Source organism: Mycobacterium sp. 852002-40037_SCH5390672 (assembly GCF_001665875.1).
Classification (GTDB): domain Bacteria; phylum Actinomycetota; class Actinomycetes; order Mycobacteriales; family Mycobacteriaceae; genus Mycobacterium.
Window position 1 is genome coordinate 1 of sequence record NZ_LZTA01000095.1, and the last position, 57,671, is coordinate 57,671.

39 protein-coding genes (1 of these 39 running past the window's edge) are annotated in these 57,671 nt (G+C 66.6%); 25 read left to right on the top strand and 14 right to left on the bottom strand.

Annotated features, from left to right (window positions below; genetic code table 11):
- A partial coding sequence (locus tag A5782_RS16665; protein WP_156623997.1) for an MMPL family transporter occupies positions 1–1,017 on the top strand: 1,017 nt, incomplete at its 5' end.
- A gap of 135 nt (positions 1,018–1,152) precedes the next feature.
- On the opposite strand, the gene A5782_RS16670 is transcribed toward A5782_RS16665, so the two are convergent.
- Positions 1,153–1,338, bottom strand: coding sequence for a hypothetical protein (locus A5782_RS16670; RefSeq protein ID WP_067102462.1), 186 nt, complete (start codon positions 1,336–1,338; stop codon positions 1,153–1,155).
- Positions 1,339–1,617: 279 nt separating this feature from the next.
- Positions 1,618–1,878: a hypothetical protein gene (locus tag A5782_RS16675; RefSeq protein ID WP_156623998.1), complete on the bottom strand. Its 261-nt coding sequence runs from the start codon at positions 1,876–1,878 to the stop codon at positions 1,618–1,620.
- Between the two features lie 463 nt (positions 1,879–2,341).
- Here A5782_RS16675 and A5782_RS16680 point away from each other — a divergent pair, with 463 nt between their 5' ends.
- From A5782_RS16680 to A5782_RS16695, 4 genes are read left to right on the top strand one after another with little or no spacing between them, the layout of a single operon-like run.
- Positions 2,342–4,471: a molybdopterin oxidoreductase family protein gene (locus A5782_RS16680; protein WP_067102473.1), complete on the top strand. Its 2,130-nt coding sequence runs from the start codon at positions 2,342–2,344 to the stop codon at positions 4,469–4,471.
- A complete protein-coding gene (locus tag A5782_RS26530; RefSeq protein WP_067102476.1) occupies positions 4,464–4,817 on the top strand; it encodes a molybdopterin oxidoreductase in 354 nt (117 codons plus the stop codon). Before A5782_RS16680 ends, A5782_RS26530 begins: the two co-directional genes overlap by 8 nt.
- 16 nt (positions 4,818–4,833) lie before the next feature.
- A complete protein-coding gene (nirB, locus tag A5782_RS16690; protein WP_067102478.1) occupies positions 4,834–7,353 on the top strand; it encodes a nitrite reductase large subunit NirB in 2,520 nt (839 codons plus the stop codon).
- Positions 7,350–7,706, top strand: a complete 357-nt coding sequence (locus A5782_RS16695; protein WP_067102480.1) for a Rieske 2Fe-2S domain-containing protein — start codon at positions 7,350–7,352, stop codon at positions 7,704–7,706. Before nirB ends, A5782_RS16695 begins: the two co-directional genes overlap by 4 nt.
- Before the next feature lie 85 nt (positions 7,707–7,791).
- On the opposite strand, the gene A5782_RS16700 is transcribed toward A5782_RS16695, so the two are convergent.
- The 7 genes from A5782_RS16700 to A5782_RS16730 all read right to left on the bottom strand — a co-directional run bounded on the left by A5782_RS16700 (position 7,792) and on the right by A5782_RS16730 (position 18,096).
- The gene (locus tag A5782_RS16700; protein WP_067102582.1) at positions 7,792–8,823 is read right to left on the bottom strand and encodes a fused (3R)-hydroxyacyl-ACP dehydratase subunits HadA/HadB; all 1,032 of its coding nucleotides are present in this window, start codon (positions 8,821–8,823) and stop codon (positions 7,792–7,794) included.
- Between the two features lie 470 nt (positions 8,824–9,293).
- The gene (locus A5782_RS16705; protein ID WP_231986709.1) at positions 9,294–9,938 is read right to left on the bottom strand and encodes a GAF and ANTAR domain-containing protein; all 645 of its coding nucleotides are present in this window, start codon (positions 9,936–9,938) and stop codon (positions 9,294–9,296) included.
- A gap of 266 nt (positions 9,939–10,204) precedes the next feature.
- The gene (locus A5782_RS16710) at positions 10,205–11,578 is read right to left on the bottom strand and encodes a PPE family protein (RefSeq protein ID WP_067102486.1); all 1,374 of its coding nucleotides are present in this window, start codon (positions 11,576–11,578) and stop codon (positions 10,205–10,207) included.
- Between the two features lie 841 nt (positions 11,579–12,419).
- The gene (locus A5782_RS16715) at positions 12,420–13,673 is read right to left on the bottom strand and encodes a hypothetical protein (protein WP_067102490.1); all 1,254 of its coding nucleotides are present in this window, start codon (positions 13,671–13,673) and stop codon (positions 12,420–12,422) included.
- Positions 13,673–15,019 carry a hypothetical protein gene (locus tag A5782_RS16720; protein ID WP_067102495.1) on the bottom strand — a complete coding sequence of 449 codons (1,347 nt, stop codon included), beginning with the start codon at positions 15,017–15,019 and terminating at the stop codon, positions 13,673–13,675. Before A5782_RS16720 ends, A5782_RS16715 begins: the two co-directional genes overlap by 1 nt.
- Positions 15,019–16,665, bottom strand: coding sequence for an ABC transporter permease (locus A5782_RS16725; protein ID WP_067102498.1), 1,647 nt, complete (start codon positions 16,663–16,665; stop codon positions 15,019–15,021). Before A5782_RS16725 ends, A5782_RS16720 begins: the two co-directional genes overlap by 1 nt.
- A 36-nt stretch (positions 16,666–16,701) precedes the next feature.
- Positions 16,702–18,096 (bottom strand): condensation domain-containing protein, encoded by a 1,395-nt coding sequence (locus tag A5782_RS16730; protein WP_067102501.1) that lies wholly within the window; start codon positions 18,094–18,096, stop codon positions 16,702–16,704.
- A 1,004-nt stretch (positions 18,097–19,100) separates the two neighbouring features.
- Between A5782_RS16730 and A5782_RS16735 the strand changes: the two genes are divergently transcribed.
- The 4 genes from A5782_RS16735 (at position 19,101) to A5782_RS16750 (ending at position 24,033) form a co-directional block, all read left to right on the top strand.
- Positions 19,101–20,765 carry an NAD-dependent malic enzyme gene (locus tag A5782_RS16735; RefSeq protein ID WP_067102587.1) on the top strand — a complete coding sequence of 555 codons (1,665 nt, stop codon included), beginning with the start codon at positions 19,101–19,103 and terminating at the stop codon, positions 20,763–20,765.
- Between the two features lie 297 nt (positions 20,766–21,062).
- Complete coding sequence (locus tag A5782_RS16740; protein ID WP_067102504.1) at positions 21,063–22,397, top strand: PPE domain-containing protein; 1,335 nt, start codon at positions 21,063–21,065, stop codon at positions 22,395–22,397.
- A gap of 173 nt (positions 22,398–22,570) precedes the next feature.
- Entirely contained in the window at positions 22,571–23,317 is a 747-nt protein-coding gene (locus A5782_RS16745; protein WP_082942980.1) for a maleylpyruvate isomerase family mycothiol-dependent enzyme, read from the top strand.
- Positions 23,318–23,415: 98 nt separating this feature from the next.
- A complete protein-coding gene (locus A5782_RS16750) occupies positions 23,416–24,033 on the top strand; it encodes a TetR/AcrR family transcriptional regulator (protein WP_067102507.1) in 618 nt (205 codons plus the stop codon).
- 31 nt (positions 24,034–24,064) lie between these two features.
- Here the strand turns inward: A5782_RS16750 and A5782_RS16755 are convergent, their stop codons facing one another.
- A complete protein-coding gene (locus tag A5782_RS16755; RefSeq protein WP_067102593.1) occupies positions 24,065–24,775 on the bottom strand; it encodes an SDR family oxidoreductase in 711 nt (236 codons plus the stop codon).
- A gap of 107 nt (positions 24,776–24,882) precedes the next feature.
- Between A5782_RS16755 and A5782_RS16760 the strand changes: the two genes are divergently transcribed.
- Complete coding sequence (locus tag A5782_RS16760) at positions 24,883–25,743, top strand: LysR family transcriptional regulator (protein ID WP_067102510.1); 861 nt, start codon at positions 24,883–24,885, stop codon at positions 25,741–25,743.
- Positions 25,744–26,046: 303 nt separating this feature from the next.
- Complete coding sequence (locus A5782_RS16765; protein ID WP_067102513.1) at positions 26,047–27,108, top strand: 3-deoxy-7-phosphoheptulonate synthase; 1,062 nt, start codon at positions 26,047–26,049, stop codon at positions 27,106–27,108.
- Between the two features lie 27 nt (positions 27,109–27,135).
- On the opposite strand, the gene A5782_RS16770 is transcribed toward A5782_RS16765, so the two are convergent.
- Complete coding sequence (locus A5782_RS16770; protein WP_067102515.1) at positions 27,136–28,800, bottom strand: (2,3-dihydroxybenzoyl)adenylate synthase; 1,665 nt, start codon at positions 28,798–28,800, stop codon at positions 27,136–27,138.
- Between the two features lie 96 nt (positions 28,801–28,896).
- On the opposite strand from A5782_RS16770, the gene A5782_RS16775 reads away from it, so the two are divergent.
- The 10 genes from A5782_RS16775 (at position 28,897) to A5782_RS16820 (ending at position 51,671) form a co-directional block, all read left to right on the top strand.
- The gene (locus A5782_RS16775; RefSeq protein ID WP_067102518.1) at positions 28,897–32,391 is read left to right on the top strand and encodes a non-ribosomal peptide synthetase; all 3,495 of its coding nucleotides are present in this window, start codon (positions 28,897–28,899) and stop codon (positions 32,389–32,391) included.
- Positions 32,392–32,399: 8 nt separating this feature from the next.
- A complete protein-coding gene (locus A5782_RS16780; protein WP_067102522.1) occupies positions 32,400–33,161 on the top strand; it encodes a thioesterase II family protein in 762 nt (253 codons plus the stop codon).
- A gap of 5 nt (positions 33,162–33,166) precedes the next feature.
- Positions 33,167–34,498 (top strand): polyketide synthase, encoded by a 1,332-nt coding sequence (locus A5782_RS16785; protein ID WP_369815644.1) that lies wholly within the window; start codon positions 33,167–33,169, stop codon positions 34,496–34,498.
- Positions 34,498–37,545, top strand: coding sequence for a mycobactin polyketide synthase MbtD (gene mbtD, locus A5782_RS16790; RefSeq protein WP_067102596.1), 3,048 nt, complete (start codon positions 34,498–34,500; stop codon positions 37,543–37,545). The genes A5782_RS16785 and mbtD overlap by 1 nt, the downstream gene beginning before the upstream one ends.
- 1 nt (position 37,546) lies before the next feature.
- A complete protein-coding gene (locus A5782_RS16795; RefSeq protein ID WP_067102528.1) occupies positions 37,547–44,140 on the top strand; it encodes a non-ribosomal peptide synthetase in 6,594 nt (2,197 codons plus the stop codon).
- Positions 44,137–48,576 carry a non-ribosomal peptide synthetase gene (locus A5782_RS16800; RefSeq protein ID WP_067102532.1) on the top strand — a complete coding sequence of 1,480 codons (4,440 nt, stop codon included), beginning with the start codon at positions 44,137–44,139 and terminating at the stop codon, positions 48,574–48,576. The genes A5782_RS16795 and A5782_RS16800 overlap by 4 nt, the downstream gene beginning before the upstream one ends.
- A complete protein-coding gene (gene mbtG, locus A5782_RS16805) occupies positions 48,573–49,859 on the top strand; it encodes an NADPH-dependent L-lysine N(6)-monooxygenase MbtG (protein ID WP_067102536.1) in 1,287 nt (428 codons plus the stop codon). The genes A5782_RS16800 and mbtG overlap by 4 nt, the downstream gene beginning before the upstream one ends.
- Positions 49,840–50,055, top strand: a complete 216-nt coding sequence (locus tag A5782_RS16810) for an MbtH family protein (RefSeq protein WP_067102540.1) — start codon at positions 49,840–49,842, stop codon at positions 50,053–50,055. The genes mbtG and A5782_RS16810 overlap by 20 nt, the downstream gene beginning before the upstream one ends.
- A gap of 238 nt (positions 50,056–50,293) precedes the next feature.
- On the top strand, positions 50,294–50,830 hold the full coding sequence (locus A5782_RS16815) for a hypothetical protein (RefSeq protein WP_067102543.1): 537 nt from the start codon (positions 50,294–50,296) through the stop codon (positions 50,828–50,830).
- Positions 50,831–51,146: 316 nt separating this feature from the next.
- Entirely contained in the window at positions 51,147–51,671 is a 525-nt protein-coding gene (locus A5782_RS16820; RefSeq protein ID WP_067102547.1) for a hypothetical protein, read from the top strand.
- Here the strand turns inward: A5782_RS16820 and A5782_RS16825 are convergent.
- The 3 genes from A5782_RS16825 to A5782_RS16835 all read right to left on the bottom strand — a co-directional run bounded on the left by A5782_RS16825 (position 51,665) and on the right by A5782_RS16835 (position 53,565).
- The gene (locus A5782_RS16825; protein ID WP_067102551.1) at positions 51,665–52,561 is read right to left on the bottom strand and encodes a sigma-70 family RNA polymerase sigma factor; all 897 of its coding nucleotides are present in this window, start codon (positions 52,559–52,561) and stop codon (positions 51,665–51,667) included. The genes A5782_RS16820 and A5782_RS16825 overlap by 7 nt on opposite strands.
- Positions 52,558–53,166 carry a carboxymuconolactone decarboxylase family protein gene (locus A5782_RS16830; protein ID WP_067102554.1) on the bottom strand — a complete coding sequence of 203 codons (609 nt, stop codon included), beginning with the start codon at positions 53,164–53,166 and terminating at the stop codon, positions 52,558–52,560. Before A5782_RS16830 ends, A5782_RS16825 begins: the two co-directional genes overlap by 4 nt.
- A gap of 84 nt (positions 53,167–53,250) precedes the next feature.
- Positions 53,251–53,565 (bottom strand): type II toxin-antitoxin system VapB family antitoxin, encoded by a 315-nt coding sequence (locus tag A5782_RS16835; RefSeq protein WP_067102559.1) that lies wholly within the window; start codon positions 53,563–53,565, stop codon positions 53,251–53,253.
- Positions 53,566–53,813: 248 nt separating this feature from the next.
- Between A5782_RS16835 and hrcA the strand changes: the two genes are divergently transcribed.
- The 4 genes in view from hrcA to A5782_RS16855 are tightly spaced (at most 56 nt apart) and all read left to right on the top strand, a layout consistent with a single transcriptional unit that may run on beyond the window.
- The gene (hrcA, locus tag A5782_RS16840; protein WP_067102563.1) at positions 53,814–54,845 is read left to right on the top strand and encodes a heat-inducible transcriptional repressor HrcA; all 1,032 of its coding nucleotides are present in this window, start codon (positions 53,814–53,816) and stop codon (positions 54,843–54,845) included.
- A 56-nt stretch (positions 54,846–54,901) separates the two neighbouring features.
- Entirely contained in the window at positions 54,902–56,050 is a 1,149-nt protein-coding gene (gene dnaJ, locus A5782_RS16845; protein WP_067102567.1) for a molecular chaperone DnaJ, read from the top strand.
- A 23-nt stretch (positions 56,051–56,073) separates the two neighbouring features.
- Positions 56,074–56,922: a 16S rRNA (uracil(1498)-N(3))-methyltransferase gene (locus A5782_RS16850; protein ID WP_067102572.1), complete on the top strand. Its 849-nt coding sequence runs from the start codon at positions 56,074–56,076 to the stop codon at positions 56,920–56,922.
- A gap of 56 nt (positions 56,923–56,978) precedes the next feature.
- On the top strand, positions 56,979–57,671 hold the 5' portion of the coding sequence (locus tag A5782_RS16855; protein ID WP_067102575.1) for a PhoH family protein. The gene runs 366 nt beyond the window's last position; only the first 693 of its 1,059 coding nucleotides appear in the window; the start codon lies at positions 56,979–56,981; its stop codon lies beyond the right edge, outside the window.

Sequence of the window (57,671 nt, forward strand, 5' to 3'; positions counted from 1 at the left end):
GATCACCTCGATACCCTGATGCCCCAGATGGTGGCGCTGATGCCGTCGATGATCGAAAACATGAAGGCCATGAAAACGACGATGCTGACCATGTATTCGACCCAGAAGGGTCTGCAGGATCAGCAGAACGAGGCGCAGAAGAACTCCAGCGCCATGGGCAAGGCGTTCGACGCCTCCAAGAACGACGACTCGTTCTACCTGCCCCCCGAGACATTCAACAACGCCGAATTCAAGCGGGGCATGAAGAACTTCATCTCCCCTGACGGGCATGCCGTGCGCTTCATCATCAGCCATGACGGTGATCCGATGTCGCAAGAAGGCATTTCGCACATCGACGCGATCAAGAAGGCCGCCTACGAATCACTCAAGGGCACGCCGCTGGAGGGCTCGAAGATCTACCTCGCGGGCACCGCCGCCACGTTCAAAGACATGCAAGACGGCGCCAACTACGACCTGTTGATCGCCGGAATCTCCTCACTGTGCCTGATTTTCATCATCATGCTGATCATCACCAGAGGCGTGGTGGCGTCGGCGGTCATCGTGGGAACCGTCTTGCTCTCACTCGGTGCATCGTTCGGCCTGTCGGTGCTGATCTGGCAGCACCTGATCGGCATCGAGCTGCACTGGATGGTGCTGGCCATGTCCGTAATCATCCTGCTGGCCGTCGGCGCCGACTACAACCTGCTGCTGGTATCGCGCTTCAAAGAGGAGATCCACGCCGGCCTGAACACCGGCATCATCCGAGCGATGGGCGGCACCGGCTCGGTCGTCACCTCAGCGGGGCTGGTGTTCGCCTTCACCATGATGACGATGGCGGTCAGCGAGCTCACGGTCATCGGCCAAGTCGGCACCACCATCGGACTGGGTCTGCTGTTCGACACCCTGATTATCCGGTCGCTCATGACGCCATCGATCGCCGCGCTGCTGGGCAAGTGGTTCTGGTGGCCACAACGAGTGCGGCAGCGCCCGGTCCCCTCGGCCTGGCCGACGCCAGCCAAATCCGCCACCAACGCCTGACCGCGACGAACCTGTCCATTGCAGGGGCCGTCCGTCCTGATTGCCCTGGTTGAGAGTTGAGAGCCGGTGCGATTCAATGGCGTTCGCAAGGCTCGCGCCCGCCGCCCCGCGGCTTTGTCCAGCGCGAACGCTGTTTCAGGACGCCCGACGCAATCGTCGAACGTCGTGTTCGGCGCATCCCACGCGATCGGCGGCCTCAGTGACCGACAACGCCGGGTTAAGAAGGATCTGCAATTCCTCATCGGTGAATGTCGGTTCGACGTCCCAGGGCGCCGCATCCCATCCGCTATCACTGAAGCCGGAAAAAAGTTCATCGCGCATAACTATCCCTCACGAAAATTGGAGTAGGAGCGAAGATTTCGATGGCCGCTTCGAGGCCTCAGTCCCGGTTCGTCAGGCTGCGTCGCCCTGCCGAATGACCGCTTGGGTAGATAGTACCGACCTCGCGCCCGCATCGCATGGCAAGTGCAGACCCCAGCGACCAGCACCCAACTTGCGCACACCCTCGGAGCAGGTCAGAGAGTGTCTCGGCGTCCCCGGCGTCGAAGGCGGCCAGAAACGCTTGAGCGAGCGCGATATTGGTTTTCGGCGCAGTGCTGGTCATGGTGCCGGCACCGGGAAGCTGCGGGGCGCGCTGACTAGGTTGTGGGACCAGGCGATCAGCCGGTACCACAGGTGTGCTCGGTTGGGGGCGACGTTGTGGTTGTGGCCGCCGGCGGGAAGCTGGAACAAAGTGAGGTCGGGACAGTTGCGGAGTTCTTCGGGGCGCCGCCATCGTCGCCGGCCGACGAGGTCGAAATAGTGGCGTGACATGCCGCCGCCGGTGAGACAGAACATCACGACACCGATCGGGGACACCATCAACTTGGCCGCGCGCCTGTAAAGCCTGGCTCAGCCCGGCCAGGTGGTACTCGGTCCCACCACCTCGATGGCACTCGGTGCAGCCGCCAAGGCGAGCCGGTATGGCTGGGTGAAGCTCAAGGGCCAAGCGCGATCCGGTCCGGCTCTGTGTACTACACGAACTACGGGATTAGCGGAACTTCGTGCAGTAAACGAGTGGGTGGCGCTGAGGCATTTGCGCTCGGCAACGGCGCGGGTCTGGGTGAACGTCCTTGCGCGCCGATGTCACTTTCGCCGAGGCGCCACGCCGGCACTGATGGGCCGTGAGGGCGTGGTAGTGGCCCGGACAACGGATGGCAATGGCGCCGAAACACGTAGACCGTAGTTTTGGCCAATGAGAGCCGATCGGGAGGCGTCAGTGGGAGGTTCATTCAGGCGAGCCGGCCGAAGGGCCGGCGGCTTATCAGCCGATCGGTAATCGCCAATGGCGGCGGTGCCGACGAATACACATTGCCCGTATTGTTCGCTGCAATGCGGGATCACCCTTGAGGTGTCCGGAGGTTCGGTTGCGCTTGCACCGCAAAATGACTTTCCGACCAACCGCGGCGGCTTGTGTGCTAAGGGTTGGACTGCCGCCGACCTGCTCAGCCACCCCGACCGGCTGACGCGGCCGTTGATCCGTGACAGGCGTGACGAACCGCTGCGTCCGGCGACCTGGAACGAGGCGCTCGAACGGATTGTCGCGGAGTTCCAACGGGCGCAACGCGAACATGGCAGAGACTCGGTGGGGTGCTTCGGCGGCGGCGGGCTGACGAATGAAAAGGCCTACCAGTTCGGCAAATTCGCACGAGTGGCACTGCGGACATCAGCGATCGATTACAACGGGCGCTTCTGCATGTCCTCGGCCGCCGCCGCGTCGATCCGATCGTTCGGGCTAGACCGCGGAATGCCTTTTCCACTGGCCGATCTCGCGCGGGCGGACGTCATCCTCATCGTGGGCGCCAACCCGGCCGATACCCAGCCCCCCGCGATGCAGTATTTCGACGAGGGCCTTGCCCGCGGCGCCAAGCATATTGTCGTGGACCCGCGGCGCACCGGGACGGCGGGCCGCGCCGAGATTCACCTGCAGCCAGTGCCCGGCACGGATCTTGCATTGGCCAATGGTCTGCTCAACGTGGTTGTCCGCGAGGGGCTTACGGACGAGGAATATGTCACCGAGCGAACAACGGGCTTCGAGGCGGTGCGGCGCGCGGTGCGGCTGTACTGGCCGGACCGTGTTGAACGCATCTGCGGTGTACCCGAACCCGACGTGGTGGCCGCGGCCCGCTTGCTGGCCGGCGCCAAGCGCGCGATGATCCTGACTGCCCGCGGTGCGGAGCAGCACGCCTGGGGAACCGACACGGTGCAGGCCTACATCAATCTTGCTCTGGCGTTGGGGTTGCCGGGTCGCCCGTACTGTGGTTACGCGACGATTACAGGTCAGGGCAACGGCCAAGGTGGTCGCGAGCACGGTCTGAAATGTGATCAGCTGCCGGGCTATCGCAAACTTGACGATCCGGCGGCCCGCGCGCACGTCGCCGGGGTCTGGGGGATCGACCCCGACGACCTACCGATGTCTGGGCGCTCAGCGTACGAAATGCTCTCCGGCATAGGGAGTCCCAACGGGGTGCACGCTCTGTGGGTGATGGCATCCAACATCGCGGTGTCGGCGCCGGACTCGCTGCATGTCGCCGAGCGGCTCAGCGACCTCGACTTCCTGGTGGTCTCCGACATCTTCCTCTCCGAGACGGCCGCACTGGCCGATGTGGTGTTACCCACGGCCCAGTGGGCCGAAGAGTCAGGGACGATGACCAACCTGGAAGGTCGGGTGGTTCTGCGGCAGATGGCGATCGCAGCTCCCGATGAAGTCCGCAGCGATCTCGACGTCATGGCCGATCTGGCAAAGCGCCTAGGGGTACACGGGTTTTCCGCCGATCCCGAGGAGGTGTTCGGCGAGCTGACCCGCGCCAGCGCCGGTGGCAAAGCCGACTACCGGGGGATCACCTATCAGCGGATCGCGGCCGAAAAAGGGGTGTTCTGGCCCTGCCCGTCCCCGCTGTACCCCGACACCCCGCGATTGTTCGCCGAGGACTTCCCCACACCCGATCGGCGGGCACACTTCCACCCCGTCGAGCAACCTCGCGCCAGAGAAGTCCCGGATGATGAATTCCCGTACTACCTCACGACTGGTCGTGTGCTGCAGCAATACCAGTCCGGCACGCAAACTCGAAGGGTCGCCCAGCTGGCCGAAGCGCAGCCGGAACCGGTGGCCGAGCTGCACCCATTGCTGGCCCAGCGCGTCGGCGTGCAAGCCGGGGACAAGATCCGGCTCCGGACCCGCCGCGGGCAGGTCGTGATGACGGCACGCACGGTTACCGGTATCCGTCAGGACACGGTCTTCGCGCCGTTTCATTGGGGTGGTGCAGCCAGCATCAACCGACTGACAAATCCCGAGTTGGACCCGCATTCAAGGATGCCGTCGTTCAAGGTCTGCGCGGTCGCCGTGTCGCGGGCCGATGCACCACAGACAGCCGATAGCGCTGACCGTCCGGAAGGAGATCTGAGGCATGGGTGATGACAGCAGGCCCCGATTCCTGCAGGGTGCGTTCGTGTTCGACGGAAAGGGTTACGATTCACCCTTTTTGCTCGACTCGTCGCTGCGTTACGTGGTGCCCGCCGGGGCGATAACCCAGCCGGTGTACCTGCGCGGCGGTAACAGCACCGACGAGCTGATCACCGTGGTGGTGATGCGCGACGGTGCGCCCATGCGGTACTTCCCGATCGGGGCCAAAGACGCCGTGCATGTGCCCCTTCGGGTGGTGGAGGACCTGATCGCCGACACGGTTCTCGAGGTGTTCATCGCCGCGCCCGACGGATTGAACGGCACGGTGTTCATCGACATCGGCCTGGTTGAAATCTGACCGCGCGGGAGAAACGATGACTTTACTGGCAAAACCCGAAACAAACGGCCACAATCCGGTCGCCCCGGCTCGGCTGGTGGTGGTCGGTAACGGCATGGCAGGCGCGCGAGCGGTCGAAGAAATCCTGGCCCGCGGCGGTGACCAGAAGTTTGCCATCACCGTCTTCGGCGACGAACCGTACGGGAACTACAACCGGATCTTGCTGTCCAACGTGCTGGCCGGGTCCGACGACGCCCGCGAGATTTACCTCAACCCGCTCGATTGGTACGCGGACAACAACATTGAGTTGCGCGCCGGTGTGCGTATCGTGCGCATCGATCGCTTCGCGCACCTGGTGCACGCAGACGACGGCACCACCGTGCGCTACGACAAGTTGATCGTGGCCACCGGCAGCAGGTCCTTCTTCCCCCCGGTCGAAGGCATCTGGCAAGACGACAAGACCCTCGCCCGCGGTGTGTTCGGATTCCGGACACTCGATGACTGCGACGCGATGATCGAGTTCGTCAAAGGCCGATCGAAGGCCGTCGTCATCGGAGGCGGGCTGCTCGGCCTGGAGGCCGCCAGGGGACTGCAGAATCGCGGACTTCAGACGTCAGTCATACAGGGCGGACCCACCCTGATGAACACCCAACTCGACGACCAGGCCAGCGCAATCTTGCGCCGATTGGTCGAGGCCCTGGGCATCGAGGTGTGTACGGGCAAGCGGACCACCAGAATGCTCACCCAGGACGGTCTGCCCTCGGCGATCGAATTCTCCGACGGCTCCAGCGTGGCCTGCGACATGGTGGTGATGGCGGCCGGCATCCGACCCAACGTCGGTCTGGCCCAACGCGCGGGTCTCACCGTGGAACGCGCCGTCGTCGTCGACGACCAGATGCGGTCGGTGGACGACGACGACATCTACGTGGTGGGCGAGTGCGCACAGCACCGGGGACAGGTCTACGGCCTGGTCGCCCCGCTCTGGGAACAGACCACCGTGCTCGCCGATCACCTGACCGGCACCAACCTTCGCGCCGCGTACCACGGTTCACGCACGGCCACCAAGCTCAAAGTCGCCGGGGTGGACGTCGCGGCGATGGGGGTAAAGACGCCCGAACGTGACGACGACGAATTCGTCCAATTCAGCGAACCCAAGCGCGGCGTCTACAAGACCGTCGTGGTGCGTGACGACAAGCTGATCGGAGCCACACTGGTCGGTGATATCAGCAAGGTGGCGTTCCTGATGCAGGCCTTCGACCGGGGGCTTCCACTGCCGCCGGAGCGTGTGTCGCTGATGTTCGACATCGGAACACCCGATGTGGCAACGGGTTCGGCCGAACTGTCCGGCGACGCGCAGGTGTGCAACTGCAACGGGGTGACCAAGGCCGCCATCGTCGGCTGCGTCAACAGCGGGCAGACCTCGGTGGCGGGCGTGATGGACGCGACCCGCGCCGGCAAGGGCTGCGGGTCGTGCAAGGGCCTGGTCGCCCAGATCGTCGAGTGGGCCGCATCCGAAGCCGGCGCCGAGATATCCGAGGACGCGGCAGCCGACTGGTATGTGCCCGCCATCCCGTACGGGAAGCCAGAACTGATGCGGCTGGTGAGAGAGCTCGAATTGCATTCGGTGTCATCGGTGTTCGCCGCGCTAGCACCGGACGGTACAGAAGATGCTCGCTCGAAGATGGCGCTGGCCTCGTTGCTGGAGATGATGTGGGGTGATGAGTTCGTGGATGAGCACGACAGCCGGTTCATCAACGACCGAGTACATGCCAACATCCAGCGAGACGGCACGTTCTCGGTAATTCCCCAAGTCAAGGGCGGGGTCACGAACTCCGAGCAACTGCGCAAGATCGCTGACGTCGCCGACAAGTATCAGATCCCGATGATCAAGCTGACCGGCGGTCAGCGGATCGATCTGCTCGGTGTGCGCAAGGAGGACCTCCCTGCAGTGTGGTCCGACCTCGGGATGCCGTCCGGTTACGCGTACGGCAAGAGCTTCCGTACCGTGAAAACGTGTGTGGGGACTGACTTTTGCCGCTACGGACTGGGCGACTCGACCGCACTGGGAATCGCGATAGAGGAGCGGTTTCAGGGCTTGGCCAGCCCCGCCAAGATGAAGCTGGCGGTGACCGGATGTCCGCGCAACTGCGCCGAGGCGCTGTGCAAGGACCTCGGTGTCGTCGCGATCGAGGGCGGTGCCTGGCAGGTCTATGTCGGTGGTGCCGCCGGGGCGCATGTGCGCAAAGGCGATCTGCTGGCCACCGTCGACACCACTGCCGAGGTCATCACCTTGACCGGCCGCTTCCTGCAGTACTACCGGGAAAACGCGAACTGGCTCGAGCGCACGTACGCATTCGTGCCGCGGGTGGGCATCGATCGGATCCGCGAAATAGTGGTCGACGACAGCGACGGCATTGCCGACGAGCTCGATGCCCACATGCAGAAATCGGTTGATTCATATCGTGACCCGTGGGACAAGTGCCAAAACCCGGTCACGCCGAACCAATTCCAGACATCTCTACCGCTGATCGCCTTGCCGCAGGTGCCCGTGCGATGAGTGACTACACGCTTGGTCGGATTGACGACATCCCGGTAGGCGAGGCCCGCGCCTACGCCGTCGAAGGCCGGCAGATCGCAGTGTTCCGGCTGCGGGACGGCTCACTGCGTGCGTTGGACGCTATGTGCCCGCACCGAGGCGGCCCGTTGGCCGACGGACTGGCGGATGACCGGGTCGTTATCTGCCCGCTGCACGGCTTCACCTACGACCTGGTAACCGGATGCGAGGTAGCCAACGGCGGTGCGGCGACGACCGCTTACCCCGTGGACGCCGACGACAATGGAACTATTCGCGTACGAGTGGCACCACAGCGCAATGGCACAGCTTCCCAATCGATTTCGCCCCGAGGATAGTAGCCCTGACCGCCGAACAGATCGACGTCCTCTTCAACGTTCCGGCGCCACCGCGGTGGCTTTCGCTGTCACCCGGGCCGCCAACTCAGCAGAAGCGGACGTTCAATGTCGCCAGGCCGAAGATCTTTCGGCCATTGGACTTCGCGCCGACAATGACGACACCGGTGCGGGTCGCAGGGTCCAGTGACTTGATCCGACCGCTGAACTCGATGTCTGCGCCCTCGGTAGCGGACACGATCGCGGGCTGGGACAGTCGCACCGCGTAGCGGGTAACCCCACCGGGGTCGCCCGACCATGCCGAGCCGTATCCGGCACCCAGACCCATGGTCAGCATGCCGTGGGCGATCACATCTGGCTGCCCCGCCAGTTTGGCGATGTTCTCGTCCCAGTGAAGTGGGTTGGCGTCGCAAGCGACGCCGGCGTAGTTCACCAGGTCGCCGCGAGAGAGTCGGGCGTGGTGCACCGGTAGGTCGTCGCCGACGTTCACGTCGTCGAAGGACAGTGTTCCCGGGGTGCGCGTCGTACCTCCTTGGGCGATCCGAACCTCGCCCGCGGGGCGCACCGTCTTGTGGTACGCCGCGTCGGAGTAGTCGATTCCGGCGAGGTTCACGTCGTGCATCATCACTTGCTGCGCGGTCGTCCTGATCGCCGGATCGACATCCTCGGCGGTGATGCCGACGACGGTGGTGTGCAGCGTGTGCACCCGCTCGCCGGCAGTGTCGGTGAAAGTGTTGGTCACGGTGATCAGGTCTCTGCCGGCGATCCTGCGCACCGATGACAGCTCGACGTCAATGTGCAGTTCGTCGCCGGCGACGATCGGTCGGTGCTGTTCGAAGACTTCTTCGGTCTGCAGGTACATCTCGTAGCCGATGACCACCGATTCGAACAGGTGCCGATTGGCTGCCATGGCCGGGGCCGACGTGAACGTCAGCGGCGCCACCAGGCCCGAATATCCCAGCTCAGCAGCGGCGGCGACATCCCAGTGCGCGGGGTGATAGTCCTGCACGGCACGGGCGAACTCGCGCACCTTCTCGCGGCCGACCTCGTATGTGTCGTCGACCTGGTAGTAATGGCCGACCCGCAATTCGATTGCCGACAGTTCTGCTGCTGCGGTCATGAATTTGCTCAACTCTCTTATCGCGTGTTCGCCGGGGCCGACCAAAGCACACTAACGTGCGAACACCGTCGCAAAAGTCGCCGGCCGCTCACCGGTTTGTCTCCGGGCGACCTTTTGATCCTCGTCACGCCCTGTCACAGTGGCTGGATCATCGTCCCCGCATTCGACGAGGCGGCGTCATCGCCGATGTGATGGTTGACTTTCGCACGGTCCTCGGCCCTCGCGTCGCGGCGCAAATGAGAGTCGCGACGGCATGCTGCGCGCGCGCAGGGCGCCGGGCCGGCACTCGCCTGGAGGAAATGGACACCAGAGGCGGCCGGGCTGTCCGAGTGCGCCGAGACAGATCACATGAGCGTCCCCGGCAGCCGCTTCATGACTTACCGGGGACTAAGCGTACGGCAGGCCCGGGACAGCCGCGCGCCTGAACGCTGCTCTACACGATACGACAACGGCGAAACCTTCCCGCGCGGCTATCGCGACTGGATCACGCGTTCGGCGAGGTCACGGATCGGCGTATTCGTCTGTTGGGAAAGCTTTTTCAGCATCTCGAAAGCGCTGACGGCATCGATGTCAAACCGTTCCATGAGGATGCCTTTAGCTTGGCCGATGTGATCTCTGCTGGCCAGCGCGGACTCGAACTGGTGCAGCGTGTTGGTAGCCGCAAGGGCGATCGCGGCATGCGTGGCCAGCATCGCTCCCAGTGCTTCGGCTTCCTGGGTGAACGCGTGTGGCGTCCGCCCGAGCAGATTGAGCGCCCCGGCACCGCCGCGGTGTGTGTAGAGCTGAAACGACAACATGCTGTAGATGCCCAGTTGTGTTGCTTCGGCAGCGAATTGGGGCCACCGCGGTTCAGTGCGCAGGTCGGTGCAGCGGATCATCGGGTCAGCCAACGCCGCCTGCAGGCAGGGTCCTTGTTGTAACCGTTGTTGGGCGTCGTCGAGTTCCTTAGCAATCGGATCGGTGGGCGCCAGCGAGTCAAACCGCTCCTGATCGACAAGTAGCACGTCGGCGTGATCGACGCCGCGGATCAGTTCGACCGCGGTCGCAGTGACACGGGCCAGCGTATCTTCCACGCGAGCCCCCTGGAGGGGGAAGTTGTTGGCAAGTTCGGCCATCGCCCAGCTCAATTGCTGGTCATATACTGCGCCGTTAGACATAACGTCCCGCTTTCTGCACGGGCTCCACGCGTCCAAAGGCCGCACCATAGATACTGCCCTCCAGTATGCGCTTCCGGCGCCGGGACGACTTCAACGGCTGGTTCTACCGTCCCATTTGGTCTGACGCGGACTCTCCGCGAAAAACGTGAAAGCACGGCCCGCGGTTTCCTTTGGAGTCGACCAGCTTGTACACCCTTTGACGGCGTGGTGACCGATTTGGTGCATTACCCGGCTACCGGCGAATTTGGAATCAGCGATACCCGCAAGCCGACGCGCTGCACCGCGCCCTCGGACTCGCGACCGACCATGCCGCCCAATGGCAGCTTGGACACCGTGGCGCCGGGTGGGGCCGCGGGTGCTGCTGCGGCCCCACCCGGCGTGGCGACCGCGCTGAGAGCGTGCAGCGGGGTGACCGACGAAACCGTTTCCCCCCAACTCGGCGGTACGGACAAGGTGCTGAGTGCACTGGCTTGGCCCACGCTCGCTGAGGCGCCCTGACCCAGTCCCGCCAGCGGCTCGAGGTTTCCCAAACCGGCCGCCGCGCCCGCGCCTCCCATGCCTGCGATTCCGGCGCTGCCCTCGGCCCCCAAGATGGAACCGGCGCCCGCTTCATCGAGTGCCAATCCCTGGTAATCCAGGTCGAGGCCGTAGAGGTCGAGTCCGATTCCACCGCCGTCGGCGATCAAACCGGCCCCGTCGGCGCCGTATCCGGCCGCTTCGGATGCCAGGCCGGCCGTGGCTCCGTCCGCTGCCGGTGCGGCAGCGAGCGCCGAAGCCAGTCCCGAGGCCGCGCCCGCACCGGTGCTCGCGCTCTTTGTCGCCCCCTTGCCCGAGGCGCCGGTCAAACTCGACAGTGAACTGAGTGGGGCGGAGGCTCCCGACGATCCCAGCGACGCCCCCGTGCCCATCGCCGCCTGCGACAGACCGGCGCTCGAGGATGAGCCGGGGCTTGAGAGGCCTTGCAGAGTCTGGGGCACCGCCGAGACCCACTGAGTCGCCGTTGACTGCGCGCTGCTACCGGATTGGGCTGCTGCGTGGGTGACGGCGCCGATGTGGCCGGCGAGGCCGGCCGGATTGGTCGACTGCGGTGGCGCCAACACCCGCGAAAGTGTCGACGCCGAGGCGGAATTGGCGGCGTAGTTGTACATCGCGGCGGCGTCCTGGGCCCACATCTCGCTGTACTCGGCCTCGGCCGCCATGATGGCCGGCGTGTTCTGCCCGACGATGTTGGTCTGGATCAACGCCAGGACCCGAGCGCGGTTGGCCGCGACCAGCGGAGGTGGCACCGTCATCGCGTACGCGGTTTCGAAGGCCGCGGCGGCGGCCGTGGCCTGCGTGGCCGCCTGCCCGCATTGCCCGGCGGTCGCCGTCATCCACGCTATGTAGGGCATGACCGCGGCTGCCATCGACATCGACGCCGGCCCCGACCAGGACTCGTCGGTCAGGGTCGCGATCACGCTGTGGTAGCTGCTGGCGCCGTCAGCCAGTTCGGCGGCCAGCGACTCCCATCCCGCGGCGGCAGCCAGCAAGGTCGCGGGCCCGGGCCCCAGGTACATCCGACCGGAGTTGATCTCTGGTGGTAATGCGCCAAAATCCATTTCTATCCCTAATTTCTTGGTTGACCTTGCTGACGCCGTGGCATCGGATTGACGTTGGTGGTGTCACACACGACGTCTGGTCAGCAGTTGAAGCAGTTGTGAGTGAGTGAAAGTCGCCAAAGCGTCGCGCAAAGGCGGCATGGTGAACGACGAGTCGGCGGTTCGCGGCTTGACCGCGGGATCGGCGAGTTGGCGCACCGATTTCAGGCGAAATCGGCTTCGATAGCGAAGATCGCAAGCGGATGAGCCGACGCCAAGGACGCGGAACCTGTTGGTGGCTGGCGTTTAACCTGCCGCAATGGCGTTGTGCGCCGAGGAACTGCCGTGCCTGATCAGCAGCGGGCGACGCAGAATCGGATCAGAAGATTCTGGTCAACCCGGCTTGATGCCGGTGCACGGGCGGGCGCATCGACCCGCTGCTGATACCCAATTACCCCAACCGTCGGGGGCACCGCAGATCCGGGCGAGCGCGGCGTTGAAAGCGCCAAAGTGGTTGGTCGATCACGCTTTAGCCCGCCGCTTTTGAACGCCTTGTCATCGTTGACGGTGGACCCAACGCCAAGATGACGGACAGGAACCGAGTCGTTGTGCAACTGGGTCGGGCCAGAAACCGGGCTGGTCGATGATGCCACTACCTGTGGCTGAGAGCTGTCGGTTGTCGTCTCGGCGCGCAAAGCCCCGCACCCGAGCACAGCTGCAAGGAGGGCCAGCACAGCAACAATGGTGGACGCAGGCTGTCGTCGTGACCACCGTGAAGACTTTGCAACTCCGAAACGCACAGTGCCACTTACGCTACCAGCTGCGATGCCGCGCCTGCCAGCAAGCCACGCCGTGGCGCCGGTCAGATCATCCGCGGTCCGCCGAAACCCGGAACGGCGCCCACCGGGATCAGCGCGAACGCGATGACGAGCAGAATGAACACTCGCAACGTCTTTGATGCGATCGCGTGCTCGATCTCCGGGCGACCGGCTGCGAAAAGGATGAACACGGTCGTGATGTCGAAGGCCACGATCGTCAGCCAGCGGGTCCAGTCGTAGCCGGTGAGGAAAACCGGGATGACCAACAACAGGCCGGTGATAACCCATGGCATTCTGCCTTGCAGCGCCTCGACGAAAGCGCGCAGCGGTACGCCGGAAAGTCCACTGATTCCCCACAGCGTCACCGCCAGCGCGGCGGCACCGAATATCAAAGAGACGGTGAGGCCGAGCATTCCGATGTGGCCGACGGCGCGGATGGCATCCAAGATTCCGTTGTCGTAGTTGGGCATCACGTTGCGGCACACCCAGTCGTGATAGTCCGTCTTGCTGGACCGCCCGTCGATCACGAAGCGCACCAGCGTTTGCGGCGACGTGACCGTGGCGAAGGGGTTGGGCATCAGTTGATGCGGTACGGCCGCGCACAGTTGGGCGGCGATGTCGTGACGACCGAACGCCGCCACCACGGCCGTGGCGATGACCCCCGGTGTCACGGCGACGAGCATTCCAAGGCGCTGGGTGGTTTCCAGCGCGCCGCCGAGGACGATGACCGCCAGCACGGCCCCCAATGCGAACTGCAGCCCTATGGCTTCGTGCACGAGGGTCAGCGTCGCGGTGGCGGCACCGTAAATCGCGCACCATCCCATCGCGACGGCGCGGGACCGGGTGAACGTCAAGGTCGAGCTGAACAGCGCCAGGGCCGCCCCACCGAACAGGTCCGGCCGAGCCGAGAACGCCGCAAACGGTATGCCGAACGGCAGCAACGGAATCACCGTCGCCACCATCAGCCGGCGCTCCGATCGCCGGCGACTGAAGAGCACCACGCCCGCGACCGTTGCCAGGCCGCACAAGTAGATCGCCGTTGACAGCCACCGCAGACCGAGCGTGGCCGCGAAGTAGTGTCCCGGGAGCGAGCGAACCAATTCACCCGCGAGGCCGCGCCGGACGAATCCGTGTCTGTAGTCGGCGGTGTAGTACGACATCCAGTAGACGTCGAGCGGAACGACCCTGATCGCGAACCACAGCACCACCGCCGCCCACGCCGCAATCGCGGCGCCGATACCTACGTACAAAAGGTGATGCCGTGCATGGGCATTCGTCTCAGCGCTCAAGTCCAGCATCAGATCCGACCCTCGTGAACGGCGGTGGCGGACAGGTGCAGGTCGGCCAGCGCGCTACAAGCGAGCTCGCACGTAGTTGTGGTGTTGTCGGTGCCGCTGCGGTACGCAACGACAGTGAGAAACCGGCTAGCGTTGACCGTTCCTGTGCCGCAGAACAATTGGCCATGGGCTTGCTCGATGCGAGCCTGCGTCATGCCCTGCTCGGCAAGCCGCATCGAGACCTCGGATGCATCCGCACCATCGATGCGGCTGACGGCGTCATCGAGACGCCCGAGATTGGAACATCCCACCGGCAGTTGGCCGGACGACATGGCGATGCCTTCGGCGCGCCGGACCAGCCATCGTGGCGTGAACGGGATGAGTGGCAGTCCGGCGAGCATTTCGTTGGGCTGTTGCTCCAGGGACGTCAGCGATCTCTTGACATCGGCGCGCACACCGGTCAAGTCATCGGCCACCGCTGTGCCGTCGACCGTTAGCGTGATCGAGGTCAGCGCGTTGGCGCGGTCGTCGTCGGGGGCGCGGTCGCTCACCGGGAGCACCACCGTCACAGAGTTTCCGTCGTGCAGCACTCTGCCCATCCGGTGAGCCAGGCGAGCCGCGAACGCGACGAAGAGCGTGTTGCTGCTTCCGTTGAGGCTGCGCGCTCGTGCTTCCCATGCCGCCGCGTCGGTTTGGATCGTTACCGACGGCGAGGTGTTCGGGTCGTCGCCGGCCCGGGGGAGCATCATCGCGGGCCGCCGAGCCTTCGGCTGAACCTGCTGATCCGACGAGACCTTGCGCAATATCAGCAGAGTCGCGATCAGCGCTCGGATTGCCGCAGGCAGAGCGACAACGGCATCGGCCAGGTCCGCACACACCGCACGCCACCGGCTGCGTGAATTCGGCTGTGGATAACCAAGATCGCGTCGTTCACCCTTGACCGCTTCGGCAACGGCTGTCGCCGTGGCGAGCCCGTCGACGACGCAGTGTGATGCCACCAAGGTGACCGCCGCACCGCCGTCGTCCAGCGGCAGCACACCGAGGTGAAACGTCGGGCCGTGCTCGGGGTCCACTCGCACCTGCGCGCGCCTTTCGAGCCACGCGCCGATCTCCGGCCGCGGTTGCCGCCGTTCGCACGCGATGTCGGGCGAGTGGCTGTCGACGACCCAGCGATGACGCCCGAAGGGCAGCGGCGATCGCTCGATCCGGCGTCCGAGCAGGCCGGCACTGAGATTGTCTTTGAAGGCTCGCACTTCGTCGATGCTCACGTCGCGGTCGTAGACCCACGTGCATTGCACCGTGCTGCCTTGACCGGTAGCGCGCAGCCGTAGGAAAGCGGCCTGGTCCAGCAGCGCCAGCCTTGTCACTAGCAACCCGCCTCGGCCGCAGCGCGATACCCGCGCACCGCGGCCGGCGCGAACACGGCGACGAGAACGCCGCCCCACAGGCCTGCCTGCCACAGCGGCGACAGCACCGGCCCGCCCTCCGCGAGCGCACGCATCGCCTCGATCGTCGGTGATATGGGCGAAAATCGCACCACCGGTTGCAGCCAGCCCGGGAACACCTCGGCGGGCGCCACACCGGTGTTGAGGAACAGCAACACTACGCACCCGGCGCCCAGCCAGGTCACCATCGCTTTGCCGTCCGCGCGGGCGGCGATGGCGATGACCAATGTCGCCATCCCCGCCGAAATCACCACGGGCACCAGCACAAAGGCCGGCATTGCGAGCCAGCCACAGCTGAATCGCAGACCCAAGGCGATCCCGAAGATGGTGAGCACAAGGGCGGACGCGGTGGTTCGGGTGGCTTCGGCGACCAGTCGGCCCGCCACGGTGCTGGCCCGATGAACCGGCTGCACCCACAGCCTGGTCAGCACACCGGACTCCCGCTCTGACGGCAAAGTCAGACCGGCACCGAGGGTTCCGAACACGGCGCCGACCACCGCGCACATGGGAACCAGCCCGTACAGGCTGTCGTGTCCGGTTACGGCCAGGACGGATTTGCCTACCAGCAGTTTGTAGATGATGAGCAGAAAGGTCGGAAACAACAGCGCCTGCACCGCGACGATCGGGTCGCGCCGCCAGCGGCGCAGTAGCCGCCCCGCCTCCGAAGCGCTTTGGCTGACGAAGGCCATCAGCGATGTCAGATACGGAATCGCTTGCCGTGCATCGGTGTCAACAGCGATCCGGGACTGATCTACAGACGCATCACGGACCGGCACGGTGTCTTGACGCGCCTTGCGAACGATCCGGGCGGCGCCCGGACTTCCTGCGCTGACGCGTCGCTGCATGCGCACCGCGAGTCCGCCGAAAAGGACCAGCAATCCAAGGCACCACATCATTGTCACCGCCAGATCCCCACCGGTGACGTGACCGGTGGCAAGGCCGCGCAGCGTCTCGGTGACCTGTGACACCGGTTGGTAGCGAATGAACGGTCCAAGCCATGTGGGAAACGATTCCGCCGGAGCGATGCCAGTGGACAACAGGACCAGGACCAGCTGGGGGAGGAGCAGTAATTGGCTCGACGATTCGACGGTGCCGACCCAGGAGCCCAGAGCGTCCGCACCGAGACACACCGCCATTGCGAACGCCACGACGATGATCACGAACAGCGCCGCGTCCCCCGGGCCGCCTTGCGGCCGTAAGCCAAACGACCATCCGACCGCAAGAGAAGCGACCAGCGCGATGATCGTGCGTATGAAGCAGTAGAGCATCCGCGCGCCCAGCGGTACGGCCGCAGGAACCGGCAGGGTACGAAGCCGGGACCCGAAGCCCGACAACCGGTCTCGCGCTGCACGGTCGGCAGTGGTCATCGCCCCGAATAGCATCGCCTGCACAATGACTACCGGAAGGACGTATTGCGGATAGGTCATCGGGCCGGTGTGGATTAGGCCGCCCAGGACCAGGGTGAATCCCAGGAAACAGCCCACCGGTGCCACTGCCGCAAACAGTAGGTCGGCGTCGCGCCGGGATCCTGACATCGTGCGCAAGGTGAGTGCCACCAGGGCACTCATACCGAGACCTCCCGCGGTGGCAGGACGGGACGGACATCACCCATCGATGTGTAGTCCGCCGTCGGATACCCGGGTGAACTCGGCTCGCATCGTCTCGACGTAGCGCAAGACCGACCTGCGGGCGACATCGGTGCCCGGGTAGGCGACCACCAACTGCGTTTTATCGTGCATGCGATTGACCCACATGCAGACCGTCTCCGACAGCCGGTTATCACCCCAAACACCGGCGCGCAGACCGTCGAAGTAGTCACCGAACGGCAACTTGCGGATGTCGATGTAGGACAGCATCGGGACCGGACGGTCCGGAACCTCGATCGGATTCGTCGATGGGTCAGTCGATTCGAGCAGGTGATAGTACGGCACCGCGCCCAGAGCCGTGTTGCCGTCGAAGGACGCCTGGGCGGCACCCACCACCTCATCGAATGACGCACCGGCAGTCGGGATCGCCAACGGGACGAAACTGGCCAGCCAACCGACCGCGGTGACGTGCGCGGGGTCGCGCCGGTTGTCGAACGGGGTGAGCCCGAAATACGTTGCGGCGCCGGTCAACCGATGCTCCGTCAGGGCGGCGCACGCGAAGACGCCACCGCTGAAACGTGCCCCCGCCGCACGGCACGCCGCTTCGAACCGTCGGCCCTGGTCGTCATCGATCAGGTCGAACACGTCGATGGCCCCGGGCGTATCCGCGTTCGCCTCGCCCAGCTCCAGTGGAAACTTCGGCAACGCACCATTGTTCGCCGCGAGAAAGGCCCGCCACAACTGGATCTCGGGCGACTCTTCGCTCAGGCTCCTGGTGTACGCATGCTGATTCGCGCTGTATTCGCGATGGCTGGCTGCGGGTGGCAGCGGGCTCTGCGCCCGTTGCAACGCGGCGAAGTACATCGTCTGGATGTCGAGAAAGATCACGCCTGCGGACATGCCGTCAGCGCGCAAGTGGTCAACGGCGATATAGATGGTGAACCGGTCTTGGGCCTGAATGATTCCGAAGGTGAAGCAGTCCCATTGCAGCGGATCGGGCGTATCGAGAATCAGTTTGCGGATCTGGGTCGGAGCCATCCTGCCCAGATCCGCCGGTACCACGGTGATGACCTCCGGGTCGGCAATGACGTAGCGAAGGATTTCGTCGTCGTCGTCGCCGAAGGCAAAGCGGTCGTGGTAGGTGTCGTGTCGCCGCAGATGAGTATTGATCGCCTGCGTCATGGCATCGATATCGCATATGCCGCTGATTTCCCAGGCCCCGATGCATAACCGGGGGATATCACGGCCGCGGCTGACCTGGCGTCGGTAATAGCGAAGATGCTGCGCCTGCTGATAGCTGACCGGCGCGGGATGGTACTGGGCTTCAGCGGCGCGCCGGTAGGTGGCCGCGGTGGGGTACCAGGAGACCACGGTGCCCTCGGCCGTCCAGTCCTCAACCGTGCCCAAAAACATGCGCTACCTTTCGTCCGTCAGCTGGCGACGCCGATCCGCATGACCCTAACGGCAACGCGCATGTATTGCTGAGCAAGTCGGTTGCCGAAACGGTCCTGTTTCGCAGGCCTGGCAAGCGTCTTGCGGCGCGCTGTGTCGACCAATGCGCCCCACAGATTGAGCTCAATGTGGGTTCAGTTGATCGCCCGCATGTTGTTGAGCTGCTCAAATAAATGACTCGCCGACGCTCCCGCGGCGCAATCATAAAATTCCCCTCTCGGGCCTGAGCAATCGCCCAGAAACTTCCGCCAACCGAATGCATGCTCGGTGTGAGATAGTCAACACGCGGGGGTCATTAATTCATGCAGCATTAACACAGGACTACTGCTCAAACAAGCATTTATCTCGACGTGAAGACCCCACCTGCCGATTCCCACCCACAGAGCGAGCGCTATCTGGGCGTGACCACATGTGATGCTTGCGGACCTGCCGAAACGGCGCCTTGGTTACCATATCGTGATGTATGGCCGTATTGGAATAGTGTCAGCCAAAGATTTCTCGCGCCGGCGACCCGGGCAAACAACGAAACCATCCCCAAAAGTGCCGCAGCACTGCGTCCTACGTCTCTGCCGATCACAACTCTGCTAAGGAAGTTCGGCGAGAATCCTGGCCTCGGCAGCAAACTGTGGCCCAGGCCCGGCTCCGGCATGGCGACCCTCGAGGGAAGAGTGCAGGCGGCGTGATCTGCCTCTAATCCCTCGCCCGCCGAAAATCCTGTGCGCCAGACGGATAAGCGTCGAAGGTAGCCTTTCAGGCGTGGTTCGCCCCATCGTGAGCAGAGGGCCCGCCGGTTACGCGCAGAAGGCACCCTCCGCCCTCGATCTCAAGCTGGTTGAGTCGGCCCCGGCTGCGGCAGCGCACCGACCGCTGCTACGCGAAGACAAATGCGTCCGGGATCGTCGATGATGGTCTGGACGCTCCGCCGTTTCTCGTCGCCGTGAAATTCCCAAGAAGGGATGTTGACGATGCCCGATGAGCTCCGGGGGCCGGCCAGACTGTTCGATGCGTTGACCACCAAAGGCACCGCGTTCACCGAAGCCGAGCGCCGGCGGTTGGGCCTCTTGGGTCTGCTGCCGACGACGGTGAAGACGCTGGAGCAGCAAGCCGAGCACTGCTGGCGCGAATTTTCCACTCGTCGCGACGATCTCGACAAGCACATCTATCTGCGGGCATTGCAGGACCGCAACGAAACCTTGTTCTACCGGGTGTTACTTGACCATATTCGCGAGGCGCTGCCGATCGTCTACACACCCACCGTTGGTGAGGCCTGCCAGCGCTTCAGTGAGATCTACCGGCGGCCGCGCGGATTGTTCGTTTCCTATGCCGAGGCTGGTTGTCTGGACGAGGTGCTGGACAACCGGCCGCAGCGCGAGGTCGATGTGATCGTGGTGACCGATGGGCAGCGCATCCTCGGCCTGGGCGATCAGGGCATCGGCGGGATGGGGATCCCGATCGGAAAGCTGTCCCTCTACACCCTGATCGGCGGCATCGATCCCGCCCGCACCCTTCCGATCGTGCTCGACGTGGGAACCGACAACAGCGAACTCCTCGACGATCCCCAATATCTGGGCTGGCGCCACCGGCGCATCGACGACGACGATTACTACGGGTTCATCGACAAGTTCGTCGCCGCGGTGCGCAAGCATCTGCCCAATGTGCTGCTGCAGTGGGAGGACTTCGCCACGACGCATGCGCTGCCCATCCTGGCTCGCTACCGCGACAAGCTCCTCACCTTCAACGACGACATCCAGGGAACGGCCGCCGTCACCCTCGGAGCGCTGCACGGCGCCGCCAAAGTCGCCGGCCGCCCGCTGTCGCAGCAACAGGTCGTGATGCTCGGCGCCGGTTCGGCCGGTATCGGAGTGCTCGACATGATTCGACGGCAAATGATGAACGAAGGGTTGTCCGAACAGGCTGCCTCCCAGCGTATCTGGGTTGTCGACGTGGTCGGCCTGCTCACCGATGACCGCACCGACCTGTCCGACGCGCAGCGCGGATTCGCCCAGCCGGCCGGCCGCGTGGCGGGTTGGGGTCTATCAGGTCCCGCGCAGCTCGCCGACGTCGTCCACCATGTCGACGTGGGCGTGTTGCTCGGCCTGTCGACCGCGGCGGGCGCCTTCACCGAGAGCATCGTGCGCGAGCTGGCCGGCAAAACCGAGCGGCCGATCATCTTCCCGCTCTCCAACCCGACGAGCCGCGCCGAGGCGCACCCCGCGGAGTTGGATCAGTGGACCGACGGGCGCGCCCTGATCGCCACCGGCTCACCGTTCGCGCCGCTACACCGAAATGGCATGGAACGCCCTGTTGCCCAATGTAACAACGTCTATATCTTCCCCGCGATGGGACTTGCCGTGACCGCGGCTCAGGCGACCCGAGTGACCGACGAGATGATGCGGGTCGCCGCAGAGACGTTGGGCGAGGCCTCGCCCGCCCTTGCCGATCCCGACCAGCCGTTGCTGCCGGCGTGGTCAGCTGTGCCCGATGTCGCGGTGCGCATCGCGCACGCTGTCGCCGTGCAGGCCGTCGCGGACGGCGTCGCCTCGACGCGCAGCGGCGCAGAACTCACCGAACGCATCGCGCAGGTGCGGTGGCTCCCGCAGTACTCGGCACCGGTTAACCGTTGCCGCTGAGGGTCTCGTCTGGCCTGTCACTTCGGCTGTCGAAGTAGCGAACCGCCGGTCGCAGGTACTGAATAACGGTGTGAGCATGACCACTGTTTCATGCGTGCACGACACGTGGCCGTAGTCGACAGCTCTGGATTTTGGGTTGGGAATGCCAGCGCAGCAGCACAATTGGCTACCGGTGATGACGGAGGCGCGGGACCGTGCGCGATGTTTCATGCAGGATTGAGAATCGGGAGCGCGTGGTACCAGGGGGACTTGAGCGGGGGCGAATGACGGATGCCTCCATGATCCCAGAGGAACTCAATGCACTTCGCGGTATTGCCGCCGGAGGTCAACTCCGGCCGCATGTACGCAGGCCCCGGCTCGGGGTCAATCCTGGCCGCAGCGACGGCGTGGGATGAGCTGGCGAATGAGCTGCATGTCACGGCGGCCAACATCGAGTCGGTCATCTCGGGCCTCACCGGTGAGCCGTGGCAGGGGCCATCCGCGTCGGCGGCGGCGTCCGCGGCGGCAACGCAGGTGGCTTGGCTGAATGCCACCGCTGAGCAGGCTACGCAGGCTGGTGCTCAGGCCAAAGCCGCTGCGACGGCGTATGAGTCGGCGTATGCGATGACGGTGCACCCCTCGGAGATCGCCGCCAACCGTTCCCAGTTGACGTCACTGGTCGCCACCAACTTGTTGGGCCAGAACACGCCGGCGATCGCGGCCACCGAGGTCGCCTACGGCGAAATGTGGGCCCAGGACGTCGCCGCGATGTATGGCTACGCCGGCGCCTCGCAGGCGGCCTCCCAGGTGACACCGTTCACCCCGCCGCAGCAGACGACCAATCAGGGCGGGCTTCCCGCGCAGGACGCCGCTGTCTCCCAGGCTGCCGGCACCTCGGCCGGACGTGTGCAGTCGGCGCTGTCGGGCAATGCAATGTCGGCGGTGCCAAATGCGCTGCAAACCCTCACGTCCTCGTCATCGGCGTCTTCGGGGCTGAGCGACCTCTCGGGCTTCATGAACCCCTACAACCTGGTGTCGCTCGGGTCGGGGTTTTTGGGAAATGGCGTGGGGTTGATCGGGGTATCGGGCGCCGCGGGGTTCATTTCCGACACCGAACACAAAATTGCGGAGCCAGGCGCGAGGGTGAAGGCTGCGCCGGAAAAACTCGAAGGGCCTGCAGTTTCGCGCTCGCCCGGAAAAGCGACGACGGTGTCCGCGGGAATGGGCCGCGCGTCCTCGTTGGGCAGCATGTCGGTGCCGCAGGGCTGGTCCACGGCGGCACCGGAAGTGCGCCTCACCGCGCTCGAATCGCCCGCCGCCGGCGCCGCACCGGCGAGTCGTGCGGCGTCTGGCCTGTTCGGCGGCCAAATGCCCCTGTTCGGTGGCGCGCCGCTGATGGCGACGCCCGGTCGCGGCGCACCCGATTCCCGGGGCCGCCGATCCGCCGACCCGAGCGACACACCTGGGCGTCAGGTGCCCGCCGGAGGCGTTCTGCAGGAGCGTGGGCAGCCGCGCAAGGCGTCAACCGGATCCGCCGCCGAACTGCGCGAAATCACCGATGTGCTAGGCAAACTCGCCGAACTGCGGGCCAATGGCGCGCTGACCGACACCGAGTTCGCCGAACAAAAGCACCGCCTCCTCGGCACCGGCTAGCCGAGCCTGCCCGCCGGTCCTCGTCGGATCGGCGGGTTTGCGGTTCATGTCCTACCGCGCGCGGTTGACGGCCGGTTTTCCTGCCGCTACGGCTCCTGTCTTCTGCGGCTTGACTTCATACATACAGTGTGTATGTTCATACATACGGTATGTATCTGGAAGGTAGGGGTCTCATGAGTGCCACGCTCGACGCGATAGCGGAAGAACGCAGAATCGTGCTGGAACTTTGCTCGCAGATGCCGGAACCGTTGTGGGCGAAGGAAAGTGGTTGCTTCGGCTGGTCGGTGCAGGACCTTGTGTCGCACATGGCGTGCAGCTTCTGGTTGGCGGTCGATCCGTCGACGCTGCCCAGCCCAGGCGGCATGCCCGCCGAACGCGCTGCGGACCTCTATGTCGACTCGCGACGCTCGATGACCCCCGAAGAGGTTGTGGCGGACTATGAATCGGTCAGCGCGCGGGGGCTGGAGGTGCTCGCGCCAATCGAGGGTCAGGACGTCGACATACCCATAGGCGACGTCGGCACCTACCCGGCCTCCGTGGTGCCGACAACGTTCGTCTTCGAGGCCTTCATTCACACTCGATACGACCTGTTTGCGCCAGATGGGCCGTTGGAGGGAGACCCGCCACCCGTCGACGAGCTGCGGCTTGCCCCCACGCTCGATTGGATCGAAGCGGCACTGCCACAGCAGAATGTCAACCTGCTCAACGACTTACCCGCGGGCGTGGAGATTCGCCTCGACGGACTGTGCGCCCGGACCCTGCGTCTCGGCGGCCAGTCCGACGCCGCGGCGCGCATCACTTCCGATTCCCAGGCCTTCGTGCGGTGGGTCACCCAGCGCGGCACCTGGGAGGGCCTGGGCGTGCAGGCCGAGGGTGATCCGTCAGCGCTGGATATCGTGCGCCGGCTCAGGGTGTTCTGAGGAACCCAGACCGCGACGCCCGGTCGGCGCTACCACAATCCACGACCTGCATACGGTATGTATGAGAATGCATGGGGCGGTGTGAAAGGTAAGGGTTGATGGCGAAGGGCGGTCGCCGCACGCAGGCCGAACGCGCGGCCGAGACGCGTCATGCGCTGATGGGCGCGGCACGGCCACTGTTTGCGTCGGTGGGATTCGCCGACGCGTCCCTGGAAACCATCGTCCGCGACGCGGGGGTGACGCGCGGAGCGCTGTACCACCATTTCGCCGACAAGACAGAGCTGTTCGCGGCGGTCTTCGAGCAGGTAGAGGGGGAGATGGCCGCGCGGATGGGGGAGGCCGTCGCCGCCGCGGGGCACTCGGATCCGGTCGAGATCATGAGACTGTGTTCGGGGCTCTGGTTGGACGCGTGCTCCGAACCCGAGATCCAGCGCATCGTCTTGCTCGAGGCGCTGGCGGTGCTGGGATGGGAACGCTGGAGCGACATCGGGCACCGCTACAACATCGGATTCGTGACAGGGCTGCTCACCGAGGCCATCGAGTCCGGCAGCATCCCCCGTCAGCCCGTCGAGGCCACGGCGCTGACGATCATGGGCGCGCTGCGCGAGGCAACGCTCTACATTGCCCGCGCCGACGATCAGCGGCAGGCGCGTGCGGACGGCGGCGCGGTCATGGACCGACTGCTCGAGGCGTTGCGCGCCAACCATATTGGCTAGTCCGTTGCCACCTGCGCGGCGATGAGCCTCGTCAAGCGGCGATGCTTCCCCCGCCGTCGGCCCGAATGATCTGACCGGTGATATAGCCCGCGTCCTCATCGAGCAGCGCGCAGATCGCGTGTGCGATCTCGCGCGGTGTGCCGACACGGCGCAGCGGAATGGTCTGCAGGACACGAGCTTCCCGCTCGGACCCGGCTGGGCTGAGTTCGCGGTACATCTCGGTTTCGATGGGTCCGGGCGCCACCGCGTTGACCGTGATGCCGGACTGCGCGAGCTCACCAGCCCAGATCCGGGTGCACGCTTCCAGCGCCGCCTTCGTGGCCGCATAGGGCGTGCGCTCCGCGGTGCCCAGCGTGGTCAGGCTGGTGACGTTGACGATGCGCCCCCACCCGCCGGCGAGCATGCCCGGTAGCACCGCCTGGACCACCTGCACGGCAGCGCGCACATTCAGGTCGTACGTGGTGAACAGGTCGTCCAAATCGATCGAGCCGATCCGGCCGAACCGGGCGACGGCGACGTTGTTGACCACCGCATCGACGCGCCCGTTCGTCAGGACGCGCTCGAGCACGGCGTCCGTCTCCGCCCGGTCGGTGAGGTCCGCCTCGTAGAACTCGCCCGGGAAGTCGTCGGGCCGGGTGCGGGCGAGGCCGATCGGGATGTCGCCGGACGCCGCGATGCGGTCGGCGACCGCGCGCCCGATTCCCTTCGATGCCCCGGTGATCAGTACTCGCCGTGCGGTCATGCCGTCCTCCTTCGAAAGCAATTCGTATGATTACTTAAACGTTTTGGAAAGCGTATCGCTCATAACTTTGTTGGTATGGGGGATGACATTGGTCTTATGGAGGATCGATGACGACGTTGTCGCAGCTCAAAACGTTCATTGCGGTGGTCGATCAGGGCGGCTTCACGGCGGCGGGCCGACGGCTCGGGTTGTCGCAGCCGGCCGTCAGCCGCACGGTCGCCACACTGGAAAAGGAGCTGGGGCTACCGCTGTTCCTCCGTCGCCGAGACGGACTGGCCCTCACCGAAGCCGGTGCCATCGCGCTGACGCATGCGCGAGAGGCGGTGCGCCAGCTGACGTTGATGCGCACCGAGGTCGCCGGGTTGGCCGGCGACGTCACCGGGACGCTGAGCCTGGCGAGCATGCCGTCTGCCACCGCCTCGCTCGTCGCTCCGCAGCTACGGGCGTTCGCCCAGCGGCATCCGGCCGTCACCATCCGGCTGCTGGAGGGCAGCGAGAACGAGATTATGGATTGGCTCGACCAGGGGGCCGCCGAGGCCGGTGTGGTCAGCCTGCCCGTCAAGGGTCTGGACGTGGCGGTCCTGGGCGAACAGCAAATGGTTGCCGTAGTGCCGGCCGACAGCTGGCTGGCGTCCAACGACACCATCACCTATGCCGACCTGGCCAAGGAACCGTTCGTCCGTAGCACCGGTGGCTGCGCGGAGGTGTACATGCCGATCGCGCGGCGCGCCGGGATCGAATTCGACCTGGCCTTCGAAGCGCGCGAGGTCGCCGCGACGCTCGAGATCGTGCGCGCCGGGCTCGGGGTGAGCATCCTGCCCAGCGCCGGCCTGCCCGAACTGAACGGCGTCGCGGTGCGACCGCTGCTGCCCCAGACCGTGCGACGCCTCGGCCTGGCGATCTCAGCGAGCGCATCGGCGCCCGCGCGCGCGTTCCTCGATCAGATCGCCGCGCTCGGTCTGCACTGATTCGGTTCGGCACCACGGTTTTCCGATCCCAGACCTGGGTCGCGCCGGGCGTTACCGCGACGCCGCTTTCGGCGGTGCTGCCCCGGCGTGGTATCTTCGCCGACGTGAATATCGGCGTGCGCGCGTATTGGCGCTTTATCGTGGCTCCGGGTGGAGCCAGCGATGCAGCGTCTGGTTGACGCAACCGCACGACTGATACCCGGAGCCCGGCAGTGACCACAAGGTCGCTGCTTTTCGTTTTTCAGGGCATCGGGAACCAGCGGGCGTGCCCTGGGAGCCAGCAGAGAAAGGCACACACCCTCCATGTCCATCATCAATTGCGAGACGGCGGCTATCGATACGTCCGATCATCGGATCGTTTCGTTCCGGGAGCTCTCGGCGCCCGCGGCGATCCGCACCGAGCTGCCGTTGACGGCCCGGCGTGCCCAGGCCGTGCAGCGCGATCGCGAGGAGATCTCGGCGATCCTGGCCGGTGGTGACGACCGGCTGTTACTGGTGGTCGGCCCCTGCTCGGTGCACGATCCCGTCGCCGCACTCGATTACGCGCGCCGGCTCGCGCCGCTCGCCGCCGAGTACGCCGGTCGGCTGAAGATCGTGATGCGGGTCTACTTCAAGAAGCCGCGCACCACCATCGGCTGGAAGGGACTCATCAACGACCCCGACATGGACGGCAGCTTCGACGTCGAACGCGGCATCCGCATCGCGCGCGGTTTGCTGCTCGACATCATCGACGTCGGCCTGCCGGTGGGATGTGAATTCCTGGAGCCCACCAGTCCGCAGTACATCGCCGACGCCGTCGCCTGGGGTGCGATCGGCGCCCGTACCACCGAGTCGCAGGTGCACCGCCAGTTGGCGTCCGGGCTGTCGATGCCGGTCGGGTTCAAGAACGGCACCGACGGCAACATCCAGGTCGCCATCGACGGCGTCAAAGCCGCGGCCGCGCCGCACCATTTCTTCGGCACCGACAACGTGGGTCGCGCGGCCGTCGTGCAGACCATGGGCAACCCCGACTGCCACGTGATCCTTCGGGGCGGCACCGCCGGGCCCAACTACGACACCGCTTCGGTGGTGACTGCCATCGAAAGGTTAGGCATGGCCGGGCTTTCCGGGCAGGTCATGATCGATTGCTCACACGCCAACTCCGCCAAAGACCACGTGCGGCAGGCCGAGGTCACCGCCGAGGTGACCGCGCGCATCGCCGCGGGCGAGCGCGGTATCGCCGGTCTGATGCTGGAAAGCTTCCTGGTGGCCGGGGCCCAATCGCTCGGCGGGGAACTGGTCTACGGCCAGTCGGTGACCGACCACTGCATGGACTTCCCGACCACGGCCGGCTTGCTCGCCGACCTCTACGCGGCGAAGGGCTGATCGCGAGCTGCGATCGGCCGCGCAGCCTTACTGTCGCGCGTGTACGTGTTGGGCCGAAACGTGGCTGGCGATCGCCTTTTTGTCGATCTTGCCGATCGGGGTGGTGGGCAGTGACGCCATCGCGACCAAGACGTCGGGGCGGGCGTGCGCGGCCACACCTCGCTCGTCGAGGTAGTCGTTCAATTCCGCGAGTGACAGCGCGGCATCGTGGAAAACGACTGCCGCGCAGATCTTCTCGCCCAGGTATGCGTCGGGCAGCGCGACCGCGGCGGCCGAGGAGATCGCCGGGTGGCTGTGCAGCTGTTCCTCCAGGTCCGCGGCGGAAATCGTTTCGCCGGCACGGCAAATCACGTCTTTGACCCGACCGGTCACCACCAGATAGCCGTCGTTGCGCAGCCGCACCACATCACCGCTGCGGAAGAAGCCGTCGGGGTCAAAGCTGCGCTCGTTGTCGCGCTCAGCGCGAAAGTAGCCGTTGAACGTGTACGGCCCCCGGACCAAGAGTTCGCCTTCCTCACCCGGGGCCACCGGCTTACCCGCCGCATCGACCACGCGCAGTTCGTCGGCGGCAGACATGGGCCGTCCCTGGGTGTGCTCGGTGAGTTCCGGAGGATCATCGAGCCGGGTGTAGTTCAGCAGACCCTCAGCCATCCCGAACACCTGCTGCAGACCCGGGGTCAACGCGCTGCGCACCAAGCGGGCATCCTCGGCTTCCAACTTGGCGCCGCCAACCTGCAAGAGCCGCAAAGTCTTTGGCGTCACCGGCTCCCAGTCGCAGGCGTGCGCCCATAATTTGGCCAAAGCCGGCACCAGGGCGGTCACCGTGACGCCGTGGCGCGCGATGGCGGCAAAAGCCGCTTCGGGACTTGGGTCGGTGCCGAAAACGGTGGTGGCGCCGACGGCCATGGCGCCGAGCAATCCCGGACAGGCAAGCGGAAAGTTGTGGCCGGCCGACAGCACCGCCAGATAGACGTCGTCGGCGGTGAGCCCACAGAGTTCGGCGCTGGCCTTCGCGTTGAAGGTGTAATCGTCGTGGGTGCGGGGGATGAGCTTCGGTGTGCCCGTGGTGCCGCCGGAAACCAGCAGCAGCGCAGGCGATCCCGGGTCGGCCGTCGATGGCGGCGCGCCGGTGCCGGCCTGATCACGCAGTTGCGCCCATGAGGTGAACGGTCCGGGGTCGCCGTCGACGATGACGTGCTGGAGCGCGGCGTGCTCCTCGGACAGCCCCCGCGCCATCGCCCGGTAGTCGAAGCCTCCCGCGGTATCGGCGATCAACAGTCCGGTGGCCTCGCTGACCGCGGCGAAATGCCCTAGTTCGGCGGCACGATGGCCGGGGAGGCACATCACCGGAATCGCCCCCGCCCGCAGCAGCCCGAACAGCGCCACCGCGAACTGGCAGCTGTTCGGCAACTGCAGCAACACCCGGTCGCCCGGCGCGATACCCGCGGCCCGCAGTCCACCGGCCGCGCGGCTGGCCTGGTCGTCGAGGTCCGCATAACTGAAGCCGGTGTCGCCCAGGGCGTCGAGGACGGCTATTCGGTCGGGCCATCGCCGGGCCGCGTCGGTCAGGATCGTGTCCAGGGTCCGTCCCGTCCAGTAGCCGGCCGCCCGGTAGGCGGCGGCCCGCTCGGCGGGGAAGGGCACGAACCCGTCGAGGACTCCGGCCAGCGGCTGCGGTGTGTGCGGGCTCATGGCTCCTTAGACGGGGGGCTTAGTAGCGGGGACGCAGGGAGTAAGGATAGGGTAACCAAAAAATTAGGGCAGCCTGTGCTAAATCAGGGAGGGTCTGTGGTGCACGCCTCGGCACGCTCGGAGGACATCCGGGCGGAGGTGGCCGAACTGCTCGGCGTCGCCGTCGATGCAGTTCAGCCGGGTGGCAACCTCATCGGCCAGGGCCTGGATTCGATACGGATCATGACGCTGGCCGGTCGCTGGCGTCGCCAGGGCATCGCCGTCGACTTCGCCGCGCTGGCCGAAATCCCGACGATCGAGGCCTGGGCGCGGTTGGTCGACGCCGGCGGGCAAGGCGCCGACCAGGCATTTCCTGCCGCGGCGCCCGGGGGCGCTGAGCCATCCGGTGAGTTCGAGCCGTTTTCCCTGGCCCCGATGCAGCACGCGATGTGGGTCGGTCGCCAAGACAACCAGCAGCTGGGCGGCGTCGCCGGGCACCTCTACGTCGAGTTCGACGGCGGTCCGATCGATGCCCAACGCCTGCGCACGGCGGCCACCGCGCTGGCACGTCGCCACCCGATGCTGCGGGTCCAGTTCCTGCCCGACGGCACCCAGCGCATCACCCCGGCCGACGAGAGCGGCGACTTCCCGGTCACGGTCGAGGACCTGCGCTCTCAGAGCACCGACGAGGTCGACCAGCGGCTCGCCGCGATCCGCGACGCCAAATCGCACCAGCAGCTCGACGGCGCGGTGTTCGAACTGGCGGTGACCCTGCTACCGGCTGAGCGGTCGCGGCTGCACGTCGACCTGGACATGCAGGCCGCCGACGCGATGAGCTATCGCACCCTGATGACCGATCTGGCGGCCCTTTACGCCGGCCGCGACCTCCCCGAGCTGAGCTACACCTACCGGCAGTACCGCCAAGCCATCGAGGCCGGCGACGCGCAGCCGCAACCCGCGCGCGAGGCCGACCGAGCGTGGTGGGTGCAGCGCGTCGGCGAGCTGCCGGACCCGCCGGCGTTGCCGTCGACCGGTGGGCGCGGCTCGAATCAGAGCACCCGACGCTGGCACTGGCTGGACCCGGAAACCCGCGATGCGCTGTTTGCCCGCGCCCAAGCGCGCGGCATCACCCCTGCGATGGCTTTGGCCGCGGGGTTCGCCAATACCCTGGCGCGCTGGTCGACCAGCTCGCGCTTTCTGCTGAACGTCCCGCTGTTCGGGCGCCAGGCGCTGCATCCCGACGTCGACGCATTGGTCGGTGACTTCACCTCCTCGCTGCTGCTCGACGTCGATCTCGTCGGCGCGGGCACCGCGGCGGCCCGGGCACAGGTCGTGCAGGACGCCATGCGCACCGCCGCCGCCCATTCCGCCTACCCCGGGCTGTCGGTGCTGCGTGACCTCAGCCGTCAGCGCGGCACCCAGGTGCTCGCGCCGGTGGTCTTCACCAGCGCGCTGGGGCTCGGCGAACTGTTCAGCCACGATGTGACCGACCAATTCGGCACACCGGGATGGATCATCTCCCAGGGGCCGCAGGTGCTGCTCGACGCGCAGGTCACCGAGTTCGACGGCGGCGTCCTGGTGAATTGGGATGTGCGCGAAGGACTGTTCCCCCCTGGCGTCATCGACGCCATGTTCGCCTATCACATCGACGAGCTGCTCCGGCTGGCCTCGACCGACGACGCGTGGGACGCGCTGGGCCCCTCGGCGCTGCCGGAGGCACAGCGCGCGGTGCGCGAGGCGGCCAACACTCGCACCGCCGAACCCAGTGGAGAAGCCTTGCACGACGGGTTCTTCCGGCAAGCCGAGCAGCAACCCGACGCACCGGCGGTCTTCGCGAGTTCCGGTGACCTCAGCTACGCGCAACTGCGCGATCAGGCGCTGGCGGTGGCAGCGGCGCTGCGCGTCGCCGGGGTAGCCGCCGGCGACACCATCGCGGTGATGGGCCCGAAAACCGCCGAGCAGATTCCGGCGTTGCTGGCCATCCTTTCGGTCGGTGCTGTTTATCTGCCGATCGGCGTCGACCAGCCGCGCGATCGCGCCGAGCGCATCCTCGAATCCGGTGCGGTGCGGCTGGCCGTGGTGTGCGGCGGACAACGGCTGTCCTTGCCGGTGAAAGAACTGGTGCTTGCCGATATCCCGCGCAACGCCCCCATCGAAATTCACTTCGCCAGAATCGATCCCGCCCAGCTCGCCTATGTGTTGTTCACCTCGGGCTCCACCGGAGAACCCAAAGGGGTTGAGGTCACCCACGACGCGGCGATGAACACGGTGGAATTCATTGGACATCACTTCGAGATCGGCCCCGCGGACAGGTGCCTGGCCCTGTCGACGCTGGAAGGCGACATCTCGGTGATGGACGTGTTCGTCACCTTGCGCACCGGCGGCGCCATCGTGGTGGTCGACGAAGCGCAGCGGCGTGACCCCGATGCCTGGGCCCGGCTCATCGAGACTCATCAAGTCACGGTGCTCCACTTCATGCCCGGCTGGTTGGAGATGCTGATCGAGGTGGGCCGCGGGCGGCTGTCCTCGGTGCGGGTGATCCCCACCGGAGGCGACTGGGTGCGACCCGAGGTGGTGCGCCGCCTACAGGCCGAGGCGCCCGACCTGCGCTTTGCGGGCCTCGGAGGTGCGACCGAAACCCCGGTGCACAACACCATTTTCGAGGTAACCGAAGCGATACCGGAGGACTGGACGGCCCTGCCCTTCGGCGTCCCGCTTCCAAACAACGTCTGCCGCGTCGTCGCCGACACCGGCGCTGACTGCCCCGACTGGGTTCCCGGCGAATACTGGGTGTCCGGCCGGGGCATCGCTCGCGGCTACCGAGGACGTCCCGATCTCACCGCGGAACGCTTTGTCGAGCATGACGGCCGAATCTGGTACCGCACCGGTGATCTGGTCCGCTACTGGCCGGACGGCACCCTCGAATTCGTGGGTCGCGCCGACGACCGCGTCAAGGTCAGCGGCTACCGAGTCGAACTGGGCGAGATCGAGACCGCGTTGCGGCGCGTGCCCGGGGTACGCACGGCGGTGGCCGCCCTGATCGCAGTGTCCGGGGAATCCGACGTGCTGGCCGCGCAGGTGTGCACCGACGACACCTCCCTGACCGCCGAACGCATCCGGTTGCGTCTCGGCGACCTCGTGCCCGCGCACATGATCCCGCGCCACATCACGGTGGTGGAGCGCATCGGCTTCACCAATGCCGGAAAGCTCGACCGCCGAGCCGTCGCACGCGAATTGGCAACCGCCGTTTCGCAATCGCAGCGCCCGGGCCACCGCGCCCCGTCGTCGCCATTGGAATCGGCGCTGGCGATGATCGTCGGCGATCTGCTCGGCCGGGAGAGCGTCGGGGTCGACGACGACTTCTTCGCGCTCGGCGGTGATTCGGTGCTCGCCACCCAGGCGGTGGCGCGAATTCGGGCCTGGCTGGATGCCCCGGACATCATGGTCGCCGACATCTTCGCCAACCGAACCGTGTCGGCGCTCGCTGCGGTGCTCAGCGCCGGCGAAAACGACCACGGCCGGCTCGAGCAGGTCGCCGAGCTGTATCTGGAGGTTATCGGCATGGATGCCGAATCGGTTCTGGCGGCCTCTCAGCAATCCACGAAATCGTAAATGGCGCAATGACATTGAATAACCTGATCGCCGTGTCTTCCACCTTCCCGTCCTGGATCAAGCTGACCCCGGGCCGCAGCAACGGGTCATCCGCCGGTGCCACCGTGATATTTCCCCATGCCGGCGCGGCCGCCGCAAGCTATCGGGTACTGGCAGCTGCCCTGGCCACAGGCGGTGACACCTACATCGTGCAGTACCCGCAGCGGGCCGACCGCCTCAGCGAACCCGCGCACGAAAGCGTGCACGACCTGGCCACCAGCCTCTTCCAGGCCGCGCCATGGCCCAGCGTCGCACCGCTGAAGTTGTTCGGGCACAGCATGGGCGCCGTCGTCGCCTTCGAGTTCGCCCGTGTCGCCGAAACGCACGGCGCTGCTGTACACAAGCTCTGGGTGTCGGCGGGCCCGCCGCCATGCGTCGTCGCCGACATGCCCGAACTACCGACCAGCGACGACGGACTGCTGGCCGATATCGCCGATTTGGGCGGTACCGATCCCGAACTGCTTGCCGACGAAGAGTTCTCCGAACTACTGACCACCGCGGTGCGCGCCGACTACCAGGCCTTCAACGGGTACGACCCCAGCCCCGATGTTCGCATCGGCGCCGACATCCACGTGCTGGGCGGCCACGATGACCACCGCATCGCCACCGGCGTGCTTCGGCAGTGGGAATCCCACACCGCCGGATCGTTCGCCGTCTCGCTGTATGACGGCGGGCACTTCTATGTCTATGACCATGTCGAAGCGATCGCCGCGCAGGTGAATGCCGAGTGATACCAATATCTGACGATCGTTTCGGCGGCGGTCTTGACGCCGAGCGCGCCGACCCGGTCGTGATCGTGGGAATGGGTGTGGAGGCACCCGGCGGCATCGAAACCGCCGAGGGTTACTGGGATCTGCTGGCACACGGCCGTGAGGCACTGGGCCCGTTTCCCGCCGACCGCGGCTGGGCGGTGCGCGAACTGCTCGCCGGCTCGCGCCGCAGCGGTTTCAAAGAGATTCATGACCGCGGCGGGTTCCTCACCGGCGCAACCACATTCGATCCGGAGTTCTTCGGCATCTCACCCCGTGAAGCCGTCGTGATGGATCCGCAGCAGCGGGTGGCGCTTCGGGTGGCCTGGCGTGCGTGTGAGAACAGCGGCATCAATCCCGACGACCTTGCCGGGCACGATGTGGGCTGTTTCGTCGGCGCCTCGGCCACCGGCTACGGACCCGAGATGGCCCAGTTTTCTGAGCACAGCGGTCATCTGCTCGCTGGGACCGCGCTCAGTGTCATCTCGGGCCGCATCGCCTACACGCTGGGATTGTCCGGGCCTGCAGTGACCCTGGATTCCTCGTGCGCGTCCGCGCTGGTGGCGTTCCACGTCGCGGTGCGCTCGCTGCAGAACGACGACTGCGATCTGGCCATTGCGGGCGGGGTCAACGTGCTGGGCTCGCCGGGTTTCTTCGTCGAGTTCTCCAAACAACACGCACTCTCCGACGACGGATACTGCCGCCCCTACAGTGCGCAGGCCAGCGGCACCGTGTGGGCCGAGGGAGCGGCGATGTTCGTGCTGCAACGTAAATCGGCCGCGCTGCGTGCCGGCCGGCAGATCCTGGCCGAGGTGCGGGCCACCGCCATGAATCAGGACGGCCGCAGCGCCGGTCTGAGCGCGCCCAGTGGCGATGCCCAGGTCCGGCTGTTCCAGCGGGCCATCTCCCAGGCCGGGATCGAGCCCGCCGAAGTGGGGATGATCGAGGGGCACGGTACGGGCACCCGCCTCGGCGACCGAACCGAGTTGCGCTCACTGGCCCAGACCTACGGCGATACCGCACCCGGCGCCGGAGCATTGCTGGGTTCGGTGAAATCCAACGTGGGTCACTCCTTGGCCGCCGCCGGCGCGCTGGGACTGGCCAAGGTGCTGGTCTCCGCCGAACACGGCGCCGTCCCACCCACCCTGCACGCCTGCAACGCGAGCCCCGAAATCGAATGGGAGAAACAAGGTTTGCGGTTGAGCCAGACCTTGACGCCGTGGCCTGCGATCGACGGGCAGCGCACGGCCGCGGCGTCCGCATTCGGGATCGCCGGGACCAACGCACATTTGATCGTCTCCGTTCCCGAGGTCGCATGATGCTTACCCATGGGCTGCCGGACGGGCGCATCCCGGTCCTGCTCACTGCCCACGACCCAGAGCTGATCCGCCGGGACGCGGCGGCGATCGCCGATTACGTGGCCCGCGCCGAGGACTCGGCAGACCTGACCGCTGCGGTCTCCTCCACCCTGCTGCGGTTGCGGCGGGTGCGACGTCACCGCGCGGTGGTACGAGCGGCAGACTGCGCCGAACTCGTCGCGGGACTGTCCGCGATCGCCGGGGGCGAGGAGCACGAGCTGGTCTCGCGCTCCGCGAAGACAACGCCACCGCGCATCGCGTTCGTGTTCCCCGGCCAGGGCAATCAATGGCAGGCGATGGGCGCCGGCGCCTACCAACGGCTACCGGCCTACCGCGAGGCCGCCGACCGGTGCGCCCAAGCGTTCGCGTCCGCCGGATTCCCTTCTCCGCTGCCGTATCTGGTAGGCGACGAAGAACGAAACTGGTCGCGCACCGAGATCCAGGGAGCGCAGTTCACCCACGCGGTGAGCCTGGCCGAAGCATGGCGATCCTGCGGGGTGCTACCCGATATCACCATCGGTCACAGCCTCGGCGAGGTGGCGGCGGCTTATGTGGCGCAAACGGTATCACTGCCGGACGCAGTCGCTTTGGTGGTTGCCCGCGCCACCGTCGTCGACCACCTGACCGGCCGCTATGCGATGGCGGTGCTCGGAACCGGCCTTGACGTCGCGGCGTCGCTGCTAGCCGAGATGCCCGGCTGGCTGGAAGTTTCCGCGGTCAACGGACCGTCGTCCACCGTGGTCGCCGGTGATCACGACGCGGTGGCCGCCGCGGTGGAGCTGGCCCAACGACGGGGCATCTTCAGCCAGCAGCTATCCGTCGACTATCCCGGACACACCAGCGCACTACGGCCGCTGCGCGCGAGTCTGGCCGAGCTGACACCCAAGTCATCTTTCCGGGACGGGCCGGTGAGGTTCATCGGCTCCACGCTGGGCGCCGAGGTGGGGGACGCGACCGACTTCTCCGGCTATTGGTATGAAAACCTCTGTGGCACAGTGCGATTTGATCTCGCCGTGCAGCATGCCCGCAGCTGTGGGGCCGATGCGTTCGTGGAGCTCTCGGCGCACCCGTCTTTGCTCTACCCGCTGGGCGACATCGTCGACGACGAGTCGACCGTCATCATCGGTTCGGGCCATCGTGACCGATCCATCACCGATTCGCTGTCGGCGAGCATCGCCGCCATCGCGACCGCCGACCCCGGCTGCCAGTGGGCCGGCGCGGTCCCGCGGGCCGACCGGCCCGCGCTGCGCGGGTTCCCGAACGCACCGATGCGTGCGGTGCACCTGTGGGCGGCACCGCAACGAGTGACCGAAGCGACGCCGGCACCGGCACTCACCGTGGCCGTCGAGGACTGGCAGCCGACGACCGCGCCGATCACGCCGGGAGCAACCGCCCCCGACATCGGATTCGTCGGTGCGGGCGCGCTGGCACAGCAGTTGATCGATGCCATTGCGGCACATGGCGGCTGCCGAACGGTGTCACCGAACGAGGCGGAAATCCTCGTGGTAGCCGCGCCAGAGCTCGACCAGCTCGACGCCATCTCCGCAATCGAGGAGATGGCCGGTAGGCCCGGGGCGGGCCTACCCGATTACCCCGCACTCATCGGCCCACGATGCCGGGCCGTCTGGCTGCTCACCGCCGGTTCCGAACACATCGACCGGGACGACCCCAACGTCTCCCCGGCACAGGCGGCGCTGGCGGCCATGCATCGCAGCACCGGCTTCGAATTCCCGGACCAGGCATTCGGGCATCTCGACCTCGAACACCGTGACGTCGATGCCGCCACGGCACGGGCCGTCGTCGAGGCGCTGCTCGGCGATGTGGGCGAAGTCGCGCTGCGGGGCACCGAATCGCCGCGACGCCACGTCCGCACGTTCCGTGCGTGCCGCGAGTCGGCAACCCGGCGACCACTCGATGCCGCCACGTTGGACGATGTCCTGATCACCGGCGGCAGCGGAGCCATCGGACTGCAGTATGCGCGGTATTGCCTGCAACGCGGTGCCCGGACCATCACCCTGTTGAGCCGCAACGGTGTTGATCCGACGGTGCTGCGTGAGCTCGCCGACCGGCATGACGCCAAAGTGCTTGCCCCTCAGTGCGATATCACCGATCGCGCCGCACTGGCCGCAGTCGCAGACCAGTATGCGGGTTCGGGCGCCTCACTGCTGATCCACACCGCAGGCATCGCGCAGGCGCGATCGCGTTCCGAACTCACCGGTTCGGATGTGGCAGCGGTATCCGCGGCCAAGGTCCGCGGACTGGCGTTGCTGGCCGACGTGTGGCCGCTGCGGCGTGACTGCCGGATCCTGGCCTGCTCATCGGTATTCGGAGTCTGGGGCGGCTACAACCACGCGGCATACGCGGCGTCCAACCGGATGCTCGACGTGTTGGCCGCCCAGTTGCGCGCCAAGGGCCACGACTGCACGGCAATCCGCTGGGGACTGTGGCAAGGCGCCGGGGTAGTAGTGGGCAACGAGATCACCCGCACCGAGCGCTCCGGCCTGGTGGCAATGGAACCGGAGCAGGCGATCGAAGCCAGTCTGTACCGCTACGACGGCGATCCACTGATTTTCGACGCGGACTTCGAGCGGCTTCAGGTGTTCTTTGAAAGCCAGGGCATGCCAATGCCGTTCAGCCTTTCACGGACCGGTACGGGCGAGGACCGCGATGTCTCGGTTGAGAAGCCACTGGCCGAAGTGGTGCGGGCCGAATTGGCCGCGACGTTGCACCTGGGTGACTCGCTATCGATCGACCCGGGTACCTCGCTGATCGACCTGGGTGTGGACTCGTTGCTCGCACTCGATTTACGTAAGCGCCTGCGCCGGACGGTAGGGAACTCGATTCCGGTGTCCCGCATGCTCGGTGGCATCACCGTGACCGAGTTGATCGACGCGTTGCGTGCCGACTCAACCGGCGGGCCCGCGGCGGCGCCGTCATTCGAGCGCGCCGGCGCTGCCAACGTTGCGCACCACTCAACGCTCGCGATGCTCGAAAGGTTGGACTCCTAGCGTGACAAACTCCACCGGCGTCAGCACCCATCTCGACGATGAGCGCTTGGAACTATTGCGCCGCAAGCTCACTGAACGCGGCCTGGCCAGGACGACCGGGGCGGCGCCCGTGGCGACCGACGATGCGCCACGCTTGTCGGTCGGGCAGCACCGGATGTGGTTCGTGCAGTCCGTGGATCCCGATAGCGCGCTGCTCAACATCTGCGTCTCCTACCGCCTGCGCGGCAACGTTGATACCGTGCAGTTACATCGTGCGGTCGATGCCGTCGCGGCGCGGCACCGCGTGCTGCATACGACGTACGCCACCGACGGTGAAGGCGACCCGCATCCGGTGATCCGCGACGACCTGCGGCCCGAGTGGGCCGAACACGACTTGGCCGGGTTGACCGAGCAGGCGCGCCGGTTGCGGCTGGATGTGCTGGCGCAGCGGGACTTTCGGCGGCCATTCGACCTGAGCAAGGATTCGCCGTTGCGAGTCACCGCGGCGCGCTTGGCCTATGACGAACTGATGCTGCTGATCACCGCACACCACATCGCATGGGACGACGGCTCGTGGGCACCGTTCTTCGCCGATCTGACTCGCGCATACACCGACCCGGACGGCTTCACCGATGGGCAGGTGCTGCCGGATCTTTCCGCGGATGCGACCGCCGTTCGTCAGGCGGATCTGGACTACTGGCGGCCGCTGATGGCCGACCTTCCGGAGCCACTCGAGCTTCCCGGGCCCAACGGTTCGGTGGTGCCCACCACCTGGCGCGCACAGCGCGCAACCGCGCGGTTGTCGGCCGACACCGTCGAGCGGGCGTCCGCGCTGGCCCGCGAGGCGGGCGCCACCCCATACATGGTGTTGATGGCGGCGGTCGCCGCCCTCGTGCACCGGTACACCCAGTCGACCGACTTCCTGATCGCCGCCCCGGTGCTCAACCGCGGCGTGGGCACCGAGGATGTCATCGGGTACCACGGCAACACCGTGGTGATTCGCCTGCGGCCGCAGTCGCACCAGACGTTCCGCGAGCTGCTGACCCAAACCCGTGACGGCGCGGCGGGCGCCTTCGCTCACTCGCGCGCCGACCTGGACTGGCTGGTGCGCGAGTCGAATCCCGATCGCCGGCATGGCGCCGACCGGATGACCCGAGTGAGTTTCGGGCAACGGGAGCCCGATGGCGCCGGCTTCTGTCCGCCGGGCGTGCGCTGCGAACGTGGCGAATTGCGCGGCCATTTCAACCAATTGCCACTGAGCCTGATGGTCGAGCTGAACCGGACGCCGGATGGCTCCGGCGGCGGCTTGGTCGAGGCCGAGTACCTCGTCGAGGTGATGGATCAGCAGCTGGTCGCGCAACTGCTGCGCCACTACGCCGCCTTACTGGACGGCCTGCTGTCCGACCCCGACGCGACGCTGTCGGCGTGCGCGTTGATGAGCGCGGAAGACGCCGAGTGGCTGCGCGCGGTGTCGACCGGTGCGGAATTCGTCACCCCGGCCAGCACATTGCCCGAGCTGATCAGCCGGCGGGCGGGTCTATCGCCCGATGCCGTTGCCGTCGTCTACGAGGGCCGCGGCTACACCTACCAAGAGATCGATGAAGCGTCCAACCGCTTGGCGCACTGGCTCATTGAGCGAGGAATCGGCACGGAGGACCGTGTCGCGGTGCTGCTGGACAAATCTCCCGAATTGGTCATCACGGCACTCGGGGTGCTCAAAGCGGGCGGGGTTTATCTGCCGGTCGATCCCACCTATCCGGAGGACCGGCTGAGCTTCATTCTCGAGGATGCGGACGCCAAACTAGTTCTGCGCGAGCCGGCTACCGACCTGGCGCGCTATCCGGCCGGCGCTCCCGCCGAGTTGATCCGGCCGCTGAGCCCGCAAAACACTGCCTACCTGATCTACACCTCGGGTTCCACCGGACTGCCCAAGGGTGTTCCGGTGCCGCACGCACCCATCGCCGAGTACTTCGTCTGGTTCGGCGACGAATACCGCATCGACGACACCGATCGGCTGCTGCAGGTCGCGTCGCCCAGCTTCGACGTGTCGATGGGTGAGATCTTCGGCACGTTGATCATGGGCGCCCGCTTGGTGATTCCGCGACCCGACGGACTTCGCGATATCGGCTATCTGACCGAGCTGCTGGCCCGTGAAGGCATCACGTCGATGCACTTCGTGCCGTCACTGCTGGGGCTGTTCCTGTCCTTGCCCGGCGTCAGCCAGTGGCGGACGCTGCGGCGCGTGCCGATTGGCGGCGAGGCCCTGCCCGGCGAGATCGCCGACAAGTTCCACGCCACCTTCGACGCGTCGCTGTACAACTTCTACGGCCCGACCGAGACGGTCGTGAACTGCACCAGCTACCCGGTGGAAGGCGCCCAGGGTACCCGGGTGGTGCCGATCGGCCGGCCCAAGATCAACACCCAGGTGTATCTGCTCGACAACGCGCTGCTGCCGGTTCCCGTCGGAGTGATCGGGGAAATCTACATCGCCGGAACGCATGTGGCGCACGGATATCACCACAGGCCGCAGTTGACGGCCGAGCGCTTCGTCGCCGACCCGTTCACGCCCGGCGGGCGGATGTACCGCTCCGGTGACCTGGCCCGCCGCAACGCCGATGGTGACATCGAGTTCGTCGGCCGCGCCGACGAGCAGGTGAAGATCCGCGGTTTCCGCATCGAGCTCGGCGAAATCGCGGCCGCCATCTCGGTCGACCCCAGCGTGGGACAAGCGGTCGTGCTGGCCATGGACCTGCCCCAGTTGGGCAAGAGCCTGGTGGGATACGTGACGCCGGCCCAGGGCGCCGGGACGGAATCGGTTGACGTCGAGCGCATCCGCGCCCGGGTGGCCGCCGCGCTGCCGGACTACATGACTCCGGCCGCATATGTGGTGCTCGACGAGATCCCGATCACCGCGCACCAGAAGATCGACCGCGGGGCGTTGCCGCAACCACAGATCGAAGCCGCCACCGAATACCGCGATCCGACGACCCGCACCGAACACCGCATCGCGCAACTGTTTTCCGGGTTGCTCGGGCACGAACGCGTGGGTGTCGACGACTCATTCTTCGATCTGGGCGGCCACTCGCTGGTCGCCACCAGACTAATCACCGCGATCCGCGCGGAGTGCGGCGTCGAAATCGGCATCCGCGAGGTGTTCGAACTCGCCACGGTGGGGTCGTTGGCCGAGCGGGTCGACCAGCTCAGTTCGGGCGAACTGACGCAGTCGCGGCCCAGACTGATCACCACCGCACACGACGGGCCCATGCCGCTGTCGGCCTCGCAGCTGCGCAGCTGGTTCGCCTACCGCGTGGACGGGCCCAGTCGTGTCAACAACATTCCCTTTGCCGCGAAACTGACCGGGCCGTGGGACATCGATGCGCTGATCGCCGCCGTCGGCGATGTCGTTGCCCGGCACGAAATCCTGCGCACCAGCTACGTCGAGCTGGACGGCGTGCCCTATCAGGTGGTGGGCCCGGCCGGCGTCGAGGTTCCGGTGCGTCGCGAGGTCGGTCCCGACGACGCCTGGCTGCAGCAGCAGCTGGACGCCGAGCGGCGCCACTGCTTCGAGCTGGACGGTGAATTGCCGATCCGGGTCGCGGTACTGCGCGCCGAGAACGCGGGCGAGCATGTGCTGTCGCTGGTCGTGCACCACATCGCCTCCGACCATTGGTCCGCGGGCGTGCTGTTCTCCGACGTGATGACGGCCTACCGGGCCCGGCGTGGCGGAGAAGCGCCGTCCTGGGCCCCGCTTCGTGCGCAGTACGCCGACTACGCCGCCTGGCAGCGCGCCTTCCTGGGCCTGGATTCCGAAGCGAGCGGCCAGGAATCCGCCATAGCCGGCCAGCAGCGGGAGTACTGGACTCGGCAGCTGGCCGGGCTGCCGGAGGACACCGGGCTGCGACCGGACTTCCCGCGCCAGCCGGTGCCCAGCGGCGAAGGGGAGTGCGTCGACTTCCACGTCGACTCGGCCACCCGCACCAAGCTGGGTGCGCTGTGCCGCGAGTTGGGCATCACCGAATTCATGCTGCTGCAAACGGCCGTCGCCGTCGTCGTGCACAAAGCCGGTGGCGGAACCGACATTCCGCTGGGCACTCCGGTCGCGGGCCGCACCGAAGCCGAGTTGGACCAGCTGATCGGATTCTTCGTCAACATCCTGGTGCTGCGCAACGACATGGACGGCAATCCGACGTTGCGCGAACTGCTCAAGCGGGCGCGGGAGACCGCCCTGGCCGCCTACGCTCACCAAGACCTGCCGTTCGACCGGGTGGTCGACAGCGTCAGTCCGGTGCGCTCGCTGTCCCGCAATCCGCTGTTCCAAGTTGTGGTGCACGTCCGGGATCACCTGTCCGCCACCCGGGTCATCGAGACCGCGGCGGCGGGCAGCGGCGAGCAGGACACCGTGTGCACGTCGCTGGACCCCATCTTCGACATGGCACACGCGGATCTGAGCGTCAACTTCTTCGGCACTGACGGCTCCGGCGACGTCGGCTACAACTGCAATGTCATCTACCGCACCGAGCTTTACGCCCGAAGCTCCATCGAGCGGTTGGCCGGATGGCTGACCCGAGCCCTCACCGAGTTTGCCGACGACGTCGACCAAACTTTGCGAGACGTCCAGCTGATCGATGGCGGGGAACAACACCGCATCCTGCGGGAGTGGAGCCGCGGTGAGCGGCCGCCGCACGACCGGCCGCGCTCCATCCCGGAATTGCTGGAACCCAGCAGGACGTGGGGAACGGACCGGATCGCGGTGCGCTGCGGCGACGAGAGCATCGATTACCCTGCGCTGCACCGTCGTTCGGATAATCTGGCCGCCCTGCTCGCCAAGAACGGAGTGCGCCCAGGATCGTTGGTGGGGCTGTCGACGCGGCGGAGCATCGAGCTGGTGGTGGCGCTGGTGGCCATCATGAAGTCCGGTGCCGGTTACTTCCCCATCGACCCCGGTTATCCGCTGGCGCGAAAGCAATTCATGCTCGACGACGTGCAGCCGCCGGTCGTGGTCGCGACGACGGAAGCGGTGGACACCATGCCGCGGGTTCCCGGGGTTGAGCTGATTTCGATGGACGACCCACAGGTACGCGCCCTGGTCAACCGCGATGAGGCGGATCCTCAGGTGAGGGACTTGCGGTTGCCGCACCCCGATGACCCCATGTACCTGGTGTTCACGTCGGGGTCCACCGGCAAGCCGAAAGGTGCGGTGGGAACGCATCGCTCGATGGCCGCCCGGCTCGACTGGCAGCTTCGGCACTACCCGCCGCGCACCGACGACGTGCGATTGGCGCAGGCCTCGATCACCTTCCTCGAGGGCGGCATGGAGATGCTGGCCGGCCTGGCGGCCGGCGCGACCATGATCCTGGCCGACGATGCCGAGCACCGCGACCCGGAGGCCCTCGGCGACTTGATGAAGCGGCATTCGGTTGCCCAGGTCACTGCCGTGCCCAGCCTGGTCTCGGCGTTGGTGGACAGCCGGCCCGACGCCGTGCGCTCACTGTCACGTCTGGTGTGCGGTGGCGAACCGGTGAGCATGTCGCTGCTGCAGCGGCTGGGTTCGGTGTGCGCGGACGAGGACGGCGCCGGTACCGAGTTGTTGAACAACATCGGTTCCACCGAGACCTCAGGGGCGGTGTCCCGGGGGCGGTTGGGCCTGCCGAATCCGCTTGTTGGAAAGCCGGTCCCGGGTGCGCAGGCCTACCTGCTCGACGACGGACTGCGTCCCGTGCCGATCGGCGTGGTGGGCGAGCTGTATTACGCCGGTGACCAGCTGGCTCGAGGGTATTGGAAACGCCCCGGTCTGACCGCGACGCGGTTTATCGCCAATCCCTTTGGGGTAGAAGCGGGTTCGCGGTTATATCGCAGTGGCGACCTGGCCCGGTGGACCGAGGACGGCCAACTGGAATTCGTCGGACGGTCCGACCACCAGGTGCAGGTCCGTGGATTCCGCGTCGAGTTGGCCGAGGTCGAGGCGGCCCTGGCGACCGCCGACGGCGTCGCCGCCGCGGCGGCCCGCACCTGGGAGGTGCACGGCGGCACGTCGCTGGCCGGATATGTTGTGCCGCAACGGCCTATCCTCGATGACGCCGAGAAGGCGACATTCGCCGGGGAGGTGCGCGGCGCGATCGCCACCATCCTGCCGGGCTACATGCTGCCGTCGTCGCTGACCGTGCTCGACGTCCTGCCCAAAACCGAATCGGGCAAGCTGAACCGGCCCGCCCTGCCGCGGCCCGCGGTCAGCACCGGCGGCCAGACCGAGCCGGCCCGCACGGACACCGAACGGGCACTGGCCAAGGTGTTCGCCGAACTGCTGGCGACTCCCGAAGTCGGGCGCTTCGACGACTTCTTCGCCCTCGGCGGTGACAGCATCCTGTCGGTGCAGTTGGCGTCACGGGCGCGGGCTGCCGGTTTGACCGTGAGTCCGCGGATGATCTTCGAGAATCCGACGGTGCAGCAGTTGGCTGCCGCGCTGGATGCGCTGAGCGGCGCAGAGTCCGACGTCGAGCAGGACGAGCCGGCGACAGATACCAGCTTCGAGCCGATGAGCGCGTCCGGGCTGTCATCCTCGGATCTGGCCGCCGTGACGCAACTTTGGTCGTCGTCACGACGACAAGGCACGACATGACGGCTGCCAAAACCGATGTCGCGCCCGACATCGAGGACGTCATGGCGCTGAGCCCGCTGCAGGAGGGCTTGTATTCGCTGACCACGCTGGCCGAATTCGTCGACGGCGAAGAGGCGGACGACCCGTACGTGATCGGGATTGCCGCGGACATCTCCGGCACACTCGATGTCGCACTGCTGCGTGATTGCGCGGAGCAGATGCTGGTGCGCCACCCGAACCTGCGAGCGAGCTTTTTCAGCCGGGGAATCCCGCGACCGGTACAGATCGTGCCGTCCCGCGTCGAGCTGCCCTGGCGGCTCGTCGCCGCCACACCCGAGGACGTACCGGCGCTGGAAACCGGCGAACGCCGACGACCGTTCGACCTGGAGCATGGGCCGGCCATCCGCTTCCTGCTGATCGAATTGCCCGGCAGGCAATGGCGTTTGGTGCTCACCGCGCATCACATCGTGATCGACGGATGGTCGTTGCCGGTGTTCGTCAACGAGATGATGATCCTGTACCGGGCCGGCGGCGATCCGTCGGCGCTGCCCATCGCCCCGCGGCCCTACCGCGACTACATCGGCTGGCTGGCGAGCCGCGACCCGCAAACCAGCCAGCGGGTCTGGCGCGAGCACCTCGCGGGTCTGGGCGGCCCCACCCTGCTCGCCGCGGCGCTGGGATCCATGGAAACGACCGAGGGCCGGCAGAGGGCGCTGCCGCGCACCACCGGACTGCGACTGCCGGCCGAAACCACCACGCGATTGGTCCAGGACGCGCGGTCCCGCGGCATCACCGTCAACACCCTGATGCAAATGGCGTGGGCGCTGGTGTTGTCGCGGTTGACCGATAGCCACGATGTGGTTTTCGGGGTCACGGTTTCCGGTCGCCCGCCCGAACTCACCGGCGTCGAGACCATGGTCGGTTTGTTCATCAACACCGTGCCGCTGCGGGTGCGGCTCGACCCGACCGCGACCGCCGGCGCACAATGCCGTGCCGTGCAGCGCAATGCCGCGCTGCTGCGTGAGCACAGCTATCTCGGGCATGCTCAACTTCGGGCCCTCGGCGGGCTCGGGGAGATGTTCGACACCCTGCTGGTCTATGAGAACTTTCCGATGGACGGATTGACCGCCGGCGGCGAATTGACCGCTGGCGGTGCGACATTTCGACCGTCCGCCCTGCAAACCCTGTCGCATTTTCCGATCGCCATCGCCGCCCACATGGAGGGTGGCGAGCTGGTGGTTCTGATCGAAGCCATCGACGGAGCACTGGGTGCCGTTGACGCCGCCACTTTCGGGCGGCGGGTGCTGATCACCGCCGAAAGACTGCTGCAGGGCTGGCAGCGCCCGCTGAGCGAGGTCAGTGTCCTGCTGGAGGATGAGGCAGACCCGCTGCGCGCCGTCGGCACGCCGAAAGCGTTGTCGCCGTCGAGCATCCACACCCGGTTCGCCGACGCCGTGGCCAGGACGCCGGACAACCCGGCGGTCAGCTGGGCGGGTGGCACGCTGAGCTATCGCGAGCTGAATGTTCTGTCCAGCCGGCTGGCAGCGCGACTTGCCGACCTCGGGGTCGAGCCCGAAACGCCGGTGGGCATCAAACTTTCGCGAGGCCCGCAGTACATCACTGCGATACTCGCCGTGCTCAAAGCCGGCGGCATGTGCGTGCCGATGGAGCCGAAAATGCCCCCCGAACGGGTGAACTCGATCCTGCGCCAATCGGGCGCGCTGATCGTGCTGGACGAAGAGCGGACCGAAGAGCTACTGGAGGCCGGCGAACCGCACGACGACGACTTCGACCCCGTCGACGTTCCACCCGCGCAGGCCGCCTATGTCGTGTTCACCTCGGGCACCACAGGAGAACCCAAGGGCGTCATCGGAACCCACGGCGCGCTCGGCGCCTACGCCGACGATCATCTGGACCGCGTCTTGCGGCCCGCCGCGGACAAACTGGGCCGGCCGCTGCGCATCGCACACGCGTGGTCCTTCGCTTTCGACGCCGCCTGGCAGCCATTGGTCGGGTTGCTGGACGGGCACGGTGTGCATGTCGTCGACGAGCAGACCCAGACCGATGCCGAGGCGCTCGTCGCGCTGATCGCCGCGCACGGCATCGACATGATCGACACCACCCCGTCAATGTTTGCCCAGCTGCACGCTTTCGGTTTGCTGACCCAAACCCCACTGACCGTGCTGGCGTTGGGCGGCGAGGCGGTCGGCAGCGCGGCATGGGCCCGGATCCGCAGCACCTGCAACACCGCGCCGATGACGGCATACAACTGCTACGGGCCCACCGAGACCACGGTCGAGGCGGTGGTCGCCGCCATCGCCGAGCACGACGAGCCATCGATCGGGCGGCCCGCCCGGCACACCCACGGCTACGTGCTGGATTCCGCGCTGCGACCCGTGCCGTGCGGAGCCACGGGCGAGCTGTATCTGGGCGGTGCCCAGCTGGCCCGTGGCTACCTGGGCCGCGCTCCGGAGACCGCGACGCGCTTTGTCGCCGACCCGTTTACGCCCGCCGAACGGATGTATCGCACCGGCGACCTGGTGCGACGGTTGCCCGACGGCTCATTGCAATACGTGGGCCGCGCCGACGCCCAGGTGAAGATCCGCGGCCACCGCGTCGAACCCGGCGAAATCGCGGCCGCCCTCGAATCGCATCCGGCCGTGCGGCACGCGGGGGTGCTGGTACGGCAGCGCCAGGGCGTTGCGGGGCTTACCGCGTACGTGGCGACCGACACGGCAACCGACCGGCCCACGGCATCCGAGTTGCGGAGCATGCTCAGCACCCGGCTGCCCCGCTACATGATTCCACAGCGCATCGTCATGGTCGACGAAATCCCGTTGACCCCCAACGGAAAACTGGATGAAGCCGCGTTGGCCGCCGTCGACGCCGCGGAGCCCCAGGCCGCCGCGGCGACGGCCCAGACCGCCACGGAATCCGCACTGGCCGAACTGCTCGCCGAGCTGCTCGGCCAACCGCGCATCGACGTCACCGCGGACTTCCTGCAGCTCGGCCTGGACAGCATCATGGCGTTGTCGGTGGTACAAGCCGCCCGAGCACGCGGAATTGCGCTGCGCGCCAGGCTCATCCTCGAGTGCAGCAACGTCCGCGAACTGGCCGAGGCGATCGACTCGGAAACCATGGCGGCCGCCCAGCAGGTGGACACTGGAACCGGACCAATGCCGTTGCTGCCCAATGGTCGATGGCTTTACGAATATGGCGACCCGCGCAGGCTCGCCCAAACCGAAGCCATCCGGTTGCCCGAGGCGTTACGTCGCGAGCAGTTGGATGCGGCCCTGGCCGGCATCGTCGAGGGTCACGAAGTGTTGCGCACCCGGCTGGATCGTTCCACCATGACCCTGGTGCCGGCACCGGCCGCCGACATCCTCGATGCACTCAAAGAGGTTGAGGTGGTCGGCGATCTGGCCGCAGCGGTACCGGCCCACGTCGCGCAGGCCGTCGACCGCCTGGACCCCGAACGTGGAGCGCTGCTATCGGCGGTGTGGCTTCGACCGCCCGCCGGAGAGAGCGTGCTGCTGCTGGCCGCGCACGTCGTGGCGATGGACCCGGCGTCGTGGCGAGTGGTTCTCGGTGAACTCGGCGCTGCCCTGACGGCTTCGGCCGCCGGCCACTCACCGGCACCCATTCGCGAACACACCAGCTATCGGCGCTGGGCCGACGCGGTCACCGAGCGGGCGCACCGGTTGGACACGGTGCAATTCTGGGCGTCGCAGTTGGACGGCGACGATCCCGACCTCGGAGCCCGTCGGCTCGATCCAAGCCGCGACCGGGCGCGCGATCTGATCGTCCGCAACGCCGCCACCGACGCCGACGTCACCCGCCGGCTGCTGGATTCGGGCCTGCCGTTGCCCACGCTGCTTGTTGCCGCCACCGCGGCGACGGTGACGCGCTGGCGAGAGCTGCGCGGACAGCCCACGCCGCCGCCGCTGTTGGCGCTCGAAACACACGGCCGCGCCGACAGTGTGGTCGATGGCCCGGGTGCACGCACCATTGACACCAGCGACACGGTGGGGCTGCTCAGCTCCATCTACCCGGTACGGCTGGACTCGACCGATCCGCAAAAGGTGGGGGAGCAGTTGGCGGCGATCCCCGGCGATGGACTCGACTACGGGTCGTTGCGCTACCTGCGCGCCGACACCGCCGAGCGGCTCGCCGTTTTGCCGCCCCCGCAGCTGCTGCTCAATTATCTCGGCGCCGCCCACACCGACGGCGGCACCGGGCTGAGGCTCGAACGCGAGTTACTCGCCGGAGTATCGCCGGTGCCCGAGCCGGAGCTGGCGGTGCGCCACGAGCTCACCATCGCGGCGATGGTGCTGACCTATGGCGGGCAGCGGGTTCTGGCCGCGCAGTGGCGCGCGCTGCCTGACGTTCTCGATGACGCGGATATTGCCGCGCTACAGGAACTTTGGATTGATTCTCTGCGGGAGATGGTGAAATGAGCACACTTGCGATCGTGGGGGCGGGCGCCAAGGCGGTGGCCGTGGCGGCCAAGGCTTTCGCGCTGCGTGAGATGGGCGTGGCGGTTCCCGACGTGGTCGCCGTGGAGCGGATCGGTGTCGCGGCGAACTGGCAGGCCAGCGGGGGCTGGACCGACGGCGCGCACCGGCTGGGTACCAGCCCGGAAAAAGACGTCGGGTTCCCCTACCGCTCGGCGCTGGTGCCGCGCCGCAACGCCGAACTCGACGAGCGGATGACGCGCTACAGCTGGCAGTCCTATCTGATCGCGACGGCGTCATTCGCCGAGTGGATCGACCGCGGCAGACCGGCCCCGACGCATCGCCGGTGGAGCCAGTACCTGAGTTGGGTCGCCGACCACGTGGGCATGGACGTGGTGCACGGTGACGTCGAACGACTGGCGATCACCGGGGACCGCTGGGCGTTGCACACTCACGAGACCACCGTGCACGCCGATGCGTTGATGATCACGGGACCCGGTCAGGCCGAAAAATCTTTGCTCCCCGGCAATCCCCGCATGCTGTCGATCGCCCAGTTCTGGGACCGCGCCGCAAATCACGACCGGATCAACGCGGAGCGGGTAGCGGTGATCGGCGGTGGCGAGACGGCCGCGGCGATGCTCTACGAGCTGTTCCGGCACCGGGTGTCGAGCATCACGGTGATTTCCCCGCAGGCCACGTTGTTCACCCGGGGGGAGGGGTTTTTCGAGAATTCGCTGTTCTCCGATCCGACCAATTGGCCGGCTCTCACCCTGGCCGAACGTCGCGATGCGTTGGCCCGTACCGACCGTGGGGTGTTTTCGTCAAACGTGCAGGAAGCGTTGCTGGCCGACGATCGCATTCACCACCTGCGCGGTCGCGTGGCCCACGCGGTGGGCAAGGAGGGGCAGATCCGGTTGACGCTGTCCACCAACCGCGGCAGCGAGAACCTGGAGACGGTGCATGGGTTCGATCTCGTCATCGACGGTTCCGGCGCCGACTCGCTTTGGTTCGCACCGTTATTCAGTCAGGACGCACTCGATCTGCTCGAACTCGGCCTCGGTGGGCCCCTCACTTCAGAGCGGCTGCAGGAGGCGATAGGTTATGACCTGGCCGTCACAGACGTGACACCCAAGTTGTTCCTGCCGAACCTGTCAGGACTCACCCAGGGGCCCGGGTTTCCCAATCTGAGCTGCCTGGGACTGCTATCCGACCGGGTGTTGGGATCCACCGTCAGCCCGTCCAAGTATCCCGTGCGAAGGAGACATGATGAGCGCCAACCCCTTTGATGACGACAACGCGACCTTTGTGGTGCTGGTCAACGGCGAGGACCAGCACAGCCTGTGGCCGGCCTTCGCTGACACGCCGGCCGGCTGGCGGGTGGCGTTCGGTGAAGCGAGCCGCGTGGATTGCCTGCAGTACGTGGAACAAAACTGGTCAGATATCCGCCCCAAGAGCTTGATTGAGGCGCTTGCCGGGGAGTAACCGGCCACGCGGTGCCGGGGTCTGCGGGGGCGAAAGGTGCTGCTACATACGTGCCGCACAGTCTATTTAGCGTGTTTTGACACGTCGGGACCGTAGCGTCGTCGTAACGTGACCGGGCTGAGACACAAATGCCGGAGTCACAGGGCACACTTACACCATCTTCAACCAATGGAGACGGTGACCGTGTGCGGCGATCCGCAGGATCCCGCCACGGTCCATGTGCATCGAAGGGGGACCTGTGAAATCCGTGAAGTCCATTGCCACGGGCGTGGCGGCGCTGACCGCCATTGGCGGCGCAGCCGCCGGCGTGGCTTCCATTGCAGCACCGATCGGTCTGGATCATGTGCAACTCGCGGCGGTCGGCGCGCCACTGCCGCAAGATCCGCCTCCGCCTCCGCCCCCGCCGCCGGGAGCGCCGGGGCAGCTGCCGACGGCTGACCAATTGGCCAACCTCTGCACCCAAGTGACCGACCCCGGGGTTAACTACCGGGACAAGACCAACCTCGTTGAGAACGGCGTCCCTCAAAACGAGGGTATGGTTGCCGACCACGACCTGCGGAAGGCGTACCGGAACGGTAACTTCCCCGAGCAGTTCAACGTGACCAACATCGCGCCGGCGGGCCCGAATATGGCCCAGGCCGACGTGGCCATCACGGGGCCGAAGTTCGCCGGGCCGGTCAACAAGCACCTGGTGTTCGTCAATCAGAACGGCAACTGGGTCTTGCAGCACGACGCTGCGCTTGCTCTGCTGCAGGCGTCCACGGCGACCAACTGAGACAGTTCGGCGAATTCGCCGAGCTACAACGACGTTTCAAGCGGACCCCATGCGCCTCGGTGAGCGCATGGGGTTTCGCCTTTCAGTTCCCTGGCACGCGGTGACCGGTCGCCGCGGCCGGCGCCAACTCACGTCCCCGCACAGCCGGCGCACAGTTTGCTCATCTTTTTTGCACATCGGGCGGCCGTAACGTATCGGTGCCGAGACACGAAATAACAGACGCAACGGGCACGCTGACACCATCCACACCGCCACGAATGGGGCGATGCGGAATGCCAACCATGCGTCGACATTCGTGCCCATCGAAGGGGGAACTATGAAAACCGTTAAAGCGCTTGCCACCGGGGTGGCAGCCCTGGCCATTGTCGGGGGCGCGGCCGCCGGCGTGGCCTCCGTCGCGACGCCGAGCGCGCTGGCCGCCGGGGTGCGGCTTGCCACTGTCGGCGCGCCGCTTCCGCAGGACCCGTCACCGGCGCAGCCGGTCGTGGGCGCCAACCTGCCGACACCCGATCAGCTGACAGGCGTGCTCAACAGCCTCGCCGACCCGAGCGTTTCGTTCAGCAGCAAGGGCAACCTGGTGCAGGGCGGCATCGGTGGAATGGAAGCGCATGTCGCGGACAAGAAGCTGCAGAAGGCGGCCAAGAACGGCGATCTGCCGCTGTCGTTCGACGTCACGAACATCCAACCGGCCGCGGCCGGTTCGGCGACCGCCGACGTTGCGGTCTCCGGCCCCAAGCTGCCGTCGCCGGTCACGCAGAACGTCACCTTCGTCAATCAAGGCGGCGGCTGGGTGCTGTCGCGGGCGTCGGCGATGGAGTTGCTGCAGGCCGCCGGTCAGTGATCGGCGCGCAACGCGCGCAGGTCTAACTTGGCGATGCGAGCGGGATCCGCGAGTACGTCGATCGCGCAAATGCGCCCCTCGCGCACCACGAAACCCATGACGGATGCCGCACGGCCGGCGATGAAAATCACCGCGCCGGCGGCACCGTTCACGGTTGCGGCACGCACTTCGCGCTCCGGCCCGGCGTAACCGCCGGCCAGCTCGGCCACCGAGGCGGCGCCCTGCGCGCGGAAGACGGAAGCAGCGGCGCCGAAGTCACCGCGCAGCACCACGTCGGGGCGGAGCACCGCCACCAAGCGGTCGAAGTCGCCACTACGCCCCGCCGCGAAGAACGCGTCGACCACCTCGCGTTGCGCGGTCAAGGTGCCGTCGGGAGTCGGATCGGCCTGCTCGATCCGTCGTCGGGCCCGGCTGGCCAGCTTGCGGGCCGACTCCGGCGTCCGCTCGACGATGGCCGCGATCTGATCGAACGGCACGGTGAAGACGTCGTGCAGCACGAACGCCAGCCGCTCGGCCGGCGACAACGTATCCAGCACGACGAACAGCGCCAACCCCACCGCGTCGGCCAGCATCGCGCGGTGCTCGGGATCGAATTCGCCTTCCGCGTCCACGATCGGATCGGGCAGGTGACCGGCCAGCTCCTCGCCGCCACGGGTCCGGCGGTCGCGCAACATGTTCAGGCAGATGCGTGCCACCACCGTGGTCAGCCAGGCGTCGAGGTTGGCGATACCGTCCCGGCCGTCCGATTCGGCGCTGCGGCTCAGCCGTAGCCACGCCTCCTGCACCGCATCCTGAGCGTCGTCGATCGAGCCCAGCATGCGGTAGGCGATGGCTCCCAGCTGTGGCCGGGCCGCCTCGAAACGTGCCGCCAATGACGCCTCGGCGGTCACGGGCGATCGGTCTCCGGCAAGGCGCACACCCGGTTACCGGAAAAGCCCGACGATCCGATATCGAGTGCGATGTTGAACCGGGCGCGCAGGTTGCCCAGCGTGATGACGTGCGTCAGGCCGACCAGCTGGGCGGTATCGAAGTGCGCGCGCAGCGTCTCGAAAAGTTCATCGCTCACCTCCACCGGGGTGCGACTGATCGCGGTGGCGTACTTCAGGATCAGCTTGTCGACGTCGGAGAAGCACGGCGCGTTCTGATATTCGGCCTCGGGTTTGGACAGTGCCAACAGCTCTTCGTCGGTGATGCCCCAGCGGCGGGCGATCTGTGAGCCGAGGTCGATGCAGTATTCACAGCGCACGATCGTCGCCGATTTCAGCTCGGCCAGCGCCCGCTGACGGGGACTGAGGACCTTGAGTTTCGACTCGGCCTGCTCCAACTTGCCGTAGGCGTTGAGCAGTCGCGGGATGTGCGCATACATCCGCAGGGGCTCCAGCATCCCCATGGTTTCCAGCCCGGTCATCTGTGCGAGCTTGCGCTTGGTGAAAAAGAAAGCGATCTTGGCGCCAAGGCCGGCGTCGTGGTCGGAGACTCCTTGCAGCCGCGGCATGGCGATCCTCCCGGCAAGTTGTGGTGGAAAACCGACGTCCTTACTAGGTCGACACGTGGCGGGGCCCGAACGTGACCACTCGAGTTACCTCGGCGCGCCCAGCGCCATATCCATGTCATACACCCGGGCGTGCAGCACGGTGCGGTTCCGCAGCGCGGCGCGCACCGCACGGTGCAGGCCGTCTTCGAGATAGGTGATGCCCTTCCACCGCACCGCGTGGGGGAAGAGATCACCGTAGAAGGTGGAGTCTTCGGAAAGCAGGCGGTCCAGTGCGAGCACCGTTGTGGTGGTGACCAATTCGTCGAGCCGGATCTGTTGGGGCGGTATCTGGGACCAATCCCGATAGGACAGGTTGTGCTCGGGATACGGCTTGCCGTCGCGAACGCCCTTGAAAATCATCGGCCGACCTTTCCCGACTCATCGCTGTGGCCCGACCGGTTCATTCTGGAGAGGCTAGCCGGACCAATGTGCGTCGGCACCGATGCGTTCGAAGAATGCGTTCCGACAACTGCCGGCGGCGTCGCGGTGATGGCGGAGTGTGATCCCGGCGGCCACCGACTTCGCCGAACGGCCGCTGATAATGGTCGGCAATGCCCGAGACCGTAAAATGAATCCGGTCAACGCGGTATCGAAGGAGGTGGCAGCCGGTGGGAAGTGCCGATGACCGTCGGTTTGAGGTGTTGCGCGCCATCGTCGCCGACTTCGTCGCCACCAAAGAACCGATCGGTTCCAAGGCGTTGGTGGAGCGCCACAATCTGGGCGTCTCGTCGGCCACCGTCCGCAACGACATGGCGGTACTCGAGGCCGAGGGCTACATCACCCAGCCGCACACCAGCTCCGGACGAGTGCCGACCGAGAAGGGCTACCGCGAATTCGTCGACCGGCTCGACGACGTCAAGCCCCTGTCGTCGGCCGAACGGCGGGCGATTCAAAGCTTCCTCGAGTCCGGGGTCGACCTCGATGACGTCCTGCGCCGGGCGGTACGGCTGCTGTCACAACTGACCCGACAGGTGGCCGTGGTGCAGTACCCCACGCTGTCGTCGTCCACCGTGCGCCACCTCGAGGTGATCGCCCTGACCCCGGCGCGGCTCCTGATGGTCGTCATCACCGACTCCGGACGGGTCGACCAACGGGTCGTAGAACTCGGTGACGTCATCGACGACCACGAACTTTCTCAGCTGCGGGAGATGCTCGGCCAGGCGCTACTCGGCAAGAAGCTGTCGGCCGCCTCGGTCGCGGTGGCCGACCTCGCCGGACAGCTGCGCAGCCCGGATGGCCTGGGTGACGCCGTCGGCCGGTCGGCGACGGTGTTGCTGGAATCCCTCGTCGAACACACCGAAGAGCGCTTGTTGTTGGGCGGTACCGCCAACCTGACCCGTAACGCGGCCGATTTCGGTGGCTCGTTGCGCTCCATTCTGGAAGCGCTGGAGGAGCAGGTGGTGGTGCTGCGGTTGCTGGCCGCGCAGCAGGAAGCCGGTAAGGTGACGGTGCGCATCGGCCATGAGACGGCCGCCGAGCAGATATTGGGCACCTCCGTGGTGACCACCGCCTACGGCACCTCCGACACCGTTTACGGGGGAATGGGTGTGCTGGGGCCCACCCGGATGGACTATCCGGGAACTATCGCCAGCGTTGCTGCGGTTGCCTTATATATCGGCGAAGTCCTGGGTGCTCGATGAACGCGCACCCGCAGAGTGGGTAGGCGCGGGAAAGACCAGGTATAGGAGAGTCAAGCGTGGCACGCGATTACTACGGGCTGCTCGGCGTGAGCAGAAACGCCAGCGACGCGGAGATCAAGCGCGCCTACCGCAAGCTGGCGCGCGAACTGCATCCGGACGTCAACCCCGACGCGGCCGCGCAGGCGAAATTCCAGGAGATCAGCGTCGCCTACGAGGTGCTGAGCGACCCCGAGAAGCGGCGGGTCGTCGACCTGGGCGGCGATCCGATGGCGAACGCGGCCGCGGCGGGCGGCGGTTTCGGCGCCGGTTTCGGTGGGCTGGGCGACGTGTTCGAGGCCTTCTTCGGCGGTGGCTTCAGTGGCGGCGCGACCTCCCGCGGCCCGATCGGGCGGGTACGGCCGGGGTCGGATTCGCTGCTGCGGATGCGGCTCGACCTCGAAGAGTGCGCCACCGGTGTGACCAAGCAGGTCACCGTCGACACCGCGGTGCTGTGCGACCGCTGCCAGGGTAAGGGCACCAACGGTGATTCGGTGCCGGTGCCGTGCGACACCTGCGGTGGCCGCGGCGAGGTCCAGACCGTGCAGCGCTCGCTGCTGGGCCAGGTGATGACCTCCCGGCCCTGCCCGACCTGCCGTGGCGTCGGCGTCGTCATCCCCGACCCGTGCCACCAATGCATGGGCGACGGCCGGGTGCGGGCCCGCCGCGAGATCAGCGTCAAGATCCCCGCCGGTGTGGGCGACGGCATGCGCGTGCGGCTCGCCGCCCAAGGCGAGGTCGGGCCCGGCGGCGGGCCGGCCGGCGACCTGTACGTCGAGGTGCACGAACAGCCCCACGACGTATTCGTCCGCGAAGGCGACGATCTGCACTGCACGGTTTCGGTGCCGATGGTCGACGCGGCGCTGGGCGCCACCGTCAGCATCGACGCCATTCTGGACGGCGTCAGCGAGATCACCATCCCGCCCGGCACCCAACCGGCTTCGGTCATCACGCTGCGTGGCCACGGCATGCCGCACCTGCGGTCCGGCACCCGGGGCGATCTGCATGTGCACGTCGAGGTGGTCGTTCCCGCCCGGCTGGACCACCGCGACACCGAATTGCTGCGCGAGTTCAAGACGCACCGCAGCCGCGACGTGCCCGAGGTCCGCTCGACCCACGCCGGCGGAGGGCTCTTCAGCCGGCTCCGCGAAACCTTCACCGGGCGCTAGCCGGGAGCCACGAAGGCGCGCACATGGTCGCGACCCTGTTCTACCTCGACGATCTGCCCGAGCCCGGCTCGCTCGCCGTGCTGGGCGGTGACGAGGGTTTTCACGCCGCCACCGTGCGGCGAATCCGTCCCGGCGAGCAACTCGTACTCGGCGACGGAGCCGGGGCCCTGGCCCACTGCGAGGTGGAACACGCCGGGCGCGACGGGCTGCGGGCGCGGGTGCTCGAGCGCTGGAGCGTTGCACCGGGATTCCCGCGCGTGACGGTGGTGCAGGCACTGCCGAAGTCGGAGCGTTCGGAGCTGGCCATCGAGTTGGCCACCGAGGCCGGCGCCGACGCGTTCCTGGCGTGGCAAGCCGCGCGCTGTGTGGCCAACTGGCAGGGCAACCGGGTCGACAAGGGTTTGCGCCGATGGCGTGCCGTCGCCCGCTCGGCGGCCCGGCAATCCCGTCGGGCGCACATCCCACCGGTCGACGGCGTGCTGTCCACCACAGCGCTGACGGAGCGCATCCGCGACGAAGTGGTCGCCGGCGCGGCGGCGCTGGCCTTGCACGAGTCGGCCACCGATCGGCTCGCGGACATCGGGCTGGCGCAAGCGAAATCACTGCTGCTGGTGGTCGGTCCCGAAGGCGGCATCGCGGAGGACGAGATGGCCGCGTTGTCCGAAGCGGGCGCGGCGGCCGTGCGGCTGGGCCCCCAGGTGCTGCGCACGTCGACCGCCGCGGCGGTGGCACTGGGCGCGCTCGGTGTGCTGACCCCGCGGTGGGACCAGCGCGGCGACGTCCCGGCAAACGGCCACACGCTGCAGGTTCGCGACGGCGGCCCGTCGTCGAGTACGTTGCTGAACACTGACCAAATCGGGCCCTCGGCGTAGACTGAGACGGCCCAGCAACCCACCGACAAACCGAGAAAGCAGGCATCGAGAGCCACGTGACGCCCCGCGAGACCAGCGCTGCTGACGCAGCCGGAGCCGTCCCCGCCTCTGCTCAGGTTCGCAGCAGCATCGATGTTCCGCCCGATGTCGTGATGGGCCTGTTGGGTTCGGCGGACCAGAACCTGCGGGCCCTGGAGCGCAGCCTGGACGCCGACCTCCACGTCCGTGGCAATGCGGTCACCGTCGCGGGTGAGCCCGCCGACGTCGCGCTCGCCGAGCGGGTGATATCCGAGCTGGTCGCCATCGCTGCCGGGGGTCAGCCGTTGACCCCCGAGGTGGTCCGCCACAGCGTCGCCATGCTGGCCGGTACCGACAACGAGTCACCGGCCGAAGTGCTCACCCTGGACATCTTGTCGCGGCGCGGAAAGACGATCCGGCCCAAGACGCTCAACCAGAAGCGCTACGTCGACGCCATCGACGCCAACACCATCGTCTTCGGGGTCGGCCCGGCCGGCACCGGCAAGACGTATCTGGCGATGGCCAAGGCGGTCAACGCCCTGCAGACCAAACAGGTCAGCCGCATCATCTTGACCCGCCCGGCCGTGGAAGCCGGTGAGCGCCTTGGCTTTTTGCCGGGCACGCTCAGCGAGAAGATCGATCCCTATCTGCGGCCGTTGTATGACGCGCTGTACGACATGATGGATCCCGAGCTGATCCCCAAACTGATGACCGCCGGGGTCATCGAGGTG

Excerpts from the sequence above, each read along its gene's own strand:
- A5782_RS16670 (WP_067102462.1), bottom strand. The coding sequence starts at position 1,338 with ATGCGCGATGAACTTTTTTCCGGCTTCAGTGATAGCGGATGGGATGCG.
- A5782_RS16675 (WP_156623998.1), bottom strand. The coding sequence starts at position 1,878 with ATGGTGTCCCCGATCGGTGTCGTGATGTTCTGTCTCACCGGCGGCGGC.
- A5782_RS16680 (WP_067102473.1), top strand. The coding sequence starts at position 2,342 with ATGGCGGCGGTGCCGACGAATACACATTGCCCGTATTGTTCGCTGCAA.
- A5782_RS26530 (WP_067102476.1), top strand. The coding sequence starts at position 4,464 with ATGGGTGATGACAGCAGGCCCCGATTCCTGCAGGGTGCGTTCGTGTTC.
- nirB (WP_067102478.1), top strand. The coding sequence starts at position 4,834 with ATGACTTTACTGGCAAAACCCGAAACAAACGGCCACAATCCGGTCGCC.
- A5782_RS16695 (WP_067102480.1), top strand. The coding sequence starts at position 7,350 with ATGAGTGACTACACGCTTGGTCGGATTGACGACATCCCGGTAGGCGAG.
- A5782_RS16700 (WP_067102582.1), bottom strand. The coding sequence starts at position 8,823 with ATGACCGCAGCAGCAGAACTGTCGGCAATCGAATTGCGGGTCGGCCAT.
- A5782_RS16705 (WP_231986709.1), bottom strand. The coding sequence starts at position 9,938 with ATGGCCGAACTTGCCAACAACTTCCCCCTCCAGGGGGCTCGCGTGGAA.
- A5782_RS16710 (WP_067102486.1), bottom strand. The coding sequence starts at position 11,578 with ATGGATTTTGGCGCATTACCACCAGAGATCAACTCCGGTCGGATGTAC.
- A5782_RS16715 (WP_067102490.1), bottom strand. The coding sequence starts at position 13,673 with ATGCTGGACTTGAGCGCTGAGACGAATGCCCATGCACGGCATCACCTT.
- A5782_RS16725 (WP_067102498.1), bottom strand. The coding sequence starts at position 16,665 with ATGAGTGCCCTGGTGGCACTCACCTTGCGCACGATGTCAGGATCCCGG.
- A5782_RS16730 (WP_067102501.1), bottom strand. The coding sequence starts at position 18,096 with ATGTTTTTGGGCACGGTTGAGGACTGGACGGCCGAGGGCACCGTGGTC.
- A5782_RS16735 (WP_067102587.1), top strand. The coding sequence starts at position 19,101 with ATGCCCGATGAGCTCCGGGGGCCGGCCAGACTGTTCGATGCGTTGACC.
- A5782_RS16740 (WP_067102504.1), top strand. The coding sequence starts at position 21,063 with ATGCACTTCGCGGTATTGCCGCCGGAGGTCAACTCCGGCCGCATGTAC.
- A5782_RS16745 (WP_082942980.1), top strand. The coding sequence starts at position 22,571 with ATGAGTGCCACGCTCGACGCGATAGCGGAAGAACGCAGAATCGTGCTG.
- A5782_RS16750 (WP_067102507.1), top strand. The coding sequence starts at position 23,416 with ATGGCGAAGGGCGGTCGCCGCACGCAGGCCGAACGCGCGGCCGAGACG.
- A5782_RS16755 (WP_067102593.1), bottom strand. The coding sequence starts at position 24,775 with ATGACCGCACGGCGAGTACTGATCACCGGGGCATCGAAGGGAATCGGG.
- A5782_RS16760 (WP_067102510.1), top strand. The coding sequence starts at position 24,883 with ATGACGACGTTGTCGCAGCTCAAAACGTTCATTGCGGTGGTCGATCAG.
- A5782_RS16765 (WP_067102513.1), top strand. The coding sequence starts at position 26,047 with ATGTCCATCATCAATTGCGAGACGGCGGCTATCGATACGTCCGATCAT.
- A5782_RS16770 (WP_067102515.1), bottom strand. The coding sequence starts at position 28,800 with ATGAGCCCGCACACACCGCAGCCGCTGGCCGGAGTCCTCGACGGGTTC.
- A5782_RS16780 (WP_067102522.1), top strand. The coding sequence starts at position 32,400 with ATGACATTGAATAACCTGATCGCCGTGTCTTCCACCTTCCCGTCCTGG.
- mbtD (WP_067102596.1), top strand. The coding sequence starts at position 34,498 with ATGCTTACCCATGGGCTGCCGGACGGGCGCATCCCGGTCCTGCTCACT.
- A5782_RS16800 (WP_067102532.1), top strand. The coding sequence starts at position 44,137 with ATGACGGCTGCCAAAACCGATGTCGCGCCCGACATCGAGGACGTCATG.
- mbtG (WP_067102536.1), top strand. The coding sequence starts at position 48,573 with ATGAGCACACTTGCGATCGTGGGGGCGGGCGCCAAGGCGGTGGCCGTG.
- A5782_RS16810 (WP_067102540.1), top strand. The coding sequence starts at position 49,840 with ATGAGCGCCAACCCCTTTGATGACGACAACGCGACCTTTGTGGTGCTG.
- A5782_RS16820 (WP_067102547.1), top strand. The coding sequence starts at position 51,147 with ATGAAAACCGTTAAAGCGCTTGCCACCGGGGTGGCAGCCCTGGCCATT.
- A5782_RS16830 (WP_067102554.1), bottom strand. The coding sequence starts at position 53,166 with ATGCCGCGGCTGCAAGGAGTCTCCGACCACGACGCCGGCCTTGGCGCC.
- A5782_RS16835 (WP_067102559.1), bottom strand. The coding sequence starts at position 53,565 with ATGATTTTCAAGGGCGTTCGCGACGGCAAGCCGTATCCCGAGCACAAC.
- A5782_RS16850 (WP_067102572.1), top strand. The coding sequence starts at position 56,074 with ATGGTCGCGACCCTGTTCTACCTCGACGATCTGCCCGAGCCCGGCTCG.